Here is a 40,691-nt window from a genome sequence, read left to right as displayed (position 1 = left end):
GGGCGGGCGCCCCCCCCCCCCCCGCCCCCCCTCATCACACCCCCCCCCCCCCCCCCCCCCCCCCCGCGCGGCCCCCCCCCCCCCCCCCCCCCCCCCCCCCCCCCCACCCGTGCTGACCGTCCGCGCCGTCCTCTTCGACATGGACGGCACACTGGTTGATTCCACGGCGGTGGTCGAGCAAGTGTGGCTTGAGTTCTCCGAGCGCTACGGCCTGGACTACAACGAAATCCTCCGCACCTCGCACGGCGTCCAAGCCGGCGATACTGTTCGCCGTTATGCGCCCGCTGATGCTGATTTCGAAGCCTTGACGGCTGAACTTGGTGAGATGGAGCGTTCCCGGACCGACGGCGTGATCGCCCTTCCCGGGGCCGAAGCCCTGCTGGCAGGACTCCCTGATGACGCCATCGCCTTGGTCACCTCAGCAGACCGCATCCTTGCCGATATCCGCATGCAGGCGGCCGGACTCACCATGCCGTCCACTGCCGTCACCGCGGAGTCCGTCACCCGCGGCAAGCCGCACCCGGAGGGCTATCTCAAGGCGGCGGCGCTCCTGGGAGCCGACCCGGCCGACGTCGTGGTTTTCGAAGACGCACCTGCCGGTATTGCCGCCGCGCGCGCCGCGGGGATGCGGACCGTTGTGGTGGGCAAGGCCGCTGCCAGGCACAATGCGGAGCTTGAACCGGGCATGTGGCGGATCCCGGACTACTCGGCAGTGACGGTCACCGCTGTGAAGGACGACGACGGCGGGCACCTCCTGACGCTGACCCTCTAGTACTGCCGGGTTAAAGACTGTTCCAAGCGGTGAACCGGGCGTAGGCTGTGCGCATGTCTGCGATGCCGGAGGCGTACGGTGCTGCATTGGAGCGGGCCATGGTCCACGCCGGTGATTGGCTCGCGTCGGTCCCAACACGTTCAGTCCGCCCTTCGTCCGACGCCGATGAGGTTGCCAGGAGCATCCTGCCGCGTTTGCCCGACGAAGCCACTGATGCCGCCGAGGTTGTTGATGAGCTCGCCGCGTTGGCTGAGCCCGGCCTGATGGCCATCCAGTCCGGACGGTTCTTTGGGTGGGTCATGGGCGGAACCCTGCCCGCTGCCATGGCCGCAGATTGGCTCGTCTCTGCCTGGGACCAGAACACGGGGCTCCGCTTCGCCACCCCGGCAGCCGCTGCCATCGAGGAATCGGCCGCCGCGTGGCTTCTGGACCTCCTGCACCTTCCTGCAAGTGCCGACGTCGGATTCACCACTGGCGCAACCACCGCCAACTTCGTTGGGCTGGCAGCGGGCCGCCAGTACCTGATGGATGAGGCAGGCTGGGACCTTGAGGCGCTTGGCCTCAATGGCGCCCCACCCATCACCACGTTTGCAGGACGTGAACGCCATGCCGCAGTGGATCTGGCGTTGCGGTACCTCGGCTTGGGGGCGTGCATACCTGTTGCCGCTGACGAAGAAGGCCGGATCCTGCCGGACGCGCTGGCCGATGCCATGGATCAGCAACCAGGCCCGTCGTTGGTCTGCCTCCAAGCAGGCAACCTCCACTCCGGCGCATTTGACCCCATGGAGGAAGCCATCGCTGTGGCCCACGATCGCGGAGCGTGGGTGCACGTGGACGGCGCGTTTGGGCTGTGGGCGGCTGTGAGCCCACAGCTGCGAGGGCGGCTGGCCGGAGTGGAGGACGCGGATTCCTGGGCAACGGACGCCCACAAAACCCTGAATGTTCCCTACGACTGTGGTCTGGCAATCGTTTCCCGCCCGGAATCCCTCAGACGCGCCTTCAGCGTTCACACCAGCTACTTGATCGCCACTGATACGGGACTGGGCGATCCGTTGGAGAAAGTTCCTGAGATGTCCCGGCGGGCCCGTGGAATCCCGGTGTGGGCTGCCCTCCGCCAGCTGGGCAGGTCCGGAGTCATCGCCATGGTGGAGCGACTCGCGGCGAACGCGCGCGCATTGGCCGAAGGCCTCGCCGCGATCCCCGGAGTGGAGGTCCTCAACGACGTCGTGTTCACCCAGGTCTCAGTGAGCTTCGGCAGCGATGACCGCACACACCGCATAACCCAACGGCTCATGGCCGAGGGCGCGGTGTGGATGTCCGGGTCTTCGTGGCGCGGCCGCGAAATCCTCCGGATATCTGTGAGCAACTGGACCACCGACGCCGGGGACATTGCTGCATCAATCGCCGCCGTTCGTGGTGCGGTGGAAGCCGAACCGGAAGCCTGAGGAAGTACGGCGGGGGCTACTGTGCTCTGGCCTTCTGAAGGTAGGCCATCAGTCGAGCCAAGTCATCGGCACCCCAAGGAAGGTCCGCACTGATAGTTTGGCTGTTCTCCTGCCACGCTTCCCGGGCTGCGGCTTTGGTGTCCTCGCCCGAATGGAACATTTCCCCGATCCCGTCCCAGGAGCGAACCCAGTCCTGCACAGCCGGATCCGTCACGGAAGTGCCGGCGCGAATAAGTTCCAAGCCTTCCTCAACCAGCGTTGCCCATTGATGTTTCGCGGCCTCAATCTTTTCAGCGCCCAGTTCCTGGCGCTTGTCTGCAAGCTGTTGACGCTGTTCCGGTGTGAAGTGTTTTTCAAACACTGTGATCATCTCCAAGGTCGACATGAATTGTTCGGCGGTTGGCATGGTTGGAGTGTCCAGGCGGTCCAGAAGCTTGCCCAGTTGGATTTGAAGGGTCTGGACTTGTTGGGCGTGCTGCTGAACATGCCGCAGTTGCCGGTCCAACAGGACACGCATGGATGCCAGGTCATCGTCCTCGGACATGTCCAGCACTGCCGTAATGGAAGCGAGCGGAATCCCGAGCATCTGGAGTGCCCTGATCCGATACAGCCGGCGAAGATCGCCCTCCCCGTACCGGCGATGACCGGAAGGCGTCCGACCGCTCGCGGACAGGAGGCCGATCTCGTCGTAGTGATGGAGCGTCCTGACGCTGACTCCGCAGGCCCTGGCGAGTTCGCCGATGCTCCACTGTCCGCTCTCCGCTGTTCCCATGGAAACTACGCTAAATCCTCACGCCACGTCAGGTGCAAGAGCCCTTCGACCAACCAAGGACCTGCCGATATGTACGGCGAGCGAGGCAACAGCCAGCGCTGCCCCCTCAAGCCAGCGATCCGGCGTCGTTATCACCGGCAGAACCGCAAGCGCGGCAGAAGTCAGCAACAACGTGAGCAAGAGCGTCAGCGGTCCTTGGAACCGCATGCGGGTGGCAACGGAGGTGAAAACAAGGGCGATGAGGTTTGCCGGCAGGGGATCCATAAAGCCGCGGAGCAGCAGGAAGACCATGACATCAACCGATGTCCACGCCAACGCCCTGAGGATGCTCTTGGGAATGCCAGTTTGCGGCGCTGGAGGTGTCCTGCCGATTTCCTGGCGAAGCCGGGTGAAGGGAACGCGCCCGCGGCCGAGGTCGCGGGTCAGTCGCGCCATGCCGCGCAAGTCGGCGAGGGCGGTGCGTACGACGTCGACACTCGAGTTGGGGTCGTCGGTCCAGTCGACGGGGACTTCATGAACGCGCAAACCACAACGTTCGGCGATCACCAGAAGCTCGGTATCGAAGAACCAGCCATCGTCCTTGGTGTAGGGAAGGAGGCGGTGCGCAACGTCCGCGCGGACGGCCTTAAAACCGCACTGGGCATCGGAGAAGCGGGCCCCGAGCACGGTCCGCAGCAGGGAGTTGTAGCTGCGGGAGATGAACCCGCGCTGCGGACTGCGGGTCACATACGAGGTCCGTGCCAGCCGGGTGCCGATCGCGAGGTCCGAGTGGCCTGAGAGCAGCGGCGCAAGGAGCGGAGCCAGGGCGGAGAGGTCCGAGGACAGGTCTGCTTCCATGTAGGCGAGCACTGGTGACCGTGAGGTCAGCCAGACTTGTCGGAGGGCGTTTCCCCGCCCCCTGTGCTGGAATCGAACCACCGTCAGTTCAGGGAGTTCGCGGGCCAGCCGTTCGGCGATCCGCAGGGTGTTGTCCGTGCTGGAGTTGTCCGCCACGGTGATCTGGAAGGTATGGGGAAAGGACTCCGTGAGGTGCCTGTGCAGCTTGCGCAGGCCCTCCTCCAGGCGCGATTCCTCGTTGAACACAGGGATGGCGACGTCAAGGACAGGTACGGCAACGCGGGTGTCAACGGGGGAGCGCCGAGGCAGCTGCCGGCCCTCCGGCCCTCCTTGCGGGAGAGCCTGCTGGCCAGCCGGCGACGCCGCGCCAGCGAAGCCCGCGGAATGGACCCGTCGTCGCAAGGAGCTGGTGGCTGGATCTATGAGCGTCATGCTTCCAGAATGGGCCCGCCGATTATGAGGGCTTTAGGCGGAAGCTGTGACCCCACTGTGAACTCCGAGGGGCAGCTGTGAAACGGGAAAACCGCGCCGGTTCCCGCCGTCCGCTCCAGTGGGTACTGGTGCGAGCGGCGGCAACCGGCGCGGTATCAAGCAGTCTGGTTTAGTACCAGTTGTTGGCCAAGTGGAAGGCCAGGGCAGCCGACGGGGATCCGTAGCGTTCCTTGATGTAATTCAGGCCCCACTTGATCTGGGTCTGGTAGTTGGTCTGCCAGTCAGCACCGGCAGTTGCCATCTTGGAGGCCGGCAGGGACTGGACAATGCCGTAGGCGCCGCTGGAAGCGTTCGTGGCAGTGGTCTTCCAGTTGGATTCCTTCTCCCACAGGGTGTTCAAAGCGGTCATTTCGCCGGCGCTCCAGCCGTAGTTGCCCAGGATGCTGGCGGCATAGGCCTTGGCGGCGGCGGGATCGTCCACAGCTTTCGGGGCTGCAGCAGCGGCGGCAGCTTCGGCAGCGGCGGCGGCAGCAGCGGCATCAGCAGCCTGCTTGGCGGCAGCATCTGCAGCGGCTTTCTCTGCTGCGGCCTGGTCAGCGGCAGCCTTTTCGGCAGCAGCCTTTTCAGCTGCGGCCTGGTCAGCGGCAGCCTTTTCGGCGGCAGCCTTCTCAGCAGCCACCTTGTCCGCTGCAGCCCGGTCAGCGGCGCCCTTTGCGGCGGCTGCATCCAGGGAAGCGGAGATCTCGGCTGACTTGTTATTGCTGACCTGGGCATTCGCCTGGGTCTCGGCAACGCGGCTCACCTCGGGGAGGGTTAGGGCGGCGTTGGCAGCAGTGCCGAGCGATGCAACGCCCAGTGCAGCAGCTACAACACCGGCAACAACCGACATGCGGTGGCCGGACTTACCCTGACGGGCGGCGTTCTTGAGGACAGCCTGCGACTTGGTCAACGGGGCGTTGTGTTCATCGCGGTGACGCGCGGAAGGGCGCGTCTGATCGTTAAATTCAGACATATGTGATTACCTCTCAGCGCCTGCGGAGTTAGCTGTCGGGTTCGGATGAGGTCATCCGGCCGCGCATCACGCTGCGGCTTCACCCCAAGGGCCGGCAAAAATGCCTGGGCCCGGAGACTCTGGGTCCCCCGTCTCTGCCTCGGAGAAAGAGCGGACTCCGGGAAGTGGCAGAGCTCGGCGCATCCCGGATGTGGGTCAGTTGGGGCGACCCACCCTTTCGACGGTACAGGAGGTTTCGGTAGAAGTCACATTTAGGTAACAGAGATCACGATACCGGTGAGTCGCCTTGCCGGATTCGTTACACGCGTTCGTTGCTGACGGTAGGGAGTCGAAGGGCGAACTCCGTGCGCCCTTGACGCGAGGTCACCTCAACGCTGCCACCGTGCGCCTCCACGATGGATTCGACGATGGACAGGCCCAGCCCGGACGTGCCCTCGGACCCCGACCTTGCGGCATCGGCGCGGGCAAACCGGGAGAAAATCCGGCTTTGGAAATCTTCCGGAATGCCCGGGCCGTTGTCAGTCACGGTAACCACTGCGCTGCCATCGGCGGAGAGCATGACGCCCGTAACCACGGTGGTCCCGGCGTCCGTGTGTTTGCGTGCGTTGGAGAGCAGGTTGGCCAACACCTGATGCAGTTGCGTGGCGTCACCCCTCACAGTGATGGGTTCGTCCGGGAGCTGGAGTTGCCAGATGTGGTCCGGAGCCATGACTTTTTCGTCGCTGACCGTTTCGATGACTAATTGCGTGAGGTCCACATCCGTAACCTTGATGGGCTGGCCTTCGTCCAGCCTGGCCAGTAGCAGGAGATCCTCCACCAGTGTGGTCATCCGCTCGGATTGGCTTTGGACGCGAGCCAATGACTTCCGGCCGTCGTCGGTGAAGTTTTCGGTCATCCGCAGCAGTTCTGTGTAGCCGCGGATGGCGGTCAGCGGTGTGCGGAGCTCATGCGAGGCATCAGCGACGAACTGTCGAACCTTGGTTTCGCTCTCCTGCCGGGCTTCCAACGCGCTGGAGACGTTGTTCAGCATTTGATTCAGGGCATGGCCAACGCTGCCGACTTCCGTTCCGGGATGAGCGGCCGACGGGGGTACGCGCACCGCGAGCGCCACTTCACCGGCGTCCAGGGGCAGGCGCGAAACCTTGGTGGCCACCTCCGAGAGCTGTTCCAATGGCCGCATGGTGCGGCGGATGATGACCGTGCCCGCAAGGCCGATCAGCACCAGTCCGCCGAGCGAAACCAGCACCATGGTCCAGACCAGCGAGGCCTCGGCGCTCTGCTTGTCCGCAAGCGGCAGCCCTGTCACGATCACATCGCCATTGGTCTCGACGGCTACCAACCGATAGTCGCCGTTGGAGAGCGAACGGTCCACAGGACGGTTGTCCGTGGGGAGGGACAGCAGCACTTGTTCGTCGGCCGCGGAGAGCGACACCCGGTTTCCCCTGGCATCGATCAGGCCCGAGCTGCTCACAATTGAGCCGTTGATCCGGGCGTTCAGCGTCCCGGCGGCCTGCCCGCGAGCCTCCAGCGGGTCAGGCCTTCCGGACCCAGGAAAGTTCGCCGGTGGCCTGCCGAAGTTGTTGGCGCGGCTGGATGCCTGCTCCAGTTGGCTGTCGAGCTGCTTGTTGAACACCATGTCCATGGAGGCGTAGCTCACCACGCCAACTGCCCCGCAAATGGCGACCAGCAGTGCCATGGCCACCAGAACCAGCCTGGTGCGCAAGTGCCACGTGGAGGGGTTCAGCCAACTGCGGCCCGACTTCCTGGCCACTCCTGAAAGTGTGCTCAACGCCTAGTCCGCTGGCTTGATGACGTATCCGGCACCGCGGATGGTGTGGATCATCGGCGGATGGTTGGCCTCGATCTTCTTGCGCAGGTAGGAAATGTAGAGCTCCACGATGTTGGCTTGGCCGCCGAAATCGTAGTCCCACACCCTGTCCAGGATCTGTGCTTTGCTGACCACGCGTTTGGGGTTCTCCATGAGGTAGCGCAGAAGCTCGAACTGCGTTGCGGTGAGCGGGATGTCCTCGCCTGCCCTGGTTACTTCGCGCGTGTCCACGTTCAGGGTGAGGTCGCCCACCACCAGCTCGGCGGTGTCCATCGCGGCGACGCCGGAACGCTGGACCAGGCGGTGGAGGCGCAGGAGGACTTCCTCCATGCTGAACGGCTTGGTGACGTAGTCGTCACCGCCGGCGGCCAGACCAACGATGCGGTCCTGCACGGCGTCCTTGGCCGTGAGGAAGAGCGCGGGAACTTCGGGGGCGAAAGCGCGAATGCGGTTGAGGACCTCCACGCCGTCGAATCCGGGCAGCATGACGTCAAGGACCAGGACGTCGGGCCGGAAGTCCTTGGCCAGCTTCACAGCTTCAGGACCATCGCCGGCCACGGCGACGGACCAACCTGCCATGCGCAGGCCCATGCTCATGAGCTCGGCCAGACTGGGTTCGTCATCCACCACCAAGGCGCGGATCGGGGAGCCGTCCGGGTGGGACAGCTGGGGAAGGTTGTTGGTCATGGAGTGCGAGGAGGCCATGGGACAACTCTCCATTCTGCTGGTTTGCCAGCGCTTTGCCGGTCCTGTGAGGACGCTGTGAAGTCAACACTAGCGAGGTGGGAGTCCGGAAACACGCGTATCCACAGGTCACAGGAGGGACTACTCCTCAACACAGCCCCCGCACAGCAGGGGCACTGACGCTGGGGGTCGTACGCAGATAAACATCATCAACGGAGAAGACAATGAACGAGCAAAACCAACCCCCGTTGCCTCAAGGCGCTCCTTTTGCCGGCAACACTGCCGAACCGGCGCAGAAGACTGCAGCAAGTGGCGGCTCATCGTGGGCTTGGTCGGAGTCGGAGGATGCAGGCCATCATGGGCCTGGCTCCCAAGGGTGGGGCAACCAGCAGGCGGGCCAGCCAAAAAGCGGCCTTCCGGGTGGCTGGACCGTGAAGCGGACCTTGATCGTCGCTGGCGTGGCAGTAGTGGTCGCCGCCGGAACCGCCGCGGGGTTCTACGCACTCGGCGGTGCGGGTTCAGCAGACGCCGCGAACGTGCCGCTGGGTCAGGGCGGGACCACCGGACCTGGTGGGCAACAGGAACAGGCGGTACCCGGACAGGGCGGCCTCGGCCAGGCTGCACCGGGCCAGATGGGCGGAAACATGGCTCCCGATGGACTCGGCATGGCTGGTGGGCTCAACGGGGCCATCCACTCGGAGTACGTGGTGCTTCGGGAAGAGGAATACGTGACCATGGCGGACCAGCTGGGAACCGTCAGCGAGGTCACGACGAACTCCCTGACCGTCAAGAGCGAAGACGGCTTTACGAGGACCTACGCACTCAGCGGCGAAACGACAGTGGCGCAGGGAACCAGGCAGCGGGGGAGTGCCACCAGCACGCTTACCTTGGCCGACGTGACTGCGGGCTCCACTGTTCGGGTCACTGCCAGCAAGGACGGAAACAGCTACTCCGCTGCATCCATCCGACTGGCGACTTCCGGGCAGGGTGCGACGACGGGGCAAGGTACTGGTTCCGGGCAGGGCTCAACATCAAGCCTGGGTACCGCGTCCTGAAACCAAACGGGCAGTTTCTACAGCTTGTAGCAGATTTTCCTGCGAAAAATGCCGAACGAGGCGGCCAGCGATTGGACAACAACTGTTTCAGATCGTGAGATTCCGCTGCTGGGTGCTTCACGGGAACCTCGATGCATATGATGCCTGATTCGCCGAAGAAAATTCACTGGATTGCGAATATTTCTTGTTCCAGCCGAATGAAATGGCGTTCATTTATGAGGACAACTGAATTGTGATTTGCAGCACAATAGACCCCTGTGTCTCAAAATGTGGACGGTTCGACGCTTTGTTACTTGCGTGTTGCCATTGTTACGTTGCACACTTCCAATGTGAACAAGAACTCAACAGCACCTGCAGCCGCAGCAACCTGGCCCAGCACACCCGCTGGCCATGATGACCGCTGTTGTCGAATGCAAGCCTAACTTTCCACCCCAAGAAGTTTCAGGCATTCGCCCCCTAGCCCAGCGTTGGGCGCCCCTCCCCAAACTCATTGCGGGGACAACCAGCATTCGAAGCCGCGATGACGGCTATTCACTTTTGAGGTAAGCACTCCATGTCAGTTGCATCTGGATACGTCCACATCTCCGTCCGTAACGCCAATAAGGCAGCGTCAAACGCAGGGCTTCGCCCCGGTTTCGGCAACCGCCCCGGCTATGCCCCCGCACCCCAGGGCGCAGGGCAGCAGGCTCCCGGTTACGTTCCGCAGGGCTACAACCCCAACTCCTATGGTCAGTTGCGCGCAGTCCCCACCAGCGAGCCGGCACCCATGACGGCCCCCACTCCGGTGATTGCGCAGTCCGACAGGCTGCGCCCCGTTGCCAATGACAACGTGGCCCGCGGCTTCGTGCTCTACATGGGCATTGACGAAGAAACCGCAGCGGCTGCCGGAACCTCCATTGCCAAGCTCGCCCAGGAAATCCGCGCCTACGCCCAGTCTTTGGTGACCGGCGCTGAGAGCTACGCTGCCGTCGCCGTTGCCCCCTCGGGTGCACCCGGGTCAGCACTCGACGTCGTGCGTTCCACCTTCGGCGACCCCACTGTGGCCTCCCGCCAGCGCACGGAAGCTGCCCGCCCCGCGCCGCAGCAGGAAGCCCGCCCTTCCGGTGTGCTCATCGACCTCGCCCGCCGTGAAGTGCACCTCGACGGCGAATCGCTGAACCTCACGTTCAAGGAATTCGAACTCCTCAACTACCTCGTCGAAAACGGCACCCGCACTGTGGGCCGCGACGAACTCCTCGAGGGCCTGTGGCGCAACGCCGAAGAGGTGCCCAACGAGCGCACCATCGACGTCCACATCCGCCGCCTCCGCTCCAAGCTTGGCCGTCTCGCCAACACCGTCCGTACGGTTCGCGGCCAGGGCTACCGCTTCTACGAGCACCCCGAAGTTATCGTTTGGGCCGCTCCGGAATACTCGATCTAGCAAACCTCAAAAGCGCCCGTCTCCAGTCAGGAGGCGGGCGCTTTCGCGTTCGCGCAACTCCGTATGGCCCCACGGCGCCATAGCGCCGTCACCATGTCGGAACTGCCCTCCCCGGCTGAGGGAGCCTGGGGTGTCAGGGCTGTGTGCCGCCACCACTCACATTGGCGGGGAGCGCCCTCGACACGCCGGGCTGTATCGGGGGACTCGGGTGTCAGCGTGTGCCTTCACCACCCACATTGGCCGGGTGCGCCTTCGGCGCGCCAGACTGCACCGCGTGTCCAGGGTGCCCGGGAGTTCAAAGTTGGTGGTGGCGCTACGCCCTGTGCGAGGGTCCGTGGCGGATAGGGTTGGTCCATGAGCGACCATCACATCAAACGGCTGGTGATCATGCGCCATGCCAAGGCTGATTGGCCCATGGGCGTGCCTGATCATGAGCGGCCCCTTGAAGAGCGTGGGCATCGGGAGGCTCCACTCGCGGGCAAATGGTTGCTCAAGCATGGCGTGGTGCCGGACTTCATCCTGTGCTCTTCTGCGCTGAGGACCCGCCAGACCTGCACCTGGGTCTGTGATGAGCTGGGTGACAAAGCGCCGACGCCGAAACTCGAGGACGGGTTGTATGCCGCTTCCGCGAACCGCATGCTGACGGTCATCAACCATGTACCCGACACCGTGACGACGCTGATGGTCATCTCGCACCTGCCCGGCGTCCAGGATCTCGCCATGCACTTGGCTTCGCGCGATTCGGACCACGACGCTTACATGGATGCCGCTACCCGCTACCCAACGAGTGCGTTGACGGTCATGGAAACGGAGAAATCCTGGGCTGAGTTGGACGGGCAGGATGCGCGGCTGACGCATTTCACGGTGCCGCGCCACTAGGACTCCGCCACTGCGCGCTCCGGCTACTACGAGTTGCTGGGGTCCCCGTAGGCCAACTGCGGCATGCACATGCAGTGGATCTCGAAAACAGGCAGGCCTGCAGCTTCTTCGCCGTGCCCCGTCGCGATGAGGTATTCGCCGTCGAACATGTATACCGGCAACTGAGGCGCCATGTATTCGTTGTACCGGCTGGGATAGACCCACTGCCCACGGATGTCGAAGGCCGGAAGTGCATACGGATCCCGCCTGTTATGGGCGCTCGGATAGAGTCCGTCGTCGATCATGATGTAGCTGACCAGGCCATAGGTGTGATGGTGGTTCATGTCCGTGGGAAAGAGGATTGCTTCCACAGTTGGGCCCCTTCAAGAATTCGACAGGCTGCGCTCCGGGAGGCGCAGGTAGTTAGGTAAGGTTAGCCTAAGCTAACTGTCTGCTTGGCGTCGAATGTTCCACTGTGTGACGTTGATCAACCCTGTGGGAGTGGTAGTTCGGAGGCCACGTCACGCAGCACGCGTACTGCCTGCCGGATGTTGGGGCTGGCAGTCATCGTTTTGCGGTGGACCACGCCAACCGACCGCTGCTGAACGGGGTTGATGACGGGAATGGCGACGACATCCCGCGGCAGAAGGGGCCTGCCGAGCCGTGGCACCAGCGCTACGGCCACACCCTGCTCCACCATCGCGATGTGGGTGGAGAAATCGGGATCGTAGACGCGGATGTCCGGAACCCGCCCCAGTCCCGCGAAGATCTGAAGCAAAGCCTCATTGCAGATGGCACCCGTGGGGGTGCTGATCCAGGTCTCGTCCAGTAAGTCTTCACGCTCGACGGCGGTACGCGACGCGAGTGCGTGGGTGCTGTTGACGAGGACATCGGCTTGGTCGATGCAGAGATCCTCGTGCACCAGATTCTCGGGGATCACCAATGGGACAGAGTTCCAATTATGGACTACAGCCAGTTCCGCTTCGCCGGACGCCACCCTTTGGACGGCTTCGCGGGGGTCCTCTGCCAGCACGGTAATTTCCAGCTCGGGGTGGGCAGCCGCCATGCGCCCGAGCATGGGTCCCACCAGGCCCCGGCATGCAGTCGAGAAAGCCACCAACCTGAGGAGGCCCGAAGGTTTAGCGGGATCGGCCAGCAGTGTGGCCTGCAGTTCTTCCAGCTCGCCCATGATGCGTCGGCCGTAACCGGCCAACGCCAACCCCCGCTCGGTGAGGAGGACTCCGCGGCCGTTGCGCTCAAGCACTGTTACCCCGGTTTGTTTTTCCAGTTTCTTGATCTGCTGCGACACCGCGGATGGGCTGTAGCCCATCACATCGGAAGCGGCCACCACCGATCCATGCTGCTCCACGGCCACGAGCGCCCTCAACGCTGAAATATCAATCATGAAGTAAATCTACGCTGTCCCATGCGTAAATCAACGCTGGTGCTTCAAGGTGAAGAAGGCCAGAGTGTACTTGTGAACCTTCGCCACTCTTCCCTCGCCATCCTGGTCGCCGTTCTTTGGGGCATCAATTTCGTCGCGATCGACCTCGGCCTGCACACCAACGGCAGGGAAGTTCCTCCGCTGCTGTTCGTTGCCATGCGGTTCCTGCTGGTCGTCTTTCCGTTCATCCTGTTCATCCGGAAACCGGACGTGGGCTGGAAGGCGATCATCGGCGTCGGGCTCTTCATGAGTGCCGGGCAATTTGGCCTCCTGTACCTGGGCATGGCGCTCGGGATGCCCGCGGGCCTGGCGTCGCTGGTTCTCCAAGCCCAGGTCCTGTTCACCATCCTGCTCGCGGCGAGGTTCTTGGGTGAGCGGCCCAGTCGGCGCCAAATGGCCGGGGTGGTGCTGGGCATAGCGGGCCTGGGGGTGGTGGCTCTGGGACGAAGTGCCGTGGCGCCGGTCCTTCCGCTCATGATCGTGCTGGCTGCGGCACTTTCCTGGGCGATCGGCAATGTGGTGGCCCGGCATTCAAAGGCAGCCTCCGGTTTGGGCCTGGTGGTGTGGTCCGGCGCGGTGGTGCCGCTGCCACTGGCGGGATTGTCGTTGGTAGTGGACGGGCCGGACACCGTCTGGGCGACGCTCACGGACCTGCAGCCAGCCACCATCCTGAGCGCGATCTACACCGCGGTCTTCGCGTCGTTGGTGGGGTACGGCATCTGGAACCGGCTGTTGTCGCTGTACCCAAGCTCCGACGTCGTGCCCTTCACTCTGTTGGTCCCGGTGGTGGGAATGACGGCGGCCTGGCTTGTCCTGAACGAGATTCCCACCACCACCGAGATCATGGGTGGGCTGATCCTGCTCCTGGGCGTCGCTACGGCAGTGCTTGGAGCCGGACGCAAGAACCGTCCGGAAGCCACCGTTGTGGGGCCTGCTCTGCGGCTTTAGATCCCGCGGAGGCGCGCAGAGCGGGCCCCGCAACGGGCCCTGGTCAATGGCCCCCTTAGCGGAGGTTGAAGATGGTCCGGTGCCAGTCCTTCTCCGTGGCGCCCTCCAGTTCGAACATCACGTGCTTGACCTGGGTGTACTCCTCGAAGGAGTAAGCGGACATGTCCTTGCCGAAGCCGGATTGCTTGAAGCCGCCGTGGGGCATCTCGGAGATGATCGGGATATGGTCGTTGACCCAGACGCAGCCTGCCTTGATCTCGCGGGTGGCGCGCAATGCCCGCTGGAGGTTGTTTGTCCACGCTGATGCTGCGAGTCCATAGACGGTGTCGTTGGCGAGGTGGAACGCTTCGTCATCCGTATCGAAGGGAAGGACCACAAGGACGGGCCCGAAGACTTCATCCTTGACGATCTCCGAGTCCGGCGCCGCGTCCACCACCAGCGTGGGACGGTAGAAGGCACCGTTTTCCAAACCCCCGTCTGCCGGAGCGTAGCCGCCGGCCACCACTTTGCTGTAGCCGCGGGCCCGATCCACCATTGCCGCTACGTGGTCCCGCTGCTTGAAGGAAACCAAGGGGCCAAGGTCCGCATCCTCATCACCGGGAGCGCCCAGGACGATCCCCTCAAAGCGGGTGGCGACTTTGGCCACGAACTCTTCGTAAACGCTCCTGTGCACGATTGCGCGGGTGGCTGCGGTGCAGTCCTGGCCAGTGTTGATGAGCGAGCCGGCTACTGCGCCATGGACGGAAGCGTCCACATTGGCGTCCTCGAACACCACGAAGGGGGCCTTTCCGCCCAACTCGAGATGCACGCGTTTGGCGTTGACGGCAGCAGCTTCCAGGACCGTGCGGCCAACGCCGGTGGAGCCAGTGAAGGAGACCATGTCCACGTCCGGGTGCCGCATGAGTGCAGCGCCAACGGTGGCGCCGTCGCCCACCACCACGTTCACCACGCCGTCGGGCAGTCCCGCATCCGTGAGCGCCTCGGCAAACATCAGTGAAGTGAGTGGCGTGATCTCGGCGGGCTTGAGAACAATGGTGTTGCCGGCGGCGATCGCGGGCAGGATCTTCCACGCGGCCATCTGCAGGGGGTAGTTCCACGGTGCGATGGATCCCACGACGCCAATTGCCTCACGACGGATGGATGAGGTGTGCTGCGCCGAGTACTCAGCGGCGGCCTTGCCTTCGAGGTGGCGGGCAGATCCGGAAAAGAAGTCGATGTTGTCAATGGTTCCAGGGACGTCGAATTCGCGAGTCAGCCGCAGGGGCTTGCCCGTTTGCGAACTCTCCACCCGGGAGAATTCTGCTGCCCGTTCTTCCATGATGCGGGCGAACTTCTGCAGGATGCCGGCACGTTCGCCAGGGGTGGTCCGGGACCACGCGGGGAAGGCCGAGCGGGCTGCCGCCACCGCGGCTTCAAGGTCCGCCAGTGAAGCGAGGCTGACGGTTTCCACCAGCTCCGAGGTGGCCGGATTGATGACTGCCAGGCTGTTACCCGAGGTGCCGGTCAGGAGTTTTCCGTTGATGAACTGGTGCATGTGGGTGCCGTGCTTTCCCTGCCTGGCGGCGGTGCCAGGGCAGTGCTGAAGGGACGACGCCGGGTGGCGGCGTGCGTGCGATGAAGGTGGGGTGGGTGCGTGGGCGCCTCAGTTGGGAGGCCGCCGGTGGGAGGCCGCCGCAATTGCAGGCGGTCAGGCCTGGGGTCGCTGCGTGCTTTCGCGCTCGGCGCTGTCCAGGATGGCCGCAAGGCCGGCCTGGAATGCCTTCAGGGAGTCCAGGTTTTGAAGGGCTCCGTGGTGCTTTTCAAGAAGCGGATGGCCTGTGATTCGGGTGAAAATCCGGGGGTTGAGCCATGGGTCGTGGCCTTCTGAATCCGGGAGCCGCTGGATTTCCACGGCGATCCCGGCACCGAGGGCCAGGGTGTAGCTTTCCAGGGCTGCGTAGTAGTGCACCACGCGGTCCTCGGCCAGTCCGGCATCCGTCAGGCACTGCAGGACGAACTCGATCGCCTTCAATTCGCCGGGGCCATAAGTGTCCGTGGCGAACGACTCGCTGCCCAGCGAGGGGTGCTGCATGAAGACCCTGAGGAGTTCGTCAAGGTAGGCCTCAAGCCGGGTGCGCCAATCCTGCTCGCGTGCCACGGCCAGCGTGCGCTCCACTGACATCATGAACAACTTGTCCAGTGCTGCCCTGACGATTGCGTCCCGGTTCCGGAAATGCCGGTAGACGGCTGTTGCGTCCACCTCCAGTTCCTGTCCCAGCCGCCGGACGGTCAACCGGTCACCGAGTTCCTGGCTGGAGATTCGGAGGACGGCGTCAATGATGGCGGCAGGGTCCAGGCGGGTGCGGCGGTCCGTCGACTGTGCTGGCTGCACCATCAGTTGTCCGCCTTCCATGCGATCCCGGGTTGGTTATCAACCTACATGATTCATGGTTTCCTCCTCTCAAGGTCAAGTCAAAGTCTTTGTCAGCATTGATGTCAACACTGTTGACTTTAGTGTGATCCGGCTCATAGTGTGTCTCGCAGAGTTGAATTTCCCCACGAAAGGACTCGACCGTGCACGCAGAGATTTTGTTTGAGAACGGATGGGTGTACACCGGCAATGACGCCGGACCCATCCGGGCAAACCTTGCAGTAACCGACGGCAGGATCATCGCCGTCGGAAGCCCCCTGGACACCCACGGACCCGTCACGCCGGACACCCGACGGGTGGACCTGGAAGGGCAACTGGTCCTCCCTGGCTTTCAGGATGCCCATATCCATCCCATCTTCGCCGGAATAGAGCTGCTCCAGTGCGACCTGACCGAGGTGGCCAGCGCAGAAGAGGCCGTGGCAGCAGTTGCCCGCTACGCCATGGAGAACCCGGACGAACCATGGATCCTGGGCGCAGGCTGGTCCATGGATCTGTTCGCCGGCGGCACCCCCGGGCGGGAACTGCTTGATGCGGTGGTCCCGGATCGGCCGGTGTACCTCGTCAACAGGGACCACCATGGGGCTTGGGCCAACACTGCGGCGTTCACAGCCGCCGGGATTACCAAGGACACCCCTGACCCGGACGGTGGCCGGCTGGAACGCGAAGAGGATGGCACTCCGGCAGGCACCGTCCACGAAGGTGCCATGGACCTCTTCAACGCGGTAAAGCCAGCAGTTCCCTACGAGCTGGCCTACCAAGGTTTGCTCGCGTCCCAGCAGCTGCTGCTCGCTCAGGGCATCACGGCTTGGCAGGACGCCTGGGTTCCCATCCCGGAGGGCGAACATGCCGATCACCTGGAGGTCTACCAGGACGCAGCAAAGGCCGGGGACCTCAAAGTACGGGTCACGGCCTGCCAGTGGTGGGACAGGACGGCCGGGATGGCCCAGCTGGAAGCAATCGTCGAACGCCGGAATACCGTACGCGAAGCATTCGATCCCCTGCAGCTCAACGCCAACACCGTCAAAGTCATGGTGGACGGCGTGGCAGAGAACTACACGGCGGCCATGCACCACGTCTACCTGGACCACCACGGCCACCACACGGAAAACCGCGGCATCGAGTTCTTCGAGCCCGAAGAGCTGAAGGAATTCGTCACCGCGATAGATGCCGCCGGCATGCAGGTGCACTTCCACGCACTCGGCGACCGCGCCGTAACGGACGCCTTGGACGCGGTGCAGGAAGCCCGGGAGAGCAATGGCCCGAATGATCACCGGCACCACCTGGCCCACCTGCAGCTGGTTCGCGGCGAGGACATTCCCCGCTTCGCGGAGCTCAATGCGGCCGCCAACGTACAGGCGCTCTGGGCCTGCCACGAGGAACAGATGGACACCCTGACCCTCCCGTTCCTGGAACCGGGCGCCGAGGACAGGCACTATCCCTTCGGAGAACTGGCTGCGGCGGGCGCCCGATTGGTGGCGGGCAGCGACTGGCCGGTGTCCACAGCCGACCCCATCGCAGCCATCCACGTAGCGGTCAACCGCACAGCTCCCGGCGAGGACCTGCCCCCGCTCGGCCCCGCTTCACAAAAGCTCAGCCTCCAGCAGATCGTGGACGCCTATACCCACGGCACGGCGTGGATCAACCACCTGGACGCCGCAACGGGAACCCTGGAACCGGGGAAGCTGGCCGATCTCGCCGTCCTTGACGTCAATATTTTCGACCTTCCCGTGGACGAACTGCACCGGGCGGTGGTGACGCAGACGTGGATTGGGGGCGAATGCGTCTATGACCGCGCGGCGGCCCAAAGCTCACTCACGGAAACAACCCGCAGCCACCAGTCCGAGGTGATGCAATGAGGCCGCCAACAGCGCGCGGTACCGTGCGCTTCAAACAGCGGACGACGCCGTCGCGCATCACAGCGGTGATGGTCGCCGGCGTCGTGGTCAGCTTGCTCCTGGGCGGCTGCGGCGTGCGGCCCGCCGGCGTGACTGACGCGGCGGGCGGTGCGAAGTACACCTTGTCCGACTCCACGCCTGCCCCCACCAAGGAGATCGACAACTTCACCTGGGCCATGTACGCGGAGCCGTTTTCCCTGGACTACGCCTACGCCTTCGACTACCCGGACAACACGGTCCTGTCCAACGTGTGTGAGTCGTTGTTCCGGTGGAATGCGGACCTGTCCACCTCGCCCGGCCTCGCCACGGGAGTGGAGAACCCGGATCCCTTGACCTGGGTTTACACCATCCGCCAGGGCGTGAAGTTCCACGATGGCAGCGAAATGACGGCAGAGGATGTGGTCGCGTCCCTCAGCCGCCACCTCGATCCGGAAGTGGGCTCGTTCTGGGCCTCGTCCTACCAAAACGTGGAGTCGATCGAGAAGACCGGCGACTACGAGGTCACCGTCACCACCACGCGCCCGGACTATGTGTTCAACGCGTCCCTAGTCGGCGCCCCGGGGGTGGTGGAGTCCGCCACAACGCTCGAAGAAACAGGCAAGGACTACGGCAACTCCAAAGCCGGCGTGAACTGCACCGGCCCCTTCGAATTCGAGCAATGGGAAGCGGGGGAGAGCATCACCCTGAAACGCTTCGACGACTACTGGGACCCGGACCTGAAAGCCAAGTCGAAGCAGGTCACGTTCACCATGCTCCCGGACGCCACGTCCCGCATCAACGCCTTCCAGACCGGCGAAATCGACGGTGGCTTCGCGATCCCGTCCAACGCCATCGACATCCTGAAAGCCAGCAAGGATGCCGGGTCCCTCTACTTCGGCAACGACACCTCCGTGCAGAGCATGGTCTTCACCAACCTGGCCGGGACCTTCCAGGACGTCCGGGTCCGCAAGGCGCTCATGATGGCCATCAACCGTGACGCGCTGATCAAGGCCGCAGAGCAGGGATACGCGAAGAGCACGGACGCGCTGACCACCAGAAGCGTGTGGAAGGACGTCCCGGCCGGGACGGCGGACCAGGCTTTTGACGGCCTCCTCTCCACGCCCTATGACCTGGAAGAGGCAAGGAAGCTGGTCAAGGAAGCCGGAGCCGAAGGCAGCAAGTTCGTCTTCGCCACCGCCTCCCTGAATGCCGCGTTCGACATCACGGCACGGGCCATCGCGTCCGCGGCCAAGGAGATCGGCCTGGATCCGGAAATCCAGACCATGTCCAACGACAAATACACCACCCTGTTCTCCGACCCGGAGGCCCGCAAGAACGTGGACCTGCTGGTGACGTCCTGGTACCTCTCCAGCACCGAGCCCCTGGAAATGTACAGCGTGCTGCGGACCGGGGACTTCAGCAATTACGGCGGCTGGAGCAACCCGGAATTCGATGACCTGGTGAACTCCGCCTACAGCGTGCAGGACCCTGACGCCCGCGGCAAGCTCACGGGCCGGGCCGCCACACTGGCCAGCCAGGAAGTGGTCTGGGGGCCGCTCTACGAGACCGTTACCTCCATGTGGCTCAGCAAGCGCATTACCGGAGCGGACCCCTCCATCAACTACATGTACTTCCCGTGGGCAGCCCAGATTGGAGGTCGCTGACATGACCGCTGCAGAACAGGTCCTGGCCACCCCGGCGCCGGGCGAACCCATGCGGAAGCAGGCCAGGAACAGGGCAGTCCGCCCGGCCGTGTACATCGTGAAGAAGCTGCTGGCCTTGGCCCTGACGTTGTTTGTCGCCTCCCTGGCCGTCTTCTTCTCCCGCTTCCTGGTCCCCGGAGACCCTGCACGTTTCCTGCTCAGGGGACGCAGCCCCAAGCCCGAAGCACTGGAAGAAATCACCCGCCAGTTCGGCTTGGACAAGCCGGCCTGGGAACAGTACTTGAACTGGCTCGGCGGCATCCTGCACGGAGACTGGGGACGCTCGCTGACCTACCGCCAGGACGTCTCCGACGTCTTGCTCGGCCGCTTGCCCACCACCCTGCAACTCGTGGCTTTGGCCGCAGTGTTCATCACGATCCTTGGGTTGTTCGCCGGGATCGTGGCCAGCCTGAACAAGGGCTTCGGCGACCGCTTCATCCTCATCACCCTCACCGCTGCCGGGGCCGTTCCGCCGTTCGTGGCAGCCATCGCCTTGGTAGCACTCTTCTCCGTAGGCCTGGGATGGTTCCCCTCCTTTGGAAGCGGCGACGGCGGCTTGGACCGGATCTGGCACCTCACCCTCCCCGCACTCGCCTTGGGCATCACCTATATCGCGATGGTGGCCAGGGTGACGCGCTCCTCCATGAACGAGCAACTGCTCCGCGAACACGTCGAAGTTGCAACCAGCCGGGGCCTCACCCGCGGATCCGTGGTGGCACGCCACGTGTTACGCAACGCCCTGGGACCCATCCTGACCGTCAGCGGCGTGCTGGTGGCCGGCCTCCTCGTCTCCAGCGCGATCATCGAGCGGACGTTCGGCCTGTCCGGCATCGGCCAGCTCCTGGTGCAGTCCATTGACAGGCTGGACTTCGCCGTCGTCCAAGCGATCGTCATGGTGGTGGTTGCCGCGTTCGTTGTGGTGAACACCGTGGTGGACCTCGTCCAACCCCTCATTGATCCGCGTATCGCGGCCGGAACGGAGTCCCGATGACCTTGGCCATCCAGCTGCCGCAGGCAGGCCTTAGCCGTTACGGCAGCCTCCTGTCACCCATGGCGTGGGGCGCGCTCGCCGTTGCCGCCGCCGTCGTGCTTCTTTCCCTGTTCGCCCCGGTCCTGGCGCCGTATGACCCGGACTATGTGGACCTCAACAACGTCCTGGCCGGTCCCAGCGGGCAACATCTGCTGGGCACCGACGCGCTGGGCCGGGACCTCCTGAGCCGGCTCATGCACGGTGGACGGACCTCGCTCCTGGGACCCACCATCGTGGTGATCGGGTCCACTGTGCTGGGACTTCTGCTTGGCTTGGTGGCCGGCTGGTCCGAAGGCTGGCTGGGCAAGGTCCTTGGCCGGGTTTTCGACCTTCTCTTCGCTTTTCCCGCACTGCTGATGGCCATGCTCGCCATCGCCCTGTTCGGTAAGGGGCTCTTTGCTCCGATCCTGGCCATGACCATCGCCTATGTTCCGTACGTTGCCAGGCTCGCGCAATCCCTGGTGGTGGCTGAACGCAGCCGGCCCTACGTCCAGGCGTACCGCGTGCTGGGGTTCCGGACGCCGTGGGTGGTGCTGGGGAGGGTGCTGCCCAACCTCATTCCCACAGTCGGCGCCCAATCCACGCTGAACTTCGGTTACGTGCTGGCCGACCTCGCAGCGCTCTCCTTCATCGGACTGGGCGTCCAACCGCCCACCAGCGACTGGGGAGCCATGATCGAGGAGTCCCGCGGCGCCCTGCTGGGTGGGTACATCCTGCCCGCCTTCTGGCCCGCCTTGGTAGTGGTCCTGGTAGTGGTGGCCGTCAACGTCATCGGCGAGGAACTCTCAGACCGCATCGGAGGAAAACTTTCATGAGCCAGCTGTTGCAGATCGAAAACTTTACGCTCGGGTTTCCGGGCCGTCCGCCGCTGCTGGACAGCGTTTCCCTGCACGTGGACGACGGCGAAGCGGTCGCCTTGGTGGGGGAGTCCGGCTCAGGCAAGTCCCTGACCACCCGGGCCGCACTGGGCTTGTTTCCCGGCGGTGCACAGTCCTCCGGCCTCGTGTCGGTGCAGGGCCTCGATACCCTGACGGCCGGCAAGCAACGGCTGATGGAGCTGCGCCGCAAGCATGCTTCGATGATTTTCCAGGACCCCCGGGCCGGCATCAATCCGGTCCGGACCGTGGGGGACTTCCTCACGGAAACACTCGTGCGGTTTGAGGGTCTGGCCCGCGCCGAAGCCACCGAACGCGCCGTGAAGCAACTGGAGCAAGTGGGGCTTCGGCGGGCCAAGGAACTCATGGACCAGCACCCGCACCAGCTCTCGGGCGGCATGCTCCAGCGGGTCATGATTGCCGCTGCGCTCCTGAATTCACCGGATCTGCTGCTCTGCGACGAGCCCACGACGGCCCTGGACGTCACCACCCAGGCCGGGATCGTGCGGCTCCTGCGCGAGGAACAACAGTCCCGCGGTATGGGCATGCTGTTCATCACGCACGACCTGAACCTGGCCGCGAGCCTGTGCGAACGCGTCTACGTGCTCCGTCGCGGCGAAGTGGTGGAACACGGACCAACCCGGACCGTGTTCCTGGCGCCCCGGCAGGACTACACGCGGCAGCTGGTGGAGGCGACGCCTGTGATTGAGGTGGGTGCCGGTTCTGCGCCGGAGACGGCGGGATCTCCCCTGCTGCAGGTTTCCGGGCTCACCAAGACCTACCAACTGCCCCGCGGCGACGTCATCACTGCCTTGGACGATGCCGGCTTCAGCCTTCCCGAGGGCGGTTCACTGGGGGTGGTGGGCGAGTCCGGCTCCGGAAAATCCACCCTTGCCCGGCTGGTGGTGGCCCTCGAAACCGCCAGCTCAGGCGAACTCACGCTCCGCGGCGTCCCCAGGCCACACCGGCCGTTGAAGGCCTCCGAGCGGAAAGTCCTGGCCAAGGAAGTGCAGATTGTGTTCCAGGACCCTTACCTTTCCCTGGACCCGCGCATTCCGGTAGGCAATGCTGTGGCCGATGTCTTCCGCCTGCACCAGAAGCAAGGACGCAAGGAAGCCAAGGACAGTGCACGCGATCTCCTGGCGCGGGTGGGGATCGGGCCCGAACGGTTCGACGCTCGGCCCCGTGCCCTCTCCGGTGGCCAGAGGCAGCGTGTCGCCTTGGCCAAAGCCCTTGCCGCCCGTCCCAGGCTCTTGGTGTTGGACGAGGCCACCAGCGCCCTGGACGTCTCTGTCCAGGCCCAGGTGCTGGACCTCGTGGAGGAGCTGCGGGACCAGTTCGGACTCACCATCCTGTTCGTCACCCATGACCTCGCGGTGGTCTCGCGCATTTGTTCCGAGCTGATCGTGATGCATCAGGGCCGGATCGTGGAGCAGGGTCCCACGGCGCGAATCCTTGAGGACCCCGGAGACGACTACACCCGGAACCTCATCGCCTCCCGTCCCCGGCCCTTGTGGGACGCAGAGCCGGTCTCTGCCTGACCGGTTCCTAGATCACCGATTGAAACAGGAGAACCTCCCGTGAAGACCACCGTTTTCGAACGGAATGTCCCGCAGGCCGCCGTCGTATCCCGTGCGCTGGAAGGTGCCGCCCACCGGCCTTTTTGGATCGACGACCTGAAGGACTCAGCAACTCGCTACCCCCAGCTCGACGGCGATGCTGCCGCCGACCTTGTGATCATTGGTGGCGGATACACCGGCCTCTGGACGGCGCTGCGTGCCAAGGAACGCGACCCCGGCCGGACAGTGATCCTGGTGGAAGCAGAACACGTGGCCTGGGCCGCGTCCGGCCGCAACGGCGGCTTCTGCGAGGCCAGCCTCACCCACGGCCATGAGAATGGCAGGAACCGTTGGCCGGACGAGCTGGAGACCCTTGACCGGCTGGGCATGGAAAACCTGGACCGCATGCAGGAAGCCGTGGAGAAATACGGCATGGACTGCGATTGGGAGCGGACGGGTGAGCTCAACGTTGCTGTCGAACCCCACCAGGTTGCCTGGCTCAAGGACGACGACAGCCTGGGGAGCGTCTTCCTGGACCAGGCAGCCATCCAGGCCGAGGTCAACTCGCCTACATACCTGGCGGGCCGCTGGCACAAGGACTCCGTGGCGATGGTCCATCCGTACAAGCTCGGCCTCGAACTTGCGCGGGTGGCAACGGAGTTGGGTGTGCGGATCTTTGAAGGCACGCGCGTGCGTGAACTCAAGGACCATGAGGACGGCGTCACTGTGGTTACCGAACGGGGGAGCGTTGAGGCCGGGCACGTCGTCCTTGGCACCAATGTGTTCCCGTCCCTGCTCAAGCGGAACCAACTCATGACCGTGCCGGTGTACGACTACGCCCTCATGACCGAGCCCCTCACTGCGGAACAACTGGAGTCCATCGGCTGGGGTAAACGGCAAGGCATCGGGGACGTGGCCAACCAGTTCCACTACTACCGCATCACCAAGGACCACAGGATCCTGTTTGGTGGCTATGACGCCCTGTACTTCTGGGGCCGGCGGGTGGACCAGCGGCACGAGCATCAGCCCGCCACGTGGGAGAAGATCGCCTCCCACTTCTTCACCACGTTCCCGCAATTGGAGGGCCTGAAGTTCACGCACAAGTGGGCTGGCCCCATCGATTCGAGCACACAGTTCTGCGCGTTCTTCGGCACTGCGCGGAAGGGCCGTGTGGCGTACGCTGCCGGGTTCACCGGGCTGGGTGTGGGTGCCACGGCGTTTGCTGCCGATGTGCTCCTGGATCTTTTGGCCGGCCTCGACACCGAGCGCACGCGGGTGGAGATGGTCCGGAAACGCCCGCTGCCATTCCCGCCTGAGCCGCTGGCCTCCCTGGGCATCAACCTGACCCGGTGGTCCATGGACCGGGCCGACCACAACCAGGGGAAACGGAACCTCATCCTCAAAGCGCTCGACGCCGTGGGGCTGGGTTTCGACTCCTGAGTCTCCCCGTTGTGGGGCCTGGTCTGCGCGTTTAGATCCCGGGGATGCGTGGAGAGCGGGCCTCGCAATGCAGGGTGGTTAGCGTTTGGGGGCCGGTTTGCGTTGGCCGGAAGCGTTCGACGCCGGCCGCCTGGCTGGCGTCGTTGGCGTACGGGGTGCGGGGCGCTTGGCGGGTGTCCCGGCGCGGGGCGCCGGTTTGCGCGGCGCTGGGGTGCGCTTTGCCGCCGTCGAGGGTCGTTTGGTGGGGACAGCGGCACGCGATCCGAACGAGGGCACTACGGCCCCGAGGAACAGCACCGCCAGTGTCCCAACACCGGCCGCGGCAGCCAGGTAGAAGTAGATGTCGGAGTCCTGGGTGCTGCTGGCACTGCCCAAGGCGTTGGCATCCTGGTTGAAGGCGATGCCCCACATCCTCAGGAACGCGATGCTGCAGCCAATGAAGAGGCTGGTGCCCACTGCGCCAAGGAGGACCACGAGGTAGCGGCGGCGGTTGAAGACCTGGACGAGGGACGCAAGATAGCAGACCAGCACAGCGCCGAGGAACAGGTACAACACCAGTTCCTCGAGCACCACCGCTGCCAGTACCAACAGCCCGAGGGAGACGAACGCGGCCACCACCGCAAGCTTCCCGCTGTTCCCCATGTGACGCATGAGGTTAATCATCGCCGACCGAGTGGCCGCGCCACGCCGTCGTACATTGCAGTTGAATACCGTTAGGGAAAGCCAGTTACTTGATGACGTATCCGTGCATGATGGTCATCACAGCTGCGACGCTTTGCTCACGGGTCCGCTCCGGGTTGTATGTCTGACGGTCCAGGCCCACCACAAAGATTGCCCCGAAGATCGCCGCCTCCAAGGAACCGCGGGCAATGGACTCGTTGACCTTGTACCCGGACGCCACGCTTTCCACAGCCGAGCCGATCACAGCCAGCAGCTCAGCACGGAGTTCGGCGAACACGGCGCTCCACTCGCCGGGCGTGCGCCAGTTTTCACTGACCCACAAGCGTGCGAAGGAGGGGTAGTCGTCCATGAATTCCATGGCCTGGCCCACCATGTTGTTCATGGACTCCAAGGGGTCGCTGGCCTGTCCACGAACATCCTGGAGCCGGAGCAGCATGATGTCCACGCCGTGCCGGAGCAACTGGGCGATGAGGTCCGATTTGCTGCCGAAGTTGTAGTAGACAGTGCCCTTGGAGACCCCGGCCGCGGCGGCGATTTCGTCCACCGTTACCCCAGCGGCGCCGCGCTCGCCGATCAGCTCCATGGAGGCTTCGAACAGGCGCTGCTTGGTGGCGTTGGTGCGTTCCGGCCGGAGCTTCTTTTCTGCAGGGCCGGCGGGGACGGGCTCAGTGGTGCTCATACTGCGATCTCCGGCTTCAGCGTCTTGAGGGTCCACACCTTGTGCTTGCGGACGGCGAGCGTGGACAGCGCCATTCCCAGCAAAGTGTATCCAAGGAGGCCAAGGACAGTCGGCCAGATCATGCTGAGTTCGCCTCCGTAGATCAAGTGCCTCATGCCGGTGACCACGTAACCCATGGGCAGGACCTCGTGCACCACGTGCAGCGGCATGGGGGTGGTCTGCCACGGGAACGTGCCGCCCGAGGACACCAGTTGCAGGACCAGCAGGATCAGCACCACGAACTTGCCCGGTGTCCCCATCAGCGCCACGATGCCCTGGATGATCGCGCTGAACGCCATCACCGCGGCCAACATGAACAGCCACATTCCGATGGGGTGGGCGGGGTTCAAGCCGAGGCCCAGGTTCACCACGAGGGTGAGGATGGTGGCCTGCAGGACCGAGACGACGAAGAACGGCAGCCAGCCTCCGACGGCGATTTTCCAGGCGGGGGCGTTGGACGCCAAGGCCCGCTGGGTGATGGGCCGCATGGCCTGGACCAGCATGAAGACGCCGATCCACAGTGCCAGGGTCAGGAAGAAGGGTGCCAGGCCGGCGCCGTAGGAACCTGCCTTGGCTTGGGAAACGTTGTCCACGGCGACGGGATCAGCGATCACCTTGGACACGCTGCTCTTCTGCTCATCATTCGGGTTGGGGATCTCTCCCGCGCCCTTGGCCAGTTCCGTGGCCAGGGTGTGGGCGCCGTCGGAGGCTGTGACTCCACCGCTGGCAAGCTGTCCCGCGCCGTCGTCCAGTTGGCGGGCGCCGTCGTCGAGCTTGGCAGCACCGTCCAAAGCGGTCTGCTGGCCGGCAGCCAGCGTGGCTGCACCGGTGTTCAGTTGTCCGGCACCGGCAGCAGCCTGCGAGATGGCGTCGGTCAACGTTGGTGTTGCCGCGGCGAGCTTGGAAGCTCCCGCGCTCACGGCGGCCGAACCGTCCGAGAGCTGCTGGATCTTGGCGGCATCGCCGGAAATCTTGGCCTTTGCGTCCGTGACGGGGCCCGAAGCAGCAGCGGCGTCGAAGTCCGCCAGGACCTTGTCGGCCTGCTCCTGGGTCAGCACGCCAGCGGTAACCAGCCGGGCGTTGGACTCGACGACGCGGTTCCGGAGGCCCTTGTCCGCCGCTTCAAGCTGCCCGACGACGTCCTGGACTTTCGCGTTCAGCTCGGCGTTGCCGGCGGCTACTTGCGCGGCACCGTCGGCCAGCTTCTTGGAGTCGGCCGGGAGGGTGGAGGTCTTGTTCTTCAGTTCCGTGAGGCCTGAACTCAACTGGCTGGCGCCGGTGTTGAGTTGCACCGCACCGTCACGCAGCTTGGTTTGCCCCGCCACGAGTTGATCGGCACCGGTCACCAACTGGGTGGTGCCGTCGTGGAGGGTGCCGGCGCCGTCGCTCAGCTTCCCCACGCCCGTGGCCAGTTCCGAGGCTCCGTCCGCCGCTTTAACGATCGAGGAATGGATGGTGCCGAACCCGGTGAGGAGCTGGTTGGCGGTTTCCTCGCCCACTTCCTTTGCCACGGTGGAATGCACGGCCGTGGTGAGCTTGTCCACGATGGTGCTCAACAGGTAGTTGTTGGCGTCGTTGGTGGTGACGTGAAGCATGGCCTGGTTGGCGGCGTCGAAGCTGCCGGGGGAGACCAGGTTGGCGGAGAAGTCCTTGGGGATCCGCAGCGCGAAGGCGTACTCGCCCGTGCGGACACCGGCGTCTGCGTCCTCGGCGCTGGAGACCGGCTTCCAGTTGAAGACGTGGCCCTCAACCAGGCTGTCCGCTACTTTCCGGCCGGCCTGCAGCTCGGTGCCGTCCGATGATGTGGCGCCTGTGTCCTCGACTACCAAAGCGGCGTCGATCTGGTTCAGGTTGCCGTACGGATCCCAGTTCGCGTAAAGGTACACGGCGCCGTAGAGCAACGGCACCATGGTCAGGGCGAGGATGGTCAGCTTGGGCAGGAGCCCGCCGGTCATGCGCTTGAGTTCGGAGCGGGCGAGCCGCAGAACAGTCACTTTGCAGTCCTTTGGAGGTTTTCGGAGTCAGGTTCGGCAGCGGCTTTAGGTGCTGCTGGAGTTTCGGGCGTTTCCGGGTCTTCCGGGGCCGGCTTGGCCGCGTGCTTGGCTTTGGGCTCATCGGCCGGCTGGAGCTCGGCGGCCGGCTGGAGCTCGACGGCGGTGCCCGGCTTTGGCTGGGCGGGCTGAGGTTCGGAGGGGGCGGGTTCCGCTTCCGGTTCAGGGGGGTGAGCGACAGAGTTGCCGATCACCGCTGCGGCTCCGGTCCAGTTGTCCGGGAGGGCACCTACGACGGCGACGACGGCAAGCGGCCGCCCGGCGTCGGACGCCAGCGCCTGAAGTCGCGGCAACCACGCCGCGGGATCGGCGCTGTGGCGGTCCGGGGAGTCAACCACGAGGAGGTCGGTGGCTGGATCAGCCAAGGCAAGCGCGGTCAGGAGTTCAAGGCGGCGGCCGGCCGGAATCTGTTCGATCCAGAGTCCCGCGATGTCCTCGAAGCTGTTGACCTTCAGCCACGGCTTGCTCAGCAGTGCACCGCGGTAGCGGCGGGGGATGAGGGAGAGGTCTTCGGTGACGAGGTCGCGGACGCTGAGGTGCTGCTCGGGCTCGTTGACGCCGGGGGAGTCCACGAGGGCGCTTGCGAGGCGGATCTTCTTGGTCTTGGTGGTGGTGTCCCAGCTGAGGACGCCGTTGCTTGGCTTCATGCGGCCACTCAAGGCCAACGCCAGGGCCGTCCGCTGGTCCTGGCCCTCTCCGGCAACGAGCAGGAGTTCGCCGCGGCGGACTTGAAGGGACGTGGCTGGAAGGAGATCGTCCCGGCGGCCGTTGATCTGGAGTTGCTGTACGGACAGCACAATGAAGCCTTTCGCAGAAATGGTGTCTGCGAAAAGTCTAACTGAACTGACTGGTCAGTTCAAATAGAAATTAGAGTCCGTACTTTTCCAAGAGTCGCAGCCACACTTCGCTGATGGTGGGATACGAGGGAACCGCGTGCCAGAGCCTGTCCAAGGGAACCTCGCCAACAATGGCTATGGTTGCCGAGTGGAGGAGTTCGGCCACCCCCGGGCCTACGAAGGTGGCACCGAGGATGACCTTGCGATCCTCATCCACCACGATCTGCGCCCACCCCTTGTAATCAGGGGAGTGCAGCTGGGAACCGGATACGTTGATGGGGAGTTCCACGCCGGTGACGTTCTTGCCCTGCAACAACGCCTGCTCCAGGCTTGGGCCCACGGAGGCGACCTCGGGGTCGGTGAACACCACGCTCGGGACCGCGTGATCGTTGGCGGTGTGGGCCCACGGGCTCCACGGCTGGGGCGTGCCCTTGAGCTTGCCGTTGGCCCGGGCCACGATGGCGTCACCGGTAGCGCGGGCCTCGTACTTGCCCTGGTGGGTCAGGAGTACCTTGCCGGCGGCGTCGCCGGCGGCGTAGAGCCAGAGCCCGCTCGTGCCATCGCTCGCTGGGCCTTCAACGAGTCCGCTGGATTCGGTGGTAAGCCGGAGTGGTTTGCCGTTCTGAGCCTCGACGCCCACATTCTCCAAGCCCAGGTTGGCCAAGGCGGGGTGCCTTCCCGAGGCCACCAGGAGCTTATCGGCGGTGACTGTCTTGCCGTCGAACGCGACCGTCACCGAGCCGTCGTCGTTCGTCCCGACCTTCTGGACATCGGTATGAACGTGGACGGACACGCCATCGGCGCGGAGCCCGGCCAGGACCAGGTTCGCGGCTTCCTCCGGGTAACTGCTCAGCAGTCGGCCGCGGGCAATCAGGGTCACGTCGGAGCCGAGACGGGCAAACGCCTGCGCCATTTCCACACCCGCCACGCCGCCGCCGAGCACGGTGAAGCGCCGGGGGACTTCCTTGGCTGCCGTGGCCCCGCGGGTCGTCCAGAACGGGACGTCCTTCAAGCCCTCGATATCGGGGATGGTGGGGGTTGATCCCGTCGCGACCACCACGGCATGGTGTGCCTTGAGTGCGTAGCTGTTGCCGTCGAGGCCATCAACCTGGACCTCGCGGGGGCCGGTGATGCGGCCGCGTCCACGGATCAACTCGATGCCGGCGCTGTCCAGCCATTCCACCTGGCTGCCGTCCTGCCAGTTATTGGTGAACCAATCCCTATGCTTGAGTGCGGCCTGGGCATCGACCACCCCGGTAACGGCCTCGGACGCGCCCGGGACAACTTGCGCGGCGTGCAGGACACTTCCTGGCCGGAGCAATGCCTTGGACGGGATGCATGCCCAGTAGGAGCACTCGCCGCCCACCAATTCGCTCTCGACAATCACCGCCGTCAGGCCGCCTCGGACCACCCGGTCCGCTACGTTTTCCCCCACGGCGCCCGCGCCGATCACGATTACATCGAATTCCCGGGAGCTCTCGGCAGTCATGGGGAAAGCCTACGCCGGGTGAGCACGGGTTGTGAGGCCCGCTTTGCGGGCTTCGCGTGGGTTTTGGGGCGCAGGGCGGGCCTCGTACGTGGCAGTTTGTCCGAATAGTGGGATCTGTATCTCAAAATATGGGACGGCTGACTAATCTGGGGTGCATGGAAGAAGAGCTGAAACCTTTTGTCGACTGGAGTTGGTGCGCGGACAACCCCGGGAAGTTCGTTCTTGCAGATTGCCGCTGGTATCTCGATGGCTCATCCGGGAGCGATGCGTATCGGCGCGGCCATCTTCCCGGGGCCGTCTTCATCGACCTGGACCAGTGGTTGTCCGGGCCGGCATCCCCTGAGGCCGGGAGGAACCCGTTGCCGGACCCCGAAGTATTCGCCGAGGGCATGCGGCAAGCGGGTATCAGTGACTCGGATGCGGTGATCGCCTACGACGACGCAGGTGGAGTCATCGCGGCCAGGCTCGTGTGGATGCTCCGGTCGACGGGACACAATGCAGCGATCCTCAACGGAGGCATGGCCGCTTACCCGGGAGAGCTCACAGCCCAAACACCTCCGCCACGCAGAGGGTTTTTCTCGGCACAATCCTGGCCCGGGCGCCTGCTCACCGATATCTCCGAGGTATCTGACGGCAAGTACCCCGTCATCGACGCGCGCAACCGTGACCGCTTCGATGGACTCCAGGATCCCGTGGACCCCCGCCCTGGACACATACCCGGGGCCGTGAACGTCCCGTGCCGCGGAAACCTCCACCCTTTGGGACATCTGCTGCCCGAGCTTGAGATTCGCGCGAACTTCGAACGCGCTGGCGTTTCGTCCGCAGGGAACACTGTCTCCTACTGCGGCTCAGGGGTGACCGCCTGCCACAACCTGCTGATGATGGAACAACTGGGAATGGGCCACGGCAAGCTGTTCGTCGGCGGATGGTCCCAGTACTCCCGCGCGCAGGAGCGGCCAGTGGCGGGGGTGTCACCGGGGTTGTGAGGCCTGCTTTGCGGGCTTGGCGTGGGTTTTGGGGCGCAGAGCGGGCCTAGCAACACAGGGTTACGCGTGCAGTGCGCCCTTGAACCAGCCCGTAATCGACGCCGGGTGGGTGATCGCAGTCCCCACCACTACGGCGAACGCACCGGCATCAAGGGCCTGCCGCGCGTGAGCCGGGGTATGGATGCGGCCCTCCGCGATGAGCGGCTTGCCCAGTCCGGCGGAAGCGATCTGCTCCAACAAATCCAAGTCCGGGCCGTTCGTTTTCGGGCGCTCGCCGGTGTAGCCGGCCAATGTCGTACCGATCAGGTCTGCCCCGGCGTCAACAGCTGCCGCTGCGTCGTCGAGGGACCCGCAATCGGCCATCACCAGCGCGTGGGACCCAGCGTGGATGCCGGCCACCGTTTCGGCGAGGGAAAGCCCATCCGGGCGTGCCCTGCGCGTTCCATCGATCGCCACCACATGAGCCCCGGCATTCGCCACGGAGAGTGCATGACGGAGCGTGGGGGTGATGAACACGCCGTCGTGGCCGTCTTTCCAGAGGCCAATGACCGGAACTTCGACGGCGGCACGCGTGAACTGCACGTCGGCCAACCCTTGTACGCGGACAGCCGCAGCGCCACCGATGACAGCCGATGCGGCCACCTGGCCGGTGGTGCGGGGATCGCGCATGGGCTCGCCGGGGTATGCCTGGCAGGAAACGATCAGTTGGGAGCGGAGGGCTTCAAGGCCTTCGGGTGTGAGGATCATGATGTTCCCTTACTTACGGACTGCTTAAGGACGAGTTTCGCAGCGCCAACGATGGCGGCTGTGTTGCCAAGGGTGGCCCGGACTACGGGCACGGAAGTCAACGGGGCAAGCAGTTCTTGGCGCAGGGCAGTTTCCATGGGTTTCCACCAGAGCTCTCCGGCGTCGGCCAGACCACCGGAGACCACCACAGTTTCAGGATCAAGGATGTTGATGAGTCCGCCCACGGCTTGTCCGGCAGCGGCTGCGCCAACACCGATGGCACGCACAGCGGCGGCGCGGCTGCCAGCGGAGTCAGCGCCAGCACCGCCGTCGTGCGCGTCAGGGACAGAAGATGCAAGGGCAAACACGCCCCGGGTGTCCACAGCCTCGTCCGAAGACCCGCCAAACCGCAAGTACGCCTCATGGATGGCTGGCCCGGAAGCGATAGCCTCGACGTGCCCGGTTCCACCGCAAACGCAGGCCAAAGGACGCCCGGAAAACACCGCAAAGGGTGAAGCAAAGTGCCCCACATGCCCGCCGACAAAACGGTGCCCCAAGACGGGAGCGCCGTCCAAGACAAAACTGCCGCCCACGCCCGTCCCGAACGCCACCATGAGTGAGCTGGAGGAACCTGCCGCCGCGCCAAGCCAGGCTTCGCCGAGAGCGTGCGCATGGACGTCGTTGACGGCCCGCACCGCAGCAGCCGGCAGCGAAAGCCGCGCAGCAAGCCCGGCCACAAGCGCAGTCCCGGCCCAGCCATGAATCGCGTCGGTCGCAGACACAACGGACCCAACAACAGCGTCAATAACCCCCGCGGAGCCGATGCCGACGCCGGAAACCGAAAGTCCGGCGTCGGCAGCGCGCTCCACCAAGCCCGCGATCAGCGCAGCGGTGGCATCGAGGATGGCTTCGCCACCAGCCCGGTTCAACGTCGGAATGGTCTCCGACATCAACACGTCGCCAGAAGGGGCAACAACCCCGGCGGCGGTTTTCGTGCCGCCGAGGTCAACGCCGATCACATGGGTCATGGAAGCGGTCATGGAACCTTAGACCAGCCCGTTCCGCTCCAGAATTGAACGAATTGCAGCCGTCTCGGAATCGTTCAGGGAAAGCATCGGCGAGCTCATCGTGTTGGACTCGATGACGCCCATCACCTGCAGCGCGGTCTTGAACGCACCCAGACCAGCGGCTCCGCCGGACACGCGGCCATTGGGGGTGTAGACGATCTCGAAGACGTCGGCCAAGCGGTCCTGCTCCCTTGACGCGAGAGCCCAGTCGCCAGCCTGGGCGGCGTCGAACAGTCGACGGTAGCCGGCCGGGTCAACGTTGCCGAGGCCGGGGACAACACCCTGCGCGCCGCCCAGGAGGGCGCCGTCCACCACAACTTCGTGACCGGTGAAGATGTCGAAGTTGGGGATGTCTTTTGCCGCGAGGAGCAGCTGGCGGAAGGAGACGTCGTCGCCGGAGGAGTCCTTGACGCCGGCAAGGACGCCATCGCGGCCGAGCCGGACCAGGAGGTCGGTGGGGAGCTTGAAGTGCGTGCGGACCGGGACGTCGTAGGCGAAGATCGGTTTCTCGATGGCGGCGTGGATGCTACGGAAGTGCGTTTCGGTCTCCGCGGCATTGCCAATGGCGTAGTACATGGAGGTGACCACGATCGCGTCGGCGCCGAGGTCAACCACCTTGCGCGCTTCTTCGATGACGCGGTTGGTGGTTTGTTCGTTGGCGCCCACGATCAGCGGGACGGCTCCCGCGTTGGCGTCGGCGATGGTGGAGACCACCAGCTCACGCTCGTCGTTGGTCATGTAGGGGACTTCGCCGGAGGAGCCCAGGACGAAAAGTCCGGACACACCGCCGTCGATCAGGTGCTTGGTGACGTTCTTCAGCGACGCGGTGTCGATGCTGCCGTCGGCGTGGCGGGGGGTGATGACCGGGGGGATGACGCCCTGGAACTGAGTGGACACAGAATTCTCCGTTGTTTGTAGCTTGTGAAGGGAAAAACTAGATGTGGAGCAGGCTTGGCGCGGCGCCGAGCAGCTTCTTGGTGTAGTCGTTGCTGGGGTTGTCGAAGACCTGGGTGGCTGTGCCCTGCTCGACGATCTTGCCGAAGTACATGACGCAGATGCGGTCCGAGACGTACCGGACGGTCTGGATGTCGTGCGAGATGAATACCATGCCGAGGTTCAGCTGGGTCTTCAGGTCGGACAGCAGGTTCAGGACCTGCGCGCGAACCGAAACGTCCAAGGCCGACGTCGGCTCGTCCGCCACGATGATGTCCGGATCCAAGGCCAGTGCGCGGGCGATCGCCACACGCTGGCGCTGGCCGCCGGAAACCTGCGACGGCGTCACTTCAGCTGCCGATTGCGGCAAGCCAACCAGCGCCAACAGTTCCTTGACCTTGGCAGCGCGGGAGGCTGCGTTGCCGATGCCATGGATCTGCAGCGGATCCGTCAGGATGTCCTGGATGGTCATGCGGGGGTTCAGTGCCGTCGCCGGATCCTGGAAGACCACGGAAACTGAGCGGCCGAACTGCTTGCGCATCGCTGCGTTCCGCTTGATGGCGGGCTTTCCATGGAACAGAACCTTGCCCGACGTCGGCGGCTGCAGTCCCACGAGCACTGAAGCGAGCGTGGACTTGCCGCAGCCGGACTCACCGACGATGCCCACGGTTTCGCCGCGGCTGATGGTGAAGTCCACGCCGTCCACGGCTTTGACGATGTTCGGGCGGAACAGGCCACCGGTGCGTGCATGGTGGTAGACCTTGACGTCTTTGAGCTCGATGACCGGCTTTCCGGTTGATTCACTCATTTCGCGTCCTCCTTCAAATGGCTGGCCCAGTAGTGGTCGGCATCGTCTCCGTTCGCTGTGGCAACCGTGGTGAGGACCAGCGTCTGGTGGGGATCGGCGTCGGCGCGCAGCGAGCGGGCCGCGAAGCGGTCTCCTGTTGCAAAGTCCCGCGGGGACGGGACAGTGCCGGGGATCTGGTGGAGGCGGACAGCGTCGGCCTCGATGGAGAGGACCGCACCCAGCAAGCCGCGGGTGTACTCGTGCTTGGGGTTCTGCAGCAGTTCGGAGGCCTGTGCGGATTCAACCACCTGGCCGGCGTACATGACCGTGATGCGGTGGGCCAGGGAGGCCACCAACGCGAGGTCGTGGCTGACGAACACCATCGCGAAACCGAGCTGTTCGCGCAGTTCGTTGAGCAGATCCACAACCTGCTTCTGGACGGTGACATCCAGGGCGGTGGTGGGCTCGTCAGCAACAACAATCTTCGGCGAACGGGACAGGGCCATGGCGATCAGCACGCGTTGGCGCTGGCCGCCGGAGAGCTCGTGCGGGTAGCTGGCGAGGGTCCGGACGGGATCCAGTTTCACCATTTCCAACAGCTCGGCAGGAGTCTTGCGACCCCCGCGCTTGGTCAGCTGTTCCATCTGGTCCTTGATCTTCATGGACGGGTTCAGGGAGCTCAACGCGTCCTGGTAAACCATGGCAATCTGCTCACCGCGCAGGCCCTCATAGGCTTTGGGGTTGCTGTGCTTGGTGGCGGAGTCCAGGAGTTCCTTGCCATCGAACTTGATGGAACCGGTGACCTGGGCGGTCTTGGGCAGCAGGCCCATGACTGCGAGCGAGGTGATGGACTTGCCACAACCGGACTCACCCACCAGGCCCATGGTCTCGCCTTCGCGGACAGTGAAGGAGACGTTGTCCACGATTGCGATGTCGCCGAAGCGGCCGGGGAAGCGGATGGACAGGTTCTTGACTTCCAGCACATTGCGGGCCCCGGAAGAGACCTGCGGGAGGCGGTCGGTGCGCTTCGCTTCGATGGCTGCCAGGAGCTCCAACTCGCGGTCCAGGAGGAGGTGCGGGTTGGCGGCGGCCAGCTTCACATCGGTGAGGACGGCTGACGTACCCACCTCAGAAGTGGCGGTGTCGCCGGAAGCGGCACGGACGCCGTCGAGCTCGTGTTCCTCAACTACGGAGGGCTGGGCGACGGAGGTTGCGACCTCGGTGTCCACGGCCACAATTGCGGTGGATCCGTCGTCGTCCTTTACTACGGGTGCGCGGCGCAGTTTCGGGTTCACCATGGCGTCGGTGAGGCCTTCGGCCAGGATGTTCAAGGAGAGCACCGTCAACAGGATGGTGACACCGGCGAAGGTGGTGGCCCACCAGCCGCCGGACAGGACCAGGTTGCGGCCGTAGGAAATGACGTTGCCCCATGATGGCGCCGGGTCCTGGACGCCTGCGCCGAGGAAGGACAGCGAGGCTTCGAGGATGATGGCGTCGGCCACCATGACCGTGGCGAACACCAGTACCGGAGCTGCGGTGTTGCGGACGATGTGCTTGACCAGGATGTAGAACCGTCCTGCACCAATCACGCGCTCGGCACGGACGTAGTCTTCGCCATACTGGGCCAGGACGTTGGCGCGGACCACTCGGGCCAGCTGCGGGGTGTAGATGATGGCGATCGCGATGATGATGGTGGGAACCGAGTTGCCGAAAGCAGCCAGCAGCACGGCCGCCAGCGCGATGCCGGGGAATGCCATGAGGATGTCCATGAGCCGCATGATGATCTCGTTCACGGATTTGCTGGACGTCGCGGCGAAGGAGCCGAGGAGCGCACCGGCAAGGATGGCCAAGGCCACCGCGCCGAGGCCGATCATCAGCGATGACTGTGCACCAAAGAGGAGGCGCGAGAAGATATCCCGGCCCAGCCGGTCAGTGCCGAAGAAGTGTTCTGCGCCCGGCGGGGTGGCCGGAATGAAGGTCTCCAGCGGATCGTGCGGGGCGATGACCGGTGCGAAAATGGCCGCCAGAACAATCATGATGAGGAAGAGCAGGGCGATACGGGAGCCCCAGGGCAGGGCCTTGAAACGAATGCCCGGGGCACTTAGCCGTTCTGCGAGCTTGCTGCGCATGAGCTATACCGTCCTGATTCGGGGGTTGATAAGCAGGTAGAGAAGGTCCACCACGATGTTCACCAGAACGAAGGTGACGGAGATGGTGAGCACCACGCCCTGGACCAGGTTGACGTCCAGGTTGGTGATGCCGTTGAGGATCAGTTGGCCCATGCCGGGGAGGGCGAAGATCATTTCAATCACGACGGCGCCACCCAGCAGGTAGCCGACGCGGAGTCCCAGCACGGTCACCGGGGTGACGAGCGCGTTGCGGAGGACGTTCTTGGAGACGACCTCGCGGTAGGGGACGCCGTTGCCGATGGCGGTGCGGACGTAGTCACGGTCCAGCTCTTCCACCATCGAGGTGCGGACCACCCGGATCAGCGATGCTGAGACGGGGATGCCAAGCGCGAGGGCCGGGAGGGCCATCGAGTTGAGCCAACCGCCGAAGCCGGACTCCGGCGTCGCAATTCCGCCCGAGGGGAACATCGGGTTCTCGCCCAGCGCGAACCACTGGATGAGCAGGATGCCCAGCCAGAACGATGGCGTGGCGATCGCTGCAATGGAGAAGACGCGGACCAACTGGTCCTGCCACTTGTCGCGGTACAGGGCGCCGAGGATGCCGAACGCGAGGGAAAGCACGATCGCGATGAGCACGCCCAGGAAGGTGAGCTGGAGCGTCAGGGGGAACGCCGAGCCAATCATGGATGCCACCGACTTTGCCGGCGGGGTGGTGACGCCGAGGTCGAACTGCAGGAGCTTTCCGAGGAAGCGGAAGTACTGCAGGACCAGGGGATCGTTCAGGCCATTGTCCTGGCGGTACTGCTGCTTGGCTTCTTCACTGGCGCCGTCACCGAGGGCGGAGCTTGCCTGGTCGCCGGGGGCGGCCTGCAGGACGAGGAAGACGAGCAACGTAATGCCCAGGATCATCAATGGCAATGCTGCAAGCCTGCGGCCAAGCAGACGCAATATCGTGACCAATTTGTTCTCCGGTTGGTTGGGTGCTGCTGGTTGCGGGGCCCGCTCTGCGGGCTATTTGGGGGATTCAGGCCGCAGAGCGGGCCCCACAACTCGAAGGGTGCTTTAGGCGGTTCGTCCGACGTCGACGAATGACAAGCCGGTGGTGGGCAGGGGCTGGAAGCCGTTGAGCTTCTTCTCGTCCCAGGCACTGGGCAATTGACGGTGGAAGATTGGGTAGAGCGGAACCTCGTCGGACACCATGTCCACGATTTCGCCGACGATCTTTTTGGCCTCGTCTCCGGAGGCCTGCGAGCCCTTGTTCATGAGGTCCTGCAGTTTGGTGCGCTCGGGGGTGGTCCAGAAAGCACGCTTGTCCATCCAGGTTGCGCCGGAGTAGAACCAGCTCAGGAGGAGGTCTGCGTCATTGCCGAAGACTGAGGGATCGCCCGGGGCCGCGACCACCGAGAAATCGCCCTTGCCCACGCGGTCGCTGTACAGCGCGCCGGACTGGAGGCTCTTGACGGTGACCTTGACGCCCGGAATCTTGTTCCAGGATTCAAGGATCAGCGGTGCAACATCCTTGACCCAGGCAGTGTCCGTGGTGAGCAGTTCGAACTCAAGGCTGGTAACGCCTGCCTGCTTCAGCAGGTCTTCGGCCTTGGAAGCGTCGTAGCCGTAGACATTCTTGGCCTTGACGTAATCCGGGTGGCCTTCCTGGAAGTAGGAGCTGGCGGCTTTTGCGTTGCCGAACAGCGCTTTCTTGATGATGGATTCCTTGTCCATGCCGTAATGCAACGCCTGGCGGACGAGCTTGTTGTCGAACGGAGCCTTGGCGCAGTTGAACATCAGGAACAGCATGCCGAACGACTGGACGGATTCGACCTTGACCTTGGACTTCAGGCCATCGACGTCCAGGTACGGAACGTCTTCGATGGCCTGGACACGGCCGGACTGGACGGCGGTGACGCGGGCGGCCGCGTCGGAGAGCAGCAGCCAGGTCATGCCCTTGGCCAGTGCGGGCTTGGGGCCGTTGTAGTCGGCGAACGCTTCGAAGACGATCTTGTCGTCCTTGACTGCGGAGATGAGCTTGTACGGACCTGATCCCACCGGTGAAGCGTCGAAGGCCTTCAGGTCGGTGGCGAGTGCCTTGGGAACGATCTTGACCACCGAGATACGGGGACCGAAGCCGGGGAAGGCGTACTTGAGGGTGAACTCCACCGTCTTGGCATCCAGCGGCTTGACGTCCTGGATGAAGGGGATGAACTGGGAGAACAAGGACTTGTTCGCCGGATCCATCACGCGGGTGAAGGAGAAAGCGACGTCTTCGGTGGTGACGGGGGAGCCATCGTGGAACTTTGCACCGTCGCGGATGGTCACCTGGTAGGTGGTGTCGTTGACCTTCTTGGGGTCCGCCGCCGCCAAGGCGTTGTAGGGCTGCCGAGTGGCGGGGTGGAGCTCGATGAGGCCTTCAAAGATGTGGAGGTTGGCGGCCATCGGCGTGGCTCCGGAGGAGCTCAGCGGATCAAAGCCAGTGGACAGCGCGTAGGAGATGCCTGCCTCGATGGTGAGGTCCTTGTTAACTGCCGCGGTATTGGTGGTCGTGCCCGTGGTGGTGCTGGCAGCGCCGCCGCACGCGGAGAGGGTTGCCGTGAAGGCGGCTGCTGCACCAACTGCGCCGCTTAGCTTCAGGAAGTTCCGGCGGCTGGCGTCGTTGACCAGCGGCAGGCTGTGGATCGTCTTGCTCATAGGGTGCCTCACCATTCGCGTTTCGTGGGTTATCGGATGTAGGACGTCCGATGCTCGTATTGAAACTGTAAGGGCGGTCACAACGGGACGTCAAGTGTGAATCGGCGCTGAGGGTGCTGGCGCACGCCTTGTGGATTGCCGGCTGCGGCCGGTTCGGAACGGAAACCTCAAGGATTTCGCGGCACATAGCTATGACGGAGGTGGGACATCCGATATTGTATGTTGCGAGTCACTCATTCTTTGGTGGGCACTAAGCTCGCCTCAATATTAACACCGCACTTGCTTCCAAGGCTGGCCTCCGCCCGCTTCAAGGCAAGTGCATCGGCAAGGAGAAAGCCATGACAACTTCCGGTGTGGTTCCGCAGGCGCGGTTCAGTGCACAGGCCCGGCTGCGGGCTTTGCAGTCGGACATTATGGAATTGATCCTTGAGCGCGAGCTCGAGGCGGGCGATCCATTGCCGACGGAAAGTGAGCTTTCCGGCGCTCTCGGCGTGGGACGCAATACGCTCCGCGAGTCACTCAAGGTGCTGCAAGCCCTCGGTGTCATCGAAATCCGGCACGGCTTCGGCATGTTCGTCGCCCCCAGCAACTTTGACGCCTTGGCTGACGGGCTGACTTTCCGGGGCCGCCTCTCCCTGCGTCACCAGGGCTTGGAAGCCTTGCAGTTGGTGGATGTGCGCCAGGCACTGGAATCCGGGCTCATCGGCTCGTCCATTGATGTCATGACCAAAGAGCAGCTCGCTTCCATCGAAGAAGCCGTGAAGCAGATGGAAGAGCTCGCCGCTGCCGGCGAAAACTTTGTGGCTGCGGACGCCGAATTCCACCGCCGGCTTTTCGAACCCCTGAACAACGAGCTCCTGATCAACCTCATGGGCGTGTTTTGGAAGGTGTACCGGAAGATCCACGTGGAGATCGGTCCGGGCAACGAGGACCTGGTCAAGACTGCCGCGATGCACCGTGGAATCTATGGTGCTGTCGCCGCGGGTGACAAAGTCATGGCCTCCGAACTGCTCAACCGGCACTTTGACGGCATCCGCCGCCGCATCAGCGAGGCCGTTGGGGACTAAGCGTCCGCGGTTAACGCAAGGGGCCGCGCGCGGTGGTGTGTTGGGTATTTATGGGCGGGGCCCGGGTTTTTTGGGGGGGGGGCGCCCCCCGCCGCCGCACATTGGGGGGGGCTGGGGGGGAAAAAAACAGCCGCCCCC

The 40,691-nt window shown here is 64.3% G+C and carries 35 protein-coding genes and 1 riboswitch; of the genes, 14 read left to right on the top strand and 21 right to left on the bottom strand.

What is annotated here, in order from left to right:
• Positions 1-109 precede the first annotated feature (109 nt).
• Both LN996_RS15990 and LN996_RS15985 read left to right on the top strand, forming a co-directional pair.
• Entirely contained in the window at positions 110-772 is a 663-nt protein-coding gene (locus LN996_RS15990) for an HAD-IA family hydrolase (protein WP_308102735.1), read from the top strand.
• 53 nt (positions 773-825) lie between these two features.
• Positions 826-2,217: an aminotransferase class V-fold PLP-dependent enzyme gene (locus LN996_RS15985; RefSeq protein WP_231341402.1), complete on the top strand. Its 1,392-nt coding sequence runs from the start codon at positions 826-828 to the stop codon at positions 2,215-2,217.
• Positions 2,218-2,233: 16 nt separating this feature from the next.
• Here the strand turns inward: LN996_RS15985 and LN996_RS15980 are convergent, their stop codons facing one another.
• The 5 genes from LN996_RS15980 to LN996_RS15960 form a co-directional block, all read right to left on the bottom strand.
• On the bottom strand, positions 2,234-2,989 hold the full coding sequence (locus LN996_RS15980; RefSeq protein ID WP_231341401.1) for a MerR family DNA-binding transcriptional regulator: 756 nt from the start codon (positions 2,987-2,989) through the stop codon (positions 2,234-2,236).
• An 18-nt stretch (positions 2,990-3,007) separates the two neighbouring features.
• Entirely contained in the window at positions 3,008-4,258 is a 1,251-nt protein-coding gene (locus LN996_RS15975) for a dolichyl-phosphate beta-glucosyltransferase (protein ID WP_231341400.1), read from the bottom strand.
• 169 nt (positions 4,259-4,427) lie between these two features.
• Positions 4,428-5,270, bottom strand: a complete 843-nt coding sequence (locus LN996_RS15970; RefSeq protein WP_231341399.1) for a hypothetical protein — start codon at positions 5,268-5,270, stop codon at positions 4,428-4,430.
• Positions 5,271-5,273: 3 nt separating this feature from the next.
• Positions 5,274-5,460, bottom strand: a riboswitch (cyclic di-AMP (ydaO/yuaA leader).
• Positions 5,461-5,568: 108 nt separating this feature from the next.
• Entirely contained in the window at positions 5,569-7,059 is a 1,491-nt protein-coding gene (locus LN996_RS15965) for a HAMP domain-containing sensor histidine kinase (protein WP_231341398.1), read from the bottom strand.
• Positions 7,060-7,062: 3 nt separating this feature from the next.
• The gene (locus LN996_RS15960) at positions 7,063-7,803 is read right to left on the bottom strand and encodes a response regulator transcription factor (protein WP_090825045.1); all 741 of its coding nucleotides are present in this window, start codon (positions 7,801-7,803) and stop codon (positions 7,063-7,065) included.
• A gap of 203 nt (positions 7,804-8,006) precedes the next feature.
• On the opposite strand from LN996_RS15960, the gene LN996_RS15955 reads away from it, so the two are divergent.
• The 3 genes from LN996_RS15955 to LN996_RS15945 all read left to right on the top strand — a co-directional run bounded on the left by LN996_RS15955 (position 8,007) and on the right by LN996_RS15945 (position 11,136).
• The gene (locus tag LN996_RS15955) at positions 8,007-8,837 is read left to right on the top strand and encodes a hypothetical protein (RefSeq protein ID WP_231341397.1); all 831 of its coding nucleotides are present in this window, start codon (positions 8,007-8,009) and stop codon (positions 8,835-8,837) included.
• Positions 8,838-9,390: 553 nt separating this feature from the next.
• The gene (locus LN996_RS15950; protein ID WP_231341396.1) at positions 9,391-10,257 is read left to right on the top strand and encodes a winged helix-turn-helix domain-containing protein; all 867 of its coding nucleotides are present in this window, start codon (positions 9,391-9,393) and stop codon (positions 10,255-10,257) included.
• Between the two features lie 354 nt (positions 10,258-10,611).
• The gene (locus LN996_RS15945; RefSeq protein ID WP_231341392.1) at positions 10,612-11,136 is read left to right on the top strand and encodes a histidine phosphatase family protein; all 525 of its coding nucleotides are present in this window, start codon (positions 10,612-10,614) and stop codon (positions 11,134-11,136) included.
• A gap of 26 nt (positions 11,137-11,162) precedes the next feature.
• On the opposite strand, the gene LN996_RS15940 is transcribed toward LN996_RS15945, so the two are convergent.
• Positions 11,163-11,486: a hypothetical protein gene (locus LN996_RS15940; RefSeq protein ID WP_231341390.1), complete on the bottom strand. Its 324-nt coding sequence runs from the start codon at positions 11,484-11,486 to the stop codon at positions 11,163-11,165.
• Between the two features lie 116 nt (positions 11,487-11,602).
• Entirely contained in the window at positions 11,603-12,520 is a 918-nt protein-coding gene (locus LN996_RS15935) for a LysR family transcriptional regulator (RefSeq protein ID WP_231341388.1), read from the bottom strand.
• Between the two features lie 21 nt (positions 12,521-12,541).
• Between LN996_RS15935 and LN996_RS15930 the strand changes: the two genes are divergently transcribed.
• On the top strand, positions 12,542-13,507 hold the full coding sequence (locus LN996_RS15930; protein WP_231341386.1) for an EamA family transporter: 966 nt from the start codon (positions 12,542-12,544) through the stop codon (positions 13,505-13,507).
• A 55-nt stretch (positions 13,508-13,562) separates the two neighbouring features.
• Here the strand turns inward: LN996_RS15930 and LN996_RS15925 are convergent, their stop codons facing one another.
• Positions 13,563-15,041 carry a gamma-aminobutyraldehyde dehydrogenase gene (locus tag LN996_RS15925; RefSeq protein WP_231341384.1) on the bottom strand — a complete coding sequence of 493 codons (1,479 nt, stop codon included), beginning with the start codon at positions 15,039-15,041 and terminating at the stop codon, positions 13,563-13,565.
• A 153-nt stretch (positions 15,042-15,194) separates the two neighbouring features.
• On the bottom strand, positions 15,195-15,881 hold the full coding sequence (locus LN996_RS15920; RefSeq protein ID WP_231341382.1) for a TetR/AcrR family transcriptional regulator: 687 nt from the start codon (positions 15,879-15,881) through the stop codon (positions 15,195-15,197).
• A 179-nt stretch (positions 15,882-16,060) separates the two neighbouring features.
• Here LN996_RS15920 and LN996_RS15915 point away from each other — a divergent pair, with 179 nt between their 5' ends.
• From LN996_RS15915 to LN996_RS15890, 6 genes are read left to right on the top strand one after another with little or no spacing between them, the layout of a single operon-like run.
• Entirely contained in the window at positions 16,061-17,773 is a 1,713-nt protein-coding gene (locus LN996_RS15915; protein ID WP_231341380.1) for an amidohydrolase, read from the top strand.
• The gene (locus LN996_RS15910) at positions 17,770-19,455 is read left to right on the top strand and encodes an ABC transporter substrate-binding protein (protein ID WP_231341372.1); all 1,686 of its coding nucleotides are present in this window, start codon (positions 17,770-17,772) and stop codon (positions 19,453-19,455) included. The genes LN996_RS15915 and LN996_RS15910 overlap by 4 nt, the downstream gene beginning before the upstream one ends.
• A 1-nt stretch (position 19,456) precedes the next feature.
• Complete coding sequence (locus tag LN996_RS15905) at positions 19,457-20,485, top strand: ABC transporter permease (protein ID WP_374110783.1); 1,029 nt, start codon at positions 19,457-19,459, stop codon at positions 20,483-20,485.
• A complete protein-coding gene (locus LN996_RS15900) occupies positions 20,482-21,339 on the top strand; it encodes an ABC transporter permease (RefSeq protein WP_231341369.1) in 858 nt (285 codons plus the stop codon). Before LN996_RS15905 ends, LN996_RS15900 begins: the two co-directional genes overlap by 4 nt.
• On the top strand, positions 21,336-22,940 hold the full coding sequence (locus LN996_RS15895) for an ABC transporter ATP-binding protein (RefSeq protein WP_231341367.1): 1,605 nt from the start codon (positions 21,336-21,338) through the stop codon (positions 22,938-22,940). Before LN996_RS15900 ends, LN996_RS15895 begins: the two co-directional genes overlap by 4 nt.
• Positions 22,941-22,979: 39 nt before the next feature.
• Entirely contained in the window at positions 22,980-24,398 is a 1,419-nt protein-coding gene (locus LN996_RS15890; RefSeq protein ID WP_231341365.1) for an FAD-binding oxidoreductase, read from the top strand.
• Between the two features lie 78 nt (positions 24,399-24,476).
• Here LN996_RS15890 and LN996_RS15885 read toward each other — a convergent pair whose 3' ends face one another.
• The 5 genes from LN996_RS15885 to LN996_RS15865 form a co-directional block, all read right to left on the bottom strand.
• The gene (locus tag LN996_RS15885; protein ID WP_231341363.1) at positions 24,477-25,040 is read right to left on the bottom strand and encodes a hypothetical protein; all 564 of its coding nucleotides are present in this window, start codon (positions 25,038-25,040) and stop codon (positions 24,477-24,479) included.
• A gap of 85 nt (positions 25,041-25,125) precedes the next feature.
• Positions 25,126-25,758, bottom strand: a complete 633-nt coding sequence (locus LN996_RS15880) for a TetR/AcrR family transcriptional regulator (RefSeq protein ID WP_159704735.1) — start codon at positions 25,756-25,758, stop codon at positions 25,126-25,128.
• Positions 25,755-27,791, bottom strand: a complete 2,037-nt coding sequence (locus LN996_RS15875; RefSeq protein WP_231341362.1) for a YhgE/Pip domain-containing protein — start codon at positions 27,789-27,791, stop codon at positions 25,755-25,757. Before LN996_RS15875 ends, LN996_RS15880 begins: the two co-directional genes overlap by 4 nt.
• A complete protein-coding gene (locus tag LN996_RS15870) occupies positions 27,788-28,645 on the bottom strand; it encodes an ABC transporter ATP-binding protein (protein WP_231341360.1) in 858 nt (285 codons plus the stop codon). The genes LN996_RS15875 and LN996_RS15870 overlap by 4 nt, the downstream gene beginning before the upstream one ends.
• A gap of 70 nt (positions 28,646-28,715) precedes the next feature.
• Positions 28,716-30,173, bottom strand: coding sequence for an NAD(P)/FAD-dependent oxidoreductase (locus LN996_RS15865; RefSeq protein WP_231341359.1), 1,458 nt, complete (start codon positions 30,171-30,173; stop codon positions 28,716-28,718).
• A 155-nt stretch (positions 30,174-30,328) separates the two neighbouring features.
• Here LN996_RS15865 and LN996_RS15860 point away from each other — a divergent pair, with 155 nt between their 5' ends.
• Positions 30,329-31,159 (top strand): sulfurtransferase, encoded by an 831-nt coding sequence (locus LN996_RS15860; RefSeq protein WP_231341357.1) that lies wholly within the window; start codon positions 30,329-30,331, stop codon positions 31,157-31,159.
• Between the two features lie 60 nt (positions 31,160-31,219).
• On the opposite strand, the gene LN996_RS15855 is transcribed toward LN996_RS15860, so the two are convergent.
• The 7 genes from LN996_RS15855 to LN996_RS15825 all read right to left on the bottom strand — a co-directional run bounded on the left by LN996_RS15855 (position 31,220) and on the right by LN996_RS15825 (position 39,486).
• Positions 31,220-31,906: an N-acetylmannosamine-6-phosphate 2-epimerase gene (locus LN996_RS15855; RefSeq protein ID WP_231341350.1), complete on the bottom strand. Its 687-nt coding sequence runs from the start codon at positions 31,904-31,906 to the stop codon at positions 31,220-31,222.
• On the bottom strand, positions 31,903-32,913 hold the full coding sequence (locus tag LN996_RS15850) for an ROK family protein (RefSeq protein ID WP_231341403.1): 1,011 nt from the start codon (positions 32,911-32,913) through the stop codon (positions 31,903-31,905). Before LN996_RS15850 ends, LN996_RS15855 begins: the two co-directional genes overlap by 4 nt.
• A gap of 18 nt (positions 32,914-32,931) precedes the next feature.
• Positions 32,932-33,849 carry a dihydrodipicolinate synthase family protein gene (locus tag LN996_RS15845; protein WP_231341344.1) on the bottom strand — a complete coding sequence of 306 codons (918 nt, stop codon included), beginning with the start codon at positions 33,847-33,849 and terminating at the stop codon, positions 32,932-32,934.
• Between the two features lie 37 nt (positions 33,850-33,886).
• On the bottom strand, positions 33,887-34,693 hold the full coding sequence (locus tag LN996_RS15840) for an ATP-binding cassette domain-containing protein (protein WP_231341342.1): 807 nt from the start codon (positions 34,691-34,693) through the stop codon (positions 33,887-33,889).
• On the bottom strand, positions 34,690-36,801 hold the full coding sequence (locus tag LN996_RS15835) for a dipeptide/oligopeptide/nickel ABC transporter permease/ATP-binding protein (RefSeq protein ID WP_231341340.1): 2,112 nt from the start codon (positions 36,799-36,801) through the stop codon (positions 34,690-34,692). The genes LN996_RS15840 and LN996_RS15835 overlap by 4 nt, the downstream gene beginning before the upstream one ends.
• A 3-nt stretch (positions 36,802-36,804) precedes the next feature.
• A complete protein-coding gene (locus LN996_RS15830; RefSeq protein ID WP_024819607.1) occupies positions 36,805-37,761 on the bottom strand; it encodes an ABC transporter permease in 957 nt (318 codons plus the stop codon).
• A gap of 102 nt (positions 37,762-37,863) precedes the next feature.
• Positions 37,864-39,486 carry an ABC transporter substrate-binding protein gene (locus LN996_RS15825; protein ID WP_374110784.1) on the bottom strand — a complete coding sequence of 541 codons (1,623 nt, stop codon included), beginning with the start codon at positions 39,484-39,486 and terminating at the stop codon, positions 37,864-37,866.
• 338 nt (positions 39,487-39,824) lie between these two features.
• On the opposite strand from LN996_RS15825, the gene LN996_RS15820 reads away from it, so the two are divergent.
• Entirely contained in the window at positions 39,825-40,553 is a 729-nt protein-coding gene (locus LN996_RS15820) for a FadR/GntR family transcriptional regulator (protein WP_231341336.1), read from the top strand.
• Positions 40,554-40,691 lie beyond the last annotated feature (138 nt).

This window comes from Arthrobacter sp. AK01 (genome assembly GCF_021109375.1).
In the GTDB taxonomy this organism is placed as follows: Bacteria; Actinomycetota; Actinomycetes; order Actinomycetales; family Micrococcaceae; genus Arthrobacter.
Note: the sequence above shows the minus strand (reverse complement) of the source record. Positions and strands in the feature narration are given on the sequence as shown.

Excerpts from the sequence above, each read along its gene's own strand:
- LN996_RS15920 (WP_231341382.1), bottom strand. The coding sequence starts at position 15,881 with ATGGTGCAGCCAGCACAGTCGACGGACCGCCGCACCCGCCTGGACCCT.
- LN996_RS15825 (WP_374110784.1), bottom strand. The coding sequence starts at position 39,486 with ATGAGCAAGACGATCCACAGCCTGCCGCTGGTCAACGACGCCAGCCGC.
- LN996_RS15960 (WP_090825045.1), bottom strand. The coding sequence starts at position 7,803 with ATGGCCTCCTCGCACTCCATGACCAACAACCTTCCCCAGCTGTCCCAC.
- LN996_RS15930 (WP_231341386.1), top strand. The coding sequence starts at position 12,542 with ATGCGTAAATCAACGCTGGTGCTTCAAGGTGAAGAAGGCCAGAGTGTA.
- LN996_RS15860 (WP_231341357.1), top strand. The coding sequence starts at position 30,329 with ATGGAAGAAGAGCTGAAACCTTTTGTCGACTGGAGTTGGTGCGCGGAC.
- LN996_RS15840 (WP_231341342.1), bottom strand. The coding sequence starts at position 34,693 with ATGAGTGAATCAACCGGAAAGCCGGTCATCGAGCTCAAAGACGTCAAG.
- LN996_RS15935 (WP_231341388.1), bottom strand. The coding sequence starts at position 12,520 with ATGATTGATATTTCAGCGTTGAGGGCGCTCGTGGCCGTGGAGCAGCAT.
- LN996_RS15895 (WP_231341367.1), top strand. The coding sequence starts at position 21,336 with ATGAGCCAGCTGTTGCAGATCGAAAACTTTACGCTCGGGTTTCCGGGC.
- LN996_RS15910 (WP_231341372.1), top strand. The coding sequence starts at position 17,770 with ATGAGGCCGCCAACAGCGCGCGGTACCGTGCGCTTCAAACAGCGGACG.
- LN996_RS15880 (WP_159704735.1), bottom strand. The coding sequence starts at position 25,758 with ATGAGCACCACTGAGCCCGTCCCCGCCGGCCCTGCAGAAAAGAAGCTC.
- LN996_RS15900 (WP_231341369.1), top strand. The coding sequence starts at position 20,482 with ATGACCTTGGCCATCCAGCTGCCGCAGGCAGGCCTTAGCCGTTACGGC.
- LN996_RS15905 (WP_374110783.1), top strand. The coding sequence starts at position 19,457 with ATGACCGCTGCAGAACAGGTCCTGGCCACCCCGGCGCCGGGCGAACCC.
- LN996_RS15925 (WP_231341384.1), bottom strand. The coding sequence starts at position 15,041 with ATGCACCAGTTCATCAACGGAAAACTCCTGACCGGCACCTCGGGTAAC.
- LN996_RS15865 (WP_231341359.1), bottom strand. The coding sequence starts at position 30,173 with ATGACTGCCGAGAGCTCCCGGGAATTCGATGTAATCGTGATCGGCGCG.
- LN996_RS15950 (WP_231341396.1), top strand. The coding sequence starts at position 9,391 with ATGTCAGTTGCATCTGGATACGTCCACATCTCCGTCCGTAACGCCAAT.
- LN996_RS15975 (WP_231341400.1), bottom strand. The coding sequence starts at position 4,258 with ATGACGCTCATAGATCCAGCCACCAGCTCCTTGCGACGACGGGTCCAT.
- LN996_RS15835 (WP_231341340.1), bottom strand. The coding sequence starts at position 36,801 with ATGCGCAGCAAGCTCGCAGAACGGCTAAGTGCCCCGGGCATTCGTTTC.
- LN996_RS15970 (WP_231341399.1), bottom strand. The coding sequence starts at position 5,270 with ATGTCTGAATTTAACGATCAGACGCGCCCTTCCGCGCGTCACCGCGAT.
- LN996_RS15855 (WP_231341350.1), bottom strand. The coding sequence starts at position 31,906 with ATGATCCTCACACCCGAAGGCCTTGAAGCCCTCCGCTCCCAACTGATC.
- LN996_RS15820 (WP_231341336.1), top strand. The coding sequence starts at position 39,825 with ATGACAACTTCCGGTGTGGTTCCGCAGGCGCGGTTCAGTGCACAGGCC.
- LN996_RS15955 (WP_231341397.1), top strand. The coding sequence starts at position 8,007 with ATGAACGAGCAAAACCAACCCCCGTTGCCTCAAGGCGCTCCTTTTGCC.
- LN996_RS15885 (WP_231341363.1), bottom strand. The coding sequence starts at position 25,040 with ATGGGGAACAGCGGGAAGCTTGCGGTGGTGGCCGCGTTCGTCTCCCTC.
- LN996_RS15945 (WP_231341392.1), top strand. The coding sequence starts at position 10,612 with ATGAGCGACCATCACATCAAACGGCTGGTGATCATGCGCCATGCCAAG.
- LN996_RS15850 (WP_231341403.1), bottom strand. The coding sequence starts at position 32,913 with ATGACCCATGTGATCGGCGTTGACCTCGGCGGCACGAAAACCGCCGCC.
- LN996_RS15985 (WP_231341402.1), top strand. The coding sequence starts at position 826 with ATGTCTGCGATGCCGGAGGCGTACGGTGCTGCATTGGAGCGGGCCATG.
- LN996_RS15980 (WP_231341401.1), bottom strand. The coding sequence starts at position 2,989 with ATGGGAACAGCGGAGAGCGGACAGTGGAGCATCGGCGAACTCGCCAGG.